Origin of the sequence: Pantoea sp. Nvir (assembly GCF_009829915.1) — a bacterium.
GTDB lineage: Bacteria > Pseudomonadota > Gammaproteobacteria > Enterobacterales > Enterobacteriaceae > Pantoea.
Genome location: NZ_SZZW01000008.1, coordinates 1 through 42,233, shown reverse-complemented (window position 1 = coordinate 42,233; position 42,233 = coordinate 1). Strand labels below are relative to the sequence as shown.

Annotated in this window: 30 protein-coding genes and 1 pseudogene; 16 read left to right on the top strand and 15 right to left on the bottom strand. The window is 37.8% G+C overall.

Going from position 1 to position 42,233, the window contains the following annotated elements; all coding sequences use genetic code 11:
• Positions 1-155 precede the first annotated feature (155 nt).
• Entirely contained in the window at positions 156-794 is a 639-nt protein-coding gene (locus FD729_RS05200) for a recombinase family protein (protein WP_159932287.1), read from the bottom strand.
• A gap of 450 nt (positions 795-1,244) precedes the next feature.
• Here FD729_RS05200 and crtY point away from each other — a divergent pair, with 450 nt between their 5' ends.
• The 3 genes from crtY to crtB are packed head-to-tail and all read left to right on the top strand — an operon-like array spanning position 1,245 to position 4,811.
• The gene (gene crtY / locus FD729_RS05195) at positions 1,245-2,408 is read left to right on the top strand and encodes a lycopene beta-cyclase CrtY (RefSeq protein ID WP_159932275.1); all 1,164 of its coding nucleotides are present in this window, start codon (positions 1,245-1,247) and stop codon (positions 2,406-2,408) included.
• Entirely contained in the window at positions 2,405-3,889 is a 1,485-nt protein-coding gene (locus tag FD729_RS05190) for a phytoene desaturase (protein ID WP_370461880.1), read from the top strand. Before crtY ends, FD729_RS05190 begins: the two co-directional genes overlap by 4 nt.
• Positions 3,882-4,811 carry a 15-cis-phytoene synthase CrtB gene (crtB, locus tag FD729_RS05185; RefSeq protein WP_159932273.1) on the top strand — a complete coding sequence of 310 codons (930 nt, stop codon included), beginning with the start codon at positions 3,882-3,884 and terminating at the stop codon, positions 4,809-4,811. The genes FD729_RS05190 and crtB overlap by 8 nt, the downstream gene beginning before the upstream one ends.
• Here the strand turns inward: crtB and FD729_RS05180 are convergent.
• Entirely contained in the window at positions 4,750-5,283 is a 534-nt protein-coding gene (locus FD729_RS05180) for a sterol desaturase family protein (RefSeq protein WP_159932271.1), read from the bottom strand. The genes crtB and FD729_RS05180 overlap by 62 nt on opposite strands.
• A 504-nt stretch (positions 5,284-5,787) precedes the next feature.
• Here FD729_RS05180 and FD729_RS05175 point away from each other — a divergent pair.
• The 6 genes from FD729_RS05175 (at position 5,788) to FD729_RS05150 (ending at position 11,336) form a co-directional block, all read left to right on the top strand.
• The gene (locus FD729_RS05175) at positions 5,788-6,717 is read left to right on the top strand and encodes a RepB family plasmid replication initiator protein (RefSeq protein ID WP_159932269.1); all 930 of its coding nucleotides are present in this window, start codon (positions 5,788-5,790) and stop codon (positions 6,715-6,717) included.
• A gap of 1,471 nt (positions 6,718-8,188) precedes the next feature.
• Positions 8,189-8,389, top strand: a complete 201-nt coding sequence (locus FD729_RS05170) for a hypothetical protein (RefSeq protein WP_159932267.1) — start codon at positions 8,189-8,191, stop codon at positions 8,387-8,389.
• A 76-nt stretch (positions 8,390-8,465) separates the two neighbouring features.
• On the top strand, positions 8,466-9,401 hold the full coding sequence (locus FD729_RS05165) for an FAD-dependent oxidoreductase (RefSeq protein WP_159932283.1): 936 nt from the start codon (positions 8,466-8,468) through the stop codon (positions 9,399-9,401).
• Positions 9,391-9,588, top strand: coding sequence for a sulfur carrier protein ThiS (gene thiS, locus FD729_RS05160; RefSeq protein ID WP_159932265.1), 198 nt, complete (start codon positions 9,391-9,393; stop codon positions 9,586-9,588). The genes FD729_RS05165 and thiS overlap by 11 nt, the downstream gene beginning before the upstream one ends.
• Before the next feature lie 3 nt (positions 9,589-9,591).
• Positions 9,592-10,350, top strand: coding sequence for a thiazole synthase (locus tag FD729_RS05155; protein ID WP_159932263.1), 759 nt, complete (start codon positions 9,592-9,594; stop codon positions 10,348-10,350).
• 14 nt (positions 10,351-10,364) lie between these two features.
• A complete protein-coding gene (locus tag FD729_RS05150) occupies positions 10,365-11,336 on the top strand; it encodes a HesA/MoeB/ThiF family protein (protein ID WP_159932261.1) in 972 nt (323 codons plus the stop codon).
• A 590-nt stretch (positions 11,337-11,926) separates the two neighbouring features.
• Here the strand turns inward: FD729_RS05150 and map are convergent.
• Positions 11,927-12,715 carry a type I methionyl aminopeptidase gene (gene map / locus FD729_RS05145; protein ID WP_159932259.1) on the bottom strand — a complete coding sequence of 263 codons (789 nt, stop codon included), beginning with the start codon at positions 12,713-12,715 and terminating at the stop codon, positions 11,927-11,929.
• An 896-nt stretch (positions 12,716-13,611) separates the two neighbouring features.
• On the opposite strand from map, the gene lpxL reads away from it, so the two are divergent.
• Positions 13,612-14,535, top strand: a complete 924-nt coding sequence (lpxL, locus tag FD729_RS05140) for an LpxL/LpxP family Kdo(2)-lipid IV(A) lauroyl/palmitoleoyl acyltransferase (RefSeq protein ID WP_159932257.1) — start codon at positions 13,612-13,614, stop codon at positions 14,533-14,535.
• A 303-nt stretch (positions 14,536-14,838) separates the two neighbouring features.
• On the opposite strand, the gene FD729_RS05135 is transcribed toward lpxL, so the two are convergent.
• A complete protein-coding gene (locus FD729_RS05135) occupies positions 14,839-15,696 on the bottom strand; it encodes a polyprenyl synthetase family protein (protein WP_236421740.1) in 858 nt (285 codons plus the stop codon).
• A gap of 216 nt (positions 15,697-15,912) precedes the next feature.
• On the bottom strand, positions 15,913-16,407 hold the full coding sequence (locus tag FD729_RS05130; RefSeq protein WP_159932253.1) for a DUF2534 family protein: 495 nt from the start codon (positions 16,405-16,407) through the stop codon (positions 15,913-15,915).
• A gap of 1,165 nt (positions 16,408-17,572) precedes the next feature.
• Between FD729_RS05130 and fumC the strand changes: the two genes are divergently transcribed.
• On the top strand, positions 17,573-18,994 hold the full coding sequence (gene fumC / locus FD729_RS05125) for a class II fumarate hydratase (protein ID WP_159932251.1): 1,422 nt from the start codon (positions 17,573-17,575) through the stop codon (positions 18,992-18,994).
• Positions 18,995-19,724: 730 nt separating this feature from the next.
• On the opposite strand, the gene FD729_RS05120 is transcribed toward fumC, so the two are convergent.
• Positions 19,725-22,037, bottom strand: a complete 2,313-nt coding sequence (locus tag FD729_RS05120; RefSeq protein ID WP_159932249.1) for an FdhF/YdeP family oxidoreductase — start codon at positions 22,035-22,037, stop codon at positions 19,725-19,727.
• A 533-nt stretch (positions 22,038-22,570) separates the two neighbouring features.
• Between FD729_RS05120 and FD729_RS05115 the strand changes: the two genes are divergently transcribed.
• Complete coding sequence (locus tag FD729_RS05115) at positions 22,571-26,347, top strand: NAD(P)-binding protein (RefSeq protein WP_370461881.1); 3,777 nt, start codon at positions 22,571-22,573, stop codon at positions 26,345-26,347.
• Between the two features lie 168 nt (positions 26,348-26,515).
• On the opposite strand, the gene FD729_RS05110 is transcribed toward FD729_RS05115, so the two are convergent.
• The 7 genes from FD729_RS05110 to FD729_RS05080 form a co-directional block, all read right to left on the bottom strand.
• Positions 26,516-27,787: a Glu/Leu/Phe/Val dehydrogenase gene (locus tag FD729_RS05110; RefSeq protein ID WP_159932247.1), complete on the bottom strand. Its 1,272-nt coding sequence runs from the start codon at positions 27,785-27,787 to the stop codon at positions 26,516-26,518.
• 168 nt (positions 27,788-27,955) lie between these two features.
• Positions 27,956-28,582 carry a recombinase family protein gene (locus FD729_RS05105; RefSeq protein WP_159932279.1) on the bottom strand — a complete coding sequence of 209 codons (627 nt, stop codon included), beginning with the start codon at positions 28,580-28,582 and terminating at the stop codon, positions 27,956-27,958.
• Positions 28,583-29,286: 704 nt separating this feature from the next.
• On the bottom strand, positions 29,287-30,153 hold the full coding sequence (locus FD729_RS05100) for a RepB family plasmid replication initiator protein (RefSeq protein WP_159932245.1): 867 nt from the start codon (positions 30,151-30,153) through the stop codon (positions 29,287-29,289).
• 1,094 nt (positions 30,154-31,247) lie between these two features.
• Positions 31,248-31,802, bottom strand: a complete 555-nt coding sequence (locus FD729_RS05095; protein ID WP_159932243.1) for a histidine phosphatase family protein — start codon at positions 31,800-31,802, stop codon at positions 31,248-31,250.
• A gap of 176 nt (positions 31,803-31,978) precedes the next feature.
• Positions 31,979-32,449, bottom strand: coding sequence for a hypothetical protein (locus FD729_RS05090; protein WP_159932241.1), 471 nt, complete (start codon positions 32,447-32,449; stop codon positions 31,979-31,981).
• Positions 32,450-32,656: 207 nt separating this feature from the next.
• Positions 32,657-33,484 (bottom strand): hypothetical protein, encoded by an 828-nt coding sequence (locus tag FD729_RS05085; protein WP_159932239.1) that lies wholly within the window; start codon positions 33,482-33,484, stop codon positions 32,657-32,659.
• A 12-nt stretch (positions 33,485-33,496) separates the two neighbouring features.
• Positions 33,497-34,252 (bottom strand): hypothetical protein, encoded by a 756-nt coding sequence (locus FD729_RS05080; RefSeq protein WP_159932237.1) that lies wholly within the window; start codon positions 34,250-34,252, stop codon positions 33,497-33,499.
• 1,215 nt (positions 34,253-35,467) lie between these two features.
• On the opposite strand from FD729_RS05080, the gene FD729_RS05075 reads away from it, so the two are divergent.
• Genes FD729_RS05075 through FD729_RS05060 form a run of 4 tightly spaced genes read left to right on the top strand, consistent with a single transcriptional unit; the run spans position 35,468 to position 38,928 of the window.
• Entirely contained in the window at positions 35,468-36,433 is a 966-nt protein-coding gene (locus FD729_RS05075) for a Gfo/Idh/MocA family protein (RefSeq protein WP_159932235.1), read from the top strand.
• 14 nt (positions 36,434-36,447) lie between these two features.
• Positions 36,448-37,647: a DegT/DnrJ/EryC1/StrS aminotransferase family protein gene (locus FD729_RS05070; protein WP_159932233.1), complete on the top strand. Its 1,200-nt coding sequence runs from the start codon at positions 36,448-36,450 to the stop codon at positions 37,645-37,647.
• Positions 37,644-38,075: an NUDIX hydrolase gene (locus tag FD729_RS05065; protein ID WP_159932231.1), complete on the top strand. Its 432-nt coding sequence runs from the start codon at positions 37,644-37,646 to the stop codon at positions 38,073-38,075. The genes FD729_RS05070 and FD729_RS05065 overlap by 4 nt, the downstream gene beginning before the upstream one ends.
• Before the next feature lie 43 nt (positions 38,076-38,118).
• Positions 38,119-38,928: an inositol monophosphatase family protein gene (locus FD729_RS05060; RefSeq protein WP_159932229.1), complete on the top strand. Its 810-nt coding sequence runs from the start codon at positions 38,119-38,121 to the stop codon at positions 38,926-38,928.
• A gap of 1,661 nt (positions 38,929-40,589) precedes the next feature.
• On the opposite strand, the gene FD729_RS05055 is transcribed toward FD729_RS05060, so the two are convergent.
• On the bottom strand, positions 40,590-41,117 hold the full coding sequence (locus FD729_RS05055; RefSeq protein WP_159932277.1) for a phospholipase D family protein: 528 nt from the start codon (positions 41,115-41,117) through the stop codon (positions 40,590-40,592).
• Positions 41,118-42,070: 953 nt separating this feature from the next.
• A pseudogene (locus FD729_RS05325) lies at positions 42,071-42,232 on the bottom strand (resolvase); the annotation flags it as partial.
• Between the last annotated feature and the right edge of the window lies 1 nt (position 42,233).

The window sequence follows — 42,233 nt, the reverse complement described above, 5'->3', positions numbered from 1 at the left end:
AAGGAATTTGAATATACTATATTAAATAATCTGTAAAACAATTTATTACTGATGAATAGTGTACACAATCTACTGAGCAATGTAAAGATGTCATAATATTCTTATTTTTTTATTAAAAAAGTTTGTAATAAAAAAAAGAGTATCTATTTTTTACCTTATCTTTCTTCCTGTGAATAAAAAGCCTGAATGCGGCATACTTGGGAGGTACTGTATCCTGTGGCGTCTGCAGTTTCCCGTATACTTAGTTTTTTAACCTGTCGGTAGTACAAGACTTTCTGGTGCCGATCGTGGTCGGCACGTCTTCCTCGGTATTTACCTAGCATATGTGCCCGCTCTATCCCCTGTTTTTGCCTTTGACGTCGGCTTAACCAATCTTTATGTGACATCGCTGCCATTAAGTCAATTAGCATGTTATTGATAGCTGTAATAACGGCGTGTGTTATTGGATCAGTTTGTGAGGGTTCTTTATCCGACAGTGCCTGCCATGAGGTAGGAACATCCAGACTGACAATGCGGAGCTTATGTTGCTCAATCTGTTTTTTCATTGTTATCCAGTCACTGTTGCTTAGACGGGTTAGTCGGTCTATTTGTTCTACTAGTAAAATATCGTTGTGATGGCTATCCATTAGTAACCGCCCCAATTCCGGACGGTCAAGCGTTGTACCGCTCACATTTTCACTATAGTAACTAGCTATTTTATGCCCTCGTTCTTGAACAAATTGTTCTAAGACTTTTTTTGCCCGATCGGCAAACTGATCTTCTGTTGACGCCCTTAAATAAGCTCTGATGAACATGGTTTCACCATATTGTCGCATTTATCTTTTCGAATTTAACCTATATCATATAAGTTAAATTATTAACGGTGTACCGTCATATTTTAGTTATGGCACCAGGGTATACCATAAGATGCATTTTTCTTTATTGGTAATACTATTCTTATGGGGGATTTATAGCACTGTGAACATTTCACTTCATTTTTAATATTCATTTTTCTACTAGCTTTTCCTTATGTAGGTAGGGCAAGTGGCCCGTATTTTTTTTGATTTATTTTTTATCATATTTCTTGCAATCTGACAGATCATGTTAAAGCTTAAAGCACGGATACCTACAGTTCATAGTGCACCAAATACGTAAAACTCTTTGTTATGTATCTAGTTTCGTGTGGTAGTAGGATGGAACATCCATTCCGGTATCGCCTATTACGTTACTTATGTAATAGCAGCTACTTGCGGAGAAGTGTTAGTATGACATCGCAGAAGTATGATGTGCTTTTGTTGGGAGCAGGCCTAGCGAACGGGCTATTAGCTTTACGATTAAAGCAATGCCAGCCAAATCTGCAAGTACTTCTTGTTGATGATAATACTCAAGCAGGCGGCAATCACACATGGTGTTTTCATGAAGACGATCTTAACTCCCAACAGCACCACTGGATTTCGCCTTTTGTAGTGCATCGCTGGCCAGGATATGAAGTGCGTTTTCCCCATTTAATGCGCCAGCTTGATCTCGGCTACTCATGCATCACCTCTACACGTTTTAATGAAGTACTACACTCTGAACTTAATGAGATGCTTTTGCTCAATCAAACTGTTGTCTGTTGCATGCCAGATCATGTGCAGCTTGCTAGCGGCAAAATATTGCAAGCACGAGTGATAATCGATGGACGTGGTTATCAGCCTAATTCTGCGTTACAGATTGCATTTCAGCTCTTCTTTGGTCAAGAGTGGACTTTGAGTCAACCTCATCAACTTAAAAGACCAATTCTCATGGATGCTACCGTCGAACAGAAGAGGAGTTATCATTTTGTATATACATTGCCGCTTTCGCCAACGTGCCTGCTTATTGAAGATACATACTATACTGACGACACTTTGCTTGTAATAGAACATGCACGCGAGAATATTTTTAATTATGCCAATCGCCAAGGCTGGCAGCTAAAAATATTAGAACGGGAAGAGCACGGTATCTTGCCAATTACACTAACGGGCGATTTTGATCGTTTTTGGCAACATCGCCAACCTTGTGTAGGTATGCGCGCAGGACTTTTCCATCCAACGACAGGTTACTCGGTGTCTTTGGCTGCCTTTCTAGCGGATGCACTTACGGCGGATTGTACTTTTTCTCCAGAAATGCTTCCGTCACAGATTTACTATTTCGCACGATTAGCGTGGCGGCATCATTGTTTCTTTCGTATGCTCAACCGCATGTTGTTTCTGTCAGGTAATGCAGATCAGCGATGGCAGGTTATACAGAAATTTTATAGATTGCCACAGGAGGTGATCGCTAGATTTTACGCGGGTAAACTTACATTGGCAGATTGGGTACGCATCCTCAGTGGTAAGCCGCCGGTTCCGGTGTTAACAGCAATTCATGCTATTTTTACTCTTTCTTCTAGAAGAAGAGCATCATGATAAAACACATCATAGTAATTGGTGCAGGATTTGGCGGATTAGCACTAGCAATTCGTCTTCAGGCAGCAGGTTTTTCAACGCAGTTATTGGAGCAACGTGATAGACCGGGTGGTCGAGCTTATGTTTATCAGGATAAGGGATTTACCTTTGATGCTGGGCCAACAGTTATCACTGATCCGGGAGCAATTAAAGAACTTTTTGTACTGTCTGGTAAATCAATGAGCGATTATGTTGAGTTACTGCCAGTCACTCCTTTTTATAGGCTTTGTTGGGAATCTGGCGAAATTTTTGATTATAGTAATGACCAAATGCTTCTAGAATCTCAGATACGCAAGTTTAATCCTCGTGATGTGGTGGGTTACCAGCGCTTTCTCGACTATTCGGATGAGGTATTCAATGAAGGATATCTTAAATTTGCCACCGTGCCCTTTCTCTCGTTTCGTGATATGCTGCGAGCTACTCCGCAGTTGGCACGTTTGCAGGCTTGGCGTAGTGTCTACAGTAAGGTGGCGAGCTTTATCGAAAATGATAAACTGCGCCAAGCTTTTTCGTTTCATTCACTGTTAGTAGGTGGTAATCCATTTGCTACCTCCTCTATCTATACTTTGATTCATGCACTAGAGCGTAAATGGGGCATTTGGTTCCCACTTGGAGGCACTGGTGCATTAGTTAATGGTATGGTCAAGTTGTTTCAGGATATAGGTGGCTCACTGGAACTCAACGCTCGCGTCAGCTATATTGAAGTAAAGAATATGGTCATTTCGGCTGTGCATTTAGCAAGTGGTCGGGTATTTGAAACACGCGCAGTTGCCTCTAATGCTGATGTTGTGCACACGTATGCTGATTTACTTGGACACCATCCAACTGCTGCGGCTCAAGCTGGTAAACTAAAAAGTAAACGTATGAGCAACTCATTGTTTGTACTTTATTTTGGACTAAACTACCAATACGACCAGTTGGCACAGCATACCGTTTTTTTTAGTCCACGCTATCGTGATTTAATTAACGAAATTTTTAACTGTGACACCTTAGCTAGAGATTTTTCTCTTTATCTGCATGCCCCCTGCGTCACTGATCTCTCACTCGCCCCATTGGGCTGCGGTAGCTACTATGTGCTTGTGCCAGTTCCTCACCTTGGTACCGCTAATCTTGACTGGAACATCAAAGGTCCATGGTTACGTGATCGTATATTCGATTATTTAGAGCAGCACTGTATGCCTAAATTACGGAGTCATTTGGTTACATATCGTATGTTTACACCTTTTGATTTTCGTGATGATCTTAACGCGTATCAAGGTTCTGCGTTCTCTGTAGAACCGATATTAAAACAAAGTGCATGGTTCCGACCACATAACCGTGATATTTATATTCGTAATCTCTATTTGGTCGGTGCTGGTACTCATCCGGGTGCTGGTATTCCTGGTGTGATTAGTTCAGCTAAAGCCACTGCAACTCTGATGATGAAGGATATGTATGAATAATACGAAACTATTACATTATGCGGTGAAAGTCATAGAGGTAGGTTCGAAAAGTTTCTCTATTGCGTCAAAATTATTTAATGCTAAAACGAGACGTAGTGTACTGATGTTGTATGCTTGGTGTCGTTATTGCGACGATGTAGTAGATAATCAGCGGCTCGGTTTTCCCAGTGTATCTTCATTATTACATACTCCACAGCAGCGGCTTACTGAACTTGAGTTAAAAACCCGACAAGCATATTCAGGTATGAAGATGCATGAACTGGCATTTGAAGCTTTTCAGGAGGTTGTATTTACTCATAGTATTTCTTCCGTTTATGCTTTTGAACACCTAGAAGGTTTTGCCATGGATGTGCGCGATACACGTTATGAAACGTTACAGGATACACTGCGCTACTGCTACCATGTTGCTGGTGTAGTCGGACTCATGATGGCGCAAATTATGGGTGTACGTGATGATTTAATCCTGGATCGTGCTTGCGATCTTGGTATTGCTTTTCAGCTTACTAATATTGCCCGTGATATCATTGAAGATTCACGAATTGGGCGCTGTTATTTGCCGGAGAGCTGGCTAAGAGAAGCTGGGCTAGATAGATTACATTTTGCTGATCATGCCTATCGATCCGCTCTGTCTTGTGTAGCGCGTAGGCTGTTGAGTCAAGCTGAGCTTTATTATGCTTCTGCTTCTGTAGGTTTAGCAGGTATATCTTTTCGATCAACTTGGGCGATTGCTACAGCGAAAGAAATTTATCGTCGTATTGGGGTGAAAGTTTACCGTAAGGGTGAATCTGCTTGGGATTACCGTCAATCTACCAGTATTAAAGAGAAGTTTCTGTTGTTAGTAATGGGAGCAGCTCAAGCAATTAGGTCTCGGGTGTCGGCTTCACAGCCGCGTTCCGTTGCTTTGTGGCAGCGTTCTTATTAGAATGATGCCTCTTATGACATTTTAGTTTTGCTTGCAATTTTGATATTTGCGATGCGTATAGGAAACCAAAAGAGACGCTGTTTTTTTGTCCATGCACCGCATGATGCATGCAATGTGCTATATAAAGATGTCTAAAATAGCCGCGTCGTGGTACATAGTTAAGCGGCCAGCGCTGATGTACTAGTCCATCATGTACGATAAAGTATAGTATGCCATAAAGTGTCATACCTGCGCCTATCCATTGCAGGGGCCAGTAGCCTTGGCTACTTAGATAAATTATTGATATTGTTAATAATGTAAATATCAACGTGTACAGGTCATTGGTTTCAAACCAAGATGAATTTGTTTTGTGATGTGATTTATGCCATTTCCAACCCCAACCGTGCATTATATATTTGTGTGATAATGTAGCAGTGATCTCCATTATAATAACAGTTATTAATGTGATTAAAGTGTTCCATACCCATATCATATCTTCTCCAGACAGTTGTTATTAAACTGCTTATTTTATTTATTATATTTCATTCTACTGTGTTCTGTAGGTAACTTTTAATTTTAGGCTATATTCTACAATATTCTGTATTAAGGATCTTTCAATAAATATTAAAAGATCTCTATAAATTAAAGAATCTAGAATCCGTAAGCTTATATGTTATAAAGCGGCTATCTGTGGCCTGTGGCATATAGTTAGGTTAATTTTCATTGGTAGTTAATCTACTTATCCACATATACAAGAATTAGATCCTAATAGATGATCACAAATAGATCTAAAATAGATCCAAATAGATCCCTGATTGCCGCAGGCCTTATCTGACAAGGCCTGCGGCGGCGATGATGTCCACTATAATCAGCAAACAGTTCACTATAATCAGTAAATAATTCACTATATTCTGTAAAATATTCACTATAATCAGTGATAGTGTTCACTATAGTTAGAGAATAATTTTCTCATTCGTAGGAATGGATGTCTCATGTTATGTCAGATGAAAATATTAAAAACAAAGAATTGCTTAAAAATTTTCTGTTGGTAACCAAAAATGGCGGTGAAGTTATTCAGCTTCATCCTAACAAAAATAACACTGTTCAGCCTGTCGCTTTGATGCGGCTGGGGCTATTTGTCCCGACATTGAAATCAACAGCACGCGGTAAATCTGGTGTGATGGCGTCTACTGATGCGACTAAGGAACTAAAGAATCTTTCACTAGTAAAAGCAGAGGGTTATGAGAAGGTAATCATTACCGGCGCACGGTTGGACATGGATAACGATTTTAAAACTTGGGCTGGAATAATTCAATCCTTTTCACGTTATCCCACTCAAGGGGACACTGTTACCTTGCCCTTTATAGATTTTGTAAAAATGTGTGGCATCCCTTCGGCCAACTCGTCGGCAGCATTACGTAAAAGACTCGATGCTTCCCTACGCCGTATATCGACTAACACTTTATCTTTTGAAGGAAATGGTAAGGCTTATCATACTCATTTAGTGCAATCAGCCTACTACGATCGAGAAAAAGATGTGGTCAGAATTCAGTCCGATCCTAAATTGTTTGAATTATATAATTTCGACCATAAAGTTTTACTGCAACTTAGGGCAATATCCCAACTCAAGCGCAAAGAATCTGCCCAAGCACTCTATACGTTCCTTGAGAGTCTTCCGATAAATCCAGCACCTATTTCACTGGCACGTCTTCGCATACGTTTGAATTTAGGGTCTAAAATAACCACACAAAATTATGTCGTGCGGCGTGCTATGGAGCAATTGAAAAAAATAGGTTATCTAGATTATTCAGAAGGCAAACGCGGGTGTTCGGTATTTTTTATCATCCATAGTCGCACGCCGAAGCTCGATGGGATAAGCAATTTTGAAAATATAGAATTGATCAACACACTTAATTTTAATGATTGACAGATGGTGTTCACTGTAATCAGTGATTTTGTAAATTTACTGTAGTGTACAGATATTAAAATCGCCCTATTTCCGTATTTAATTTTTCTTTAATAATAGGAATTTAGTCATTTAAATTATTTTAATTCAATGAATAAAAATTATGCCAATATGTACTGATTAGCCATTTCTCGCTATCTTATATCTTTATGCTAACGAGCTCTGGTTTTTTATATAGTGGAATTACTAGCTACGGTTATTGATGATAACTAATTATTTTTATTTGTCTTTTTAAGATTATCCTCTGTATTTTTGTGATGTTAACTACAGTGAATGTTCCTACGATATATCTGTTAACGAATTTGTAGTTACTTGAATTAGTGACCATTCTTGACTACTTATTATGATTTATTATTTGATGCGTCTGATTACAGTGAATCTTTCTATCTTCTAAACTTAAACTATCCCGCTTCAGATAATTTTTCTTATCTCTTGACTATTGATTACCTGGCTTTCATCCGGAACAGAAACATATAGTTCTCGGAACAGAAACATATAGTTCTTGAATATTTTCTATTAGTTATTATCCTGCATCCACTGATTACAGTGGATTATGAACTAACCAAAATAATAACAGTCATTTTTATTTAACTTATAGAAAATCAGAGCCGTAAAACTGCACAAATTGAGGCACATAAAAACATTACATAAAAGGAAATTTCACCAAATTTAAGCGAAGGAACTTACTCGTTCCAACATATTAACTCTGATGTTCAGATAGTGTAACCAAGTATACAATATCGCATGATAATATTATTTATTGATATCTATTCATCACCACAGTATATCTAAGTACTATGATTGCCATCCGGAATTTTGTGCGATTTTTGATGGTGGTTCTTAAATATTAATTGTAAAATCAGCATAAAAGTATGTCAGTGGAGCACGTGAAATTAATTCGTTGAAGTGCTCGTGGACGAGAAGTTATGAGCTAAAATTCCAGACCGTCTAATTGATCTATTATCTAGATCAGCAAAAATAACAAAAGGTTTCACCGCAGACAATAATCTAGTCGGAATAGATGTAAGCAATTTTAAGGTAGTTTTATAATTTACTTTAATCTGAACCAGTATTTGATCGTTTTGCTGTTTCACGCTACGCTCTTTGACAAATCATTTTTGTGTGATATCAAGCTTCATGCAGCAGTTTATCATATAGAGTGCATATGATGATTATAGTTAAGGTATTCAATTTAAAAATTAAAATACCTTGGAAATATTCATGATAAGCAGTGGATTTTTTAAATCTAGTTATTAATTTTTAATCACCATAACCACCCCATGTATAAAATACATGGGGTGGTTGCTATGTTAATAGTAGGTTTTTGATATTGTTTTAATTATATTTTTCATATCTGTCGTTATAACGGGAACCAACTCTTAGTTGTTCAACAGCTGAAATAAAACCACAGATTGAATATGTGATTAACATAATGCGCTTGCACCAACTAGGCAATTACTCTACAATTGAAAAGATTAGTCCACAGGTCGGAAAGCATAATAATACAGGGCTTGGTTTAGAGATCTCCGAACTGAAAGGTGATATTGCTAGTGATGTGTCTTTTTTGCTGTTTGCTAAGGGATATAAAACCACTGTTTCGCTGCTTCCCATGATTTCCCTTTGTGTATCATAAGTTTGCATGTAGAGGTCAAGGTCAACGTGAACCACTATTTCTTTTTCACGTTTTTGTGTTTAGCTGCTCGCGGGTAGTGGCCAGCTGGTCCGTTATTGGAAGCGGCGTTGTTGGTTTATGCGTTGCCACGCTGCTTGCTGAACAAGGGGAATCCCTAGAGGTCATCATTGGGAATGAAGCTTCTGCGTCGCACTGGGCTGGAGGGATGCTCGCTCCATTTTGCGAAGGAGAGAGCGCACCGGAGCAAGTTATCAACTTAGGCCAATGCGCTGCCTCTTGGTGGTCACAGAGGATTAAGGGTGTAGTACATAAGGGTACTCTAGTGGTGGTGTCTCCACGGGACACTTCGGAGCTGACGCGTTTTGCTCGCGTGACGTGCGGTTATCAATGGGTTGATCCTTCAGACTTGGAACCTGAATTAGCCGGGCGTTTTGTGCGTGGTCTCTTTTTTCCTAGTGAAGCACACTTGGACCCGCGTGATGCGTTGCTTCAGTTGCAGACCCGCCTTAAAGAGGGCGGCGTCGCGTTTCATACTGGAAAACCCAATGGGGTTATAATAGATTGTAGAGGCATTTATGCTACGGATCATCAGCCTGAATTGCGTGCGGTACGAGGTGAAATGCTTATCTTGGAATGCAACGATCTCCATTTTACCCGTCCTATTCGGCTGCTACATCCGCGCTTTCCCTGCTATTTAGTACCGCGTGCTGGCGGTCGTTTCATGCTCGGTTCCACCATGGTAGAGAGCAATGATGCTAGTCCAATTAGTGCTCGCGCTGTAATGGAACTTCTCAGTGCTGCCTGGGCAATTCATCCAGCGTTGGTCGAAGCGCGCATTTTAGAGAGTGGTACAGGACTACGTCCGGCTTATCGCCATAACATGCCTGAAGTTCGATATCGCGATGGAGTTTTTTATCTTAATGGTATGTATAGGCACGGATTTTTGCTTTCGCCTGCTATGGCACAACAGCTTATCCAACTGCTTAGTCAGGAGTCAGAACATGCAAATTGAACTCAATGGCCAGATAGTTGAAACAGAGGTAGCAACCGTAGCGGCGCTACTACATGAAAGACAAATTGATGCTACTTGCGTTGTTAGTGCCTATAACGGCCAGTTTCTGCCACGTGCCCAGTATGATAACCAGCGTCTGGAAGTGGGGTGTTGTCTGGAAGTGTTGTTACCTATGCAGGGAGGTTAAACCATGTTCTATGGTTTTGTACCTCGTTCGCGTTTTCTGCTCGGTACCGCCGGCTATCCTTCACCCGAGATTCTGCAACAGGCAGTCTTTGCCGCCGACGTTGAGATTATCACTGTCAGCCTCCGGCGTGAAGGCCGTCAGGGTAGCGCGTTTCGCGAACTACTTAGTCAGCTCAACCGTCGCGTGCTACCTAATACTGCTGGTTGTCATACTGTTAAAGAGGCAGTCACTACAGCTTATATGGCACGTGAGCTCTTTGGTACACCTTGGATAAAATTGGAAGTTCTTGGAAATGCTAACACGCTACAACCTGATCCTTTTGCACTGGTGGAAGCAGCACGTATCCTTTGTGCAGATGGTTTTCAGGTATTCCCTTATACCACGGAAGATCTCGTCATAGCTGAAAAGCTGCTAGCGGTAGGTTGTAACGTGCTGATGCCTTGGGGGGCTCCTATTGGATCTGGCCAGGGGCTACGCAATATTGATGCATTACGCAGCTTACGTGCTTGGTTTCCAGGTGTTCCTTTGATAATTGATGCAGGTATTGGTGCTCCCAGCCAGGCGACCCAAGCAATGGAGCTGGGATTTGATGCTATTCTTCTTAATACTGCCGTCGCCAAAGCCCATAATCCAGTGGCAATGGCGAGCGCATTTGCAATTGCAATAAGTGCAGGTTCTCAGGCATATTCTGCTGGACTGATGGAGCGACGTGACATGGCGGTCGCTTCGACCCCTGTATTCGGCTTAGCCAAGTTTGGTTAAAGGTATCACACGTCATGAATCGTTATCAACGGCAGCAGATGCTACCAGAAATTGGTGAAGAGGGGCAAAAAGCGCTTAGTACTGCGCATGTACTAGTGGTAGGTGCGGGTGGTCTAGGTTCAACTCTGTTACCGCTGTTGGCAGGTGCAGGCGTTGGGTATTTGCGCGTTTGGGACGATGATGTAGTAGAGCTGCACAATTTGCATCGCCAGACTCTCTATACTCTTAATGATATTGGCCAGTCGAAAGCATTGTGTGTTGTGCGAGCTTTAGGAGCGCGCAACCATGATTGCATAATAGAAGCACGTCAGCAGGCATTGTGTATAAGCACAGTTGCCCAAGCGCTTCAAGATGTTGATCTAGTGATTGATGCAGCGGATAATTTTGTTGTGACCTATACTCTATCCGACGCTTGTCAACAGCTTGGTATTCCGCTGATTAGCGCTTCTGTATTGGGCCGACAGGGGTATGTAGGTGGATTTTGTGCCTCTGCACCCAGCTACCGCGCTGTTTTCCCCTGCTTACCTATTTCTACGACTGCCAACTGTAATACTACAGGCGTAATGGGTCCAGCAGTGGCAACATTGGGAGCACTTCAAGCGCAAATGGCGCTTAGCGTCCTGCTAAAATTCTCGCCGTCCCCTCTTGGCAGCCTAGTGAACTGTGATTTCATCCAGTGGCACTTCCGATCTTTTCGCTTTGACAACGCGGAGGAACCGGTGAATTCAGCGATCCCTTTTATTGACTGTAATATGCTGAAGGCGGATGACTGCATCATTGAATTACGCAGTCGTCAAGAGGCTCCGTACAGCGTAGCAGAATCTGTTCAACGCATCCCGCTATTCGCAATTGAACAGTGGCAACCTCCAGCCAATAGACGCGTGGTACTGGTGTGTGCTAGTGGTATTCAAGCGGCGAAAGCAGCCATGCTGCTGGAACAGCGCGGTGTGGATCGATTGGCAATAATCGCAGCAAACCGCTCGTAATTTTGAATACCTAGAGCGTGCCGTCATGCTATTAAAGTTAAAACGTTACACCTTACTACGGAGGGGGGGGAGGGACGCTAGCTCTCCTGATGCAAAAATTCCCTGTGTCAGACCTACTCATGCTATTATATATTTACATATCTTCGTAATGATTGATAACGACTAGATCTATTTCTTAAATACCGCATATATAAGTGATCTCTCTTCCATTTAGCTGGCGAATAAAATTGTCACCATATAAATATTTTCATCACTCACTCTGTAAAGAATAGACTAACTTTCAATTAATGAAATCATAAATAATCCGTAAAAATTAAGTAGCGGCATGCTGCTAAAGCAATGGTGTCACCTTTCCAGGTAATGAGAATCCAGGTAATGAGAAAAAATATAGTTCGTGTACGGCAAAATTAGAGTATCTATTAGTTGATACGGTAGTTTGTGATACGGTTGTCCGCAAAAACTCTGGCTTACCAAGCAGAGCATATTAAATCAACCATACTGACCTTTCCCTTCATATACTTTGCCGGATGGTATCCCGTATTGACATTAGAGGGAAGAGGTATGATCAGCACAATTCTGTTCTCTTAAAATTAAATATCAGGATAATTGCCAGTGCCATCGGGCCAAGGCGTCAGCAGATCGAATCCAATTTCGGTTACCGCCACTGTATGTTCCCACTGTGCAGAAAGAGAACGATCTTTTGTCACAACTGTCCAGTAATCAGATAGCACTGTAGTGCCAGCTTTACCAGCGTTGATCATTGGCTCAATGGTGAAAATCATACCAGGCTGTAGTACTATCCCTTCACCCGAAGTCCCATAATGAAGGATTTGTGGCTCGTCATGATAGATTTGACCAAGACCATGCCCGCAATATTCTCGTACCACTGAGAAGCCTGCGCCTTCCGCTACGTACTGGATCGCTGCTCCAATATCCCCAAGTGTTGCACCAGGCTTAACAGTTTTAATGCCTGCCACCATAGACTGATATGTAATATTGACCAGCCTTCTTGCACGTACAGAAGGTTCTCCGACAAAATACATGCGGCTCGTATCGCCATACCAGCCATCTTTAATGATGCCAACATCAATATTAACAATATCCCCTTTCTTCAGTATCCTGCCTGAGGGAATGCCATGACACACTACATGATTCACAGAAGTGCAGATGGTGCGTATGTACCCTTGATAACCAATATTGGCAGGAATTACCTTAAGCTTATTAACAATAAAATCGTAACAAATATCATCCAGTTTTTCAGTAGTAATGCCGATACGAACATGTGGGGCGATCATCGCCAGAACCTGCGCAGCGGCATGACCTGCAGCGCGTGCCTGCTCGATTTGCTCCGCAGTATGAATTTTCACGCCTCTATTCATGCACGTCTCCTTGTGGGGTGTGCTTGTAGGAGTTGATCAACCTGATACTCGCTATTTTCGGAACCCAGCTTAACGTGGATTTAACAACTGTGCCTACTTTCTGCTGCTCATGCCAAGCTTAAATTAGTCTTCAGTCACGCGTGATGGATGATACATTAATTAACTAATGATTCTTAAAATTTTTCGTGCATTAGACTGGCATGTTTATATAACTCCTTTTGCATGAACTGTATAGGCCTATATAATAGGCTACGCGCAATCTAGCGAAGTTCAAGTAAAAAGGCACTACTTCTCTGGGATTATACGTCAGAGGATTGACAGAAGATACAAGAAGATAATTATTCAATTATATGAATGAATATTCATACATGATATGTTTTACAAAATATCGGTACTTGATCATATATGATATGATACTGCACCTAACTATTCGGTATCGCCGATTATAGTGGGTTATCTAAGACACACTAAAACAGATAAATTCAAAGACACAGTCTGAATTTTAAATTATGTTAGAACAACATTTATTAACATATCAAACATCTTGTAAATATTTAATTAATGTATATTATGATATAAGGAATTATTATATTAATAATGAATGTTTTAATAAAGTTAATTTATACACACGTAATTAAGATTTAATTTATAAAGAAGAAAAAATATATATTTTTTATAAAATTTAAGTAAATTCAAAACATTTTTATGTCATATGAAATATGCGTCTATGATAATAAAGGAATGTATTTTCATAAGAATACAGATGCATTAACTAGGGATTTCTTACTCTGTTAATCAGAAAAATATTTACGATAGTTTTTCTAAAGTTTTTTATCTATTATACTTCTCCGCTTATAATGTTTTAGTTTTATTTTTTGAAAAAAAGATATCTAATTATGACTAAAATAGCCAAATTTACACCATCATTATTGCATCCGTACTACTGGCCTTACTGGTTAGGTATTATTTTACTCTGGTTCCTTGTATTGTTGCCTTATCCGATCATACGCATTATCGGTAAGGGAATGGGTAAATTAGCTTGGCGTATGATGCCGCAGCGCGTTGATATAGCCAGATGCAATATTCAGCTCTGTTTCCCTGAGATGCCTGCTAATAAACAAGCACGACTACTAAAAAATAACTTTGAATCAGTTGGCATGGCTGTAATGGAAACTGGGATGGCCTGGTTTTGGCCAGATTGGCGGGTAAAAAAATGGTTTACTGTGACTGGATATGAAAATATGAAGCAAGCGCGTGACCCAAAGAAGGGCGTTCTGCTAGTTGGAATGCATTTCCTAACACTTGAGTTAGGAGCACGAATATTTGGTATGCTTAACCCAGGTATCGGAGTCTATCGTCCTAATAATAATCCATTGCTAGATTGGCTACAAACTTGGGGGCGTCTACGGTCAAATAAGACTATGCTGGACCGTTACGATCTGAAAGGTATGATCCGTGCACTTAAGCAGGATGAGATTCTTTGGTATGCCCCGGATCATGATTACGGGCCTCGTGGTAGCATTTTCGTCCCCTTCTTTGCTGTACAGCAAGCAGCGACGACAGCAGGTACCGTTATTTTAATTCGTAGTGCTGCTCCTGCTGTATTGCCTTTTATACCTCGCCGATTGCCTGGAAATAAGGGCTATGAGTTGCTGATTTTGCCAGAAATTAGCCATGAACTAGAGGGTAAATTAAGTTTCGACATCGTCAGACGTATGAATGCCGTAGTAGAAAAAGCTGTTTTATGTGCGCCAGAACAGTATATGTGGCTACATAGACGTTTTAAAACACGTCCTAAAGGGGTACCTTCACGGTACTAACTTTCAATAAGTAAAAATAATTATTTTATGAGTATGGATGATAGGCAACACGGCAACTACATAATTTATGGGAAAATTTATGAAAAATACTAATAAAATAAAACTTTTTCACTATCATAAAAATATAAATTTTTATTAACTTGTTAAAATTAACTATAAAATATATCGCTAGCTTATATCCAAGTTATATCTTCTGAATCTATATCTAGTGGTCATACCAAATAAACCACGTGTATAGTGCTATCCTATCTGATCAAATATTCAAAATTAGTCTCCTTAATAACTTAGATACAAAATGCCAATTTAATCTACTATAGCGAGTTTTTTATCAAACCAGCTTCGCACAAAACTCCTAGTGGCGTAGCCATTATTGCAAGCTGAAGCTAAATGGTAATCAGCAAATCTTAGGTGATCACGCAGGCGCTTTTCTACAACTTTAGTGCCTAGTATATTTACTAACGTCGATTTACCTACATCCTTATGAGCATCTTTACCAGTATCGCTTAATCCATCTATCATATCGTCTAAAAGCTGAAATGCCTGACCGAGATCCACTGCAAAATATTGCAATTTTTTACGAGATTCTAGCGGTGTACTGGCGACAATCGAAGCCATCTGCATTGCCGCACCGAATAGCGTGCTAGTTTTAAAGTGATTAGTGATCTGGATATCATCGGCGCTGCGCGGTTGACTTCCTTCTGTCAGATCACGAAACTGACCTTGAACTAAGCCCTGAATCCCGATAGCATGTGAAAGCTCAGCAACAGCTTGAGTTTTCACATGACTATTAAGTCCTTCTGCCAGTGCAATTACACCAAAAGCACGGCTCAGCAGCGCTACTGCCGTTAGAATCGCAACTGATTCACCGAACTGACGATGAAGAGTTGGACGACCGCGGCGTACATTGGCGTCATCCATGCAAGGAATATCATCAAGGATTAAAGAGGCAGCATGCACCATTTCAATCGCACACGCAAAATCGAGCAGTCCAGTGTGATCATCGTGGTAACCAAGATCGCGTGCAACCAACATTAGTAGTACTGGGCGAATACGTTTACCTGGAGCCAGTGCACCTTCTCGCATGGCAAGACCTACGCAGTCGCGTTCGCTTTCAACTGGTAGCAATTGATCAAGACGCTTCTCGATATTATAGAAAAACATCAAAGGCTCGTTGTGAATAGTTGTGTGTTCTCTTTCGGCAAAAATGGTCATGATAGCGGTTCTTTTTACAAGTGCTTGCACACAAGGTAGCATAAAGAGATCAAGCCATCATTAAAACTCGGTTATCTAATGGTCTTAAATTAAGCTAAAAATTTATTTTTTGACGAATTATTGTTCTCAGCTGTAGATAGGAAGATACCTATCGTACTATGTGCCCTATTCCTGATTGTTTTTGCCGAGGAAAAAATACCAGAGTGGAATGGACATCAAACCAGTAAAGACTGAAGTATAGAGAACAATCATTAACCCTTGAGTAACATACATCATCAGCGACCATTCGCTGATGACGATTTTATATTGATCAATAACGCCGCTAATAATTGCTTTTCCTATTACTGTGCCAATGATGAGCCATAAAATCACCACACTGCGCAAAAAATAGCTTTTGCTTTTCTGTTTTTCGAAAAATCGCCTGCGCACAATGCTCAGTGGTGATTGCTTATTTGGAAGAGTTTCTGGTTGTGACATATATATAAACTGTTCGTTACGCCAACGTAGCAACCCGCGGGCTAAAGAAATAAGCAAACTACTACTCAATATTGGCACTACCATAACAAACCTGAGTGCGAGTACTACTATCACACCTTGTGAGTAGTACGGCATCACAAGCCAAGAATTCAATAGAGTTTGCGCCGGATTATGTGTAATCATCCCCGAACTACAGCTAAGCTAACACATAAAGTAGCCTAGCATAATGATAGTACATATCCCAAAGTTAAAAAATGCCAATATTAGCTATCTTGACAAAATAAAGAGTACGCCTATGTGGGTTTTAACGACCTAATTGGTTAACTCTAATGTTAACGAAAAATACGCGAACTTTATGTGATCAATAACAGAAAAATTAATTAGATCGATAGAAACGGTATCAATGTTGTGGCTTAGCCAATTGTGATCAACTTCTATAACTGTTCACAGACTCGACTGTCGTAGCAATAGATGCCATTCGTTGTAGCGTACAGCTTCCAGTACGCTATCCCAGTTAACGCCTGATACTTTATCTGGTATCGAAGGCATGACCTAGTCATTAGGATGTGGAGTTATGGTAATATCCAGAGTACTATACATCTAGTATGGTGCCTACAGTAGCGTCAACCACCTAAGATCTTTGCGTATTTGAACAATAACACTAAGCTAAGACTCATATGACAGTGCCTGGTAAAGATAAAAAAACTAGAACATGAATGTTTTGTCAGTCTAAGCGGTTTCATTGTACCTTGTCTTCTGTAATCAATGCAGATGATTAGAAATTATTTTCTATCTAGAACGTCAGTACATAAAAAAAAGATACCGGTTAGTGCGGTAATAAAGATAAAAGGGGCTATAAAAAACTCGATATAAAAGTTCATACGGAGCAAAAAACTAAATATAAAGCTACAAGGATGTGTCGTTTTTAAACTATTGATAATACATACATAACATATCCCTTTTTATTCAGTTTCAGTTAAAGAGGAACTAATATTCTCTCATTAAGCAGAATGAAAACAGATATTGGAGCAAAAGATTTCAGCAGATGTAGATAGGAAACGTAAGTAATCAACTGGATAAAGAAAAACACACCCCATGCTACCATCATTTAGTATGTCATTTACTTCTAAGCTGGTAAATTGATTTTTTTGCACGGTTGCAGAAAAAAATCATTTAACTAAATTTCTAGGTATATCCTCCGAAAAGATTCTAAATACTAGAAAGTTCCTTTAAGGTAATTCTACAATATATTGATCAATTTTTGCATATAAGAATTTTGAACGTCCGTGTTCATCTTTAGAACCGGGCGAACCATGACGCCGCAACCTGTTCTAAAGGAGAACTAAACATGGCAGATAATCGCATTGAGCGAGATTCAATCGGGCCCATTGAGGTACCTGCAGACAAGTTATGGGGCGCACAAACTCAGCGTGCATTGAAATATTTCCGTATCTCTACTGAAAAAATCCCTATTGAGCTTATTTACGCACTAGCGCAAACTAAGCGCGCTGCCGTGGCTATAAATTGTGAATTGGGCCTATTACCTAAAGATAGGGCCGATGCAATTATGAAAGCTGCTGATGAAGTCCTAGCTGACGAACACAAAGGTGAATTTCCCTTGGTGATCTGGCAGACAGGGTCCGGTACTCAGACGAATATGAACATGAACGAGGTATTAGCTAACCGTGCTAGCGAAATTCTTGGTGGTGAACGCGGCATCTCTCGTCTTGTTCATCCTAACGATGATGTGAATAAAAGCCAGAGTTCAAACGACGTTTTTCCGACAGCGATGCACGTAGCAGCGCTTCTTGCGCTACGCAAAAAGCTTATCCCGCAAATTCAGATGCTTAAGCAGACGCTAAACGAAAAGGCTGAAAACTTTAAAGATATTGTAAAAATTGGCCGTACTCATCTGCAAGATGCAACACCATTGACTTTAGGACAGGAAATCTCTGGCTGGGTAGCAATGCTGGGACATAGTCTTGAACATATTGAACAAAGTATCCCTCACATAGCAGAACTAGCTCTGGGTGGTACCGCCGTTGGAACTGGACTAAATACTCATCCTGAGTATGCTATGCGAGTGGCGAAAGAACTAGCTAAGTTGACAGGACAGCCATTTATTACTGCGCCAAATAAATTTGAAGCTCTTGCCACTACCGATGCGCTAGTACATTCACACGGTGCATTAAAGGGACTAGCAGCTTCATTAATGAAGATCGCCAATGATGTACGCTGGCTGACTTCTGGGCCACGCTGCGGTATCGGCGAACTATCTATTCCAGAAAACGAGCCAGGTAGTTCCATCATGCCTGGCAAGGTTAACCCGACCCAATGTGAAGCGCTAATTATGCTTTGCTGTCAGGTAATGGGTAATGATGTAGCCATTAATATCGGTGGAGCCTCTGGTAATTTTCAATTGAACGTCTTTCGTCCAATGGTGATCCATAACTTTCTGCAGTCGGTACGTCTACTAACTGACGGTATGGACAGCTTTAACCATCACTGCGCGATCGGTATTGAGCCGAATCGTGATCGCATCACGCAGATGCTCAATAAGTCACTGATGCTGGTAACTGCGCTTAATCCTCATATTGGTTACGACAAAGCGGCAGAAATCGCGAAAAAAGCGCATAAAGAAGGACTAACACTAAAGAGAGCGGCGCTACAGCTAGGATATTTGACTGAAGAGGAATTTAATGCTTGGGTCAATCCAAATGATATGCTCAGTAGCATAAAGCCTTCATGTGAATCTAAACGAAGAAGCTAATCTTGCTCATTTTTACTATAAATCGCAAAACTCTATCACAAGATGTATATCTTGTCTGTTTGATAGTTCAGGAATGTACAGGCGCACACAAATAGTGTGCGCTCGTCTTTACTTTATTTAACCTGGCGCCTAATTTTTATTTTCACAGTGATTGAAAGGGCATTGATAATCCCCCCAGGTTGTCATGCATCATTCCGCCGAGTGTTTTTCTTTCCACTAAGAATATACCTAATTGACCTTGAAGATTATTTCCAGAGGTGCAATAAGTTTTTAACGATTCATATGCTTCAGAGTATTCTTATTAAACCAGTTAAAACACAACTTATACGGTCATTCTAATAGAATAGTTGCACAATAAACATTATGCATAATCAGATCATAAAAGTTCTAATATGAAAATTTAAAACATTTTTATTACTTAGTTTTTTTGATTAAGGTTGCATTCAAGAGGGGATAGAAGTACCTTAACTTCATATCTCGAGAAGCTTCGCCCAGATGTTTTTAACAAAACTCCCCTCCACGCAAATATGCAATTAGCTTATAGGCCTTAAAATTTAAAGTAATTACTGCATTTTTATAAAAATATTTAAAATAAACTTTTGCAAATAAATATTCAGAAAAGAAGCAGAAATAATGCTTACATAGCATATCCAAGTCCAATTAGGTTCAGTCTAAAAGACTGATAAAAAATGGAATAATCAAATAAATTTAATATTGATTCTACTCTTTTTTAGAGAAGTACTCCTAAAGTGTCTATTAGCTCTAACACTACGGGGATGCTTTTATAGGAGGGAGTACCACTTTCGTTATCATAGCTTTCAAGTGGTACCATAATGTTAGCTTCCGGATAGTAAGCTGCTACCGATCCTGGCGCCATGTCATACACTACAAGCGTAAGGTTATCTAGTCGCCGCTTGGTGCGGTTACCTTCATTATCGAGCGTTATTATATTGACTTTATCGCCATCACGTAACTGTCGTTTTTCTGCTTCAGCTGCCGCTATAAACAGCACATCACGACGACCCGTAACACCGCGGTATCGGTCATTCAAACCATAGAGCGTAGTATTATACTGGTCATGGCTACGCAGCGTAGTTAGTACCAAATCATGACACTTCAGCGAACATGGGTCTTCATTTATTCCCTGCATTACTTTAAACTGAGCTTTGCTACTGGGCGTTAGCCATTTACGTTGCGAGGCCGCAATTGGCAAACGGAAACCACCTGGTATCAGGATACGCTTGTTAAAATTATCAAAACCAGGGATGATCGCTTCAATAGCATCTCGAATAAGGCTATAGTCGCTCACCATTTTCTTCCAGTCTACACGTGAATTGAGCAGCGTCGCTTTCGCTAGATCAGCTATTAGCGCCGGTTCTGATTTAAGATGTGGTGAAACAGGCATCAGTGTCCCTCGGGATGCGTGTACCATCGACATGGAATCTTCTACTGTAATGCTCTGCACGCCTGATGCTTGTCGGTCAACTTCAGTACGGCCCAGTACTGGAAATAGGTAATTGTGCTTGCCGAGAAGTAGATGAGAGCGGTTAAGCTTAGTTGCAATATGCACTACTAAATCGAGTGTGCGCATTGCTTTAAAAGTTACTTGTGGATCAGAGATAGCTTCCGCTAGATTACCGCCTAAACACAATAACGCTTTAGCCTTGCCGTCGCGTATTGCCTGTATGGCTGCTACCGCGCCGTGTCCATGTTTGTGCGGAGGCTTAAAACCAAACACCTTTTCGATATTATTTAGCATCCACAGCGGCGGTTTTTCTGTAATGCCGACGGTACGATCGCCCTGTACGTTTGAGTGACCGCGCAACGGACAGATTCCTGCGCCGCGTTTGCCAATATTGCCACGTAATAGTAAAAGATTAGCGATCTGCTGAACGTTTTGCGTACCGTGTTGATGCTGCGTTATTCCCATGCCATAACAAATGATAGTGTTTTCCGCTGTGGCGTATAAGTGAGCAATATTTTGAAGATCTGCGAACGTCATACCTGAAACCTTAAAAATATATGACCATTCTGTTTCATCAAGGTCTGCTTTTAGAGCGTCAAAACCTTCGGTATGCTCTTTTATAAAAGTTTCATCCAGCACGCCTTGCTCTTTTAATGATATCCTATCTTTATGCATTACCAGCAAACACTTCATTATGCCCTTTAGCATCGCTGCATCACCGCCGACTCGCACTTTATAGTACATAGACGCTATCTGTGTTGATCTCATTGATAACATCTCAATCGGGCTCTGTGGTAGGGTAAAACGCTCCAGCCCACGCTCACGTAGAGGATTTATCGCTACGATTTTTTTACCGCGTTTGGAAACTTCGCGTAGTGTCGCCAGCATGCGCGGATGATTAGTGCCGGGATTATGGCCAATGCAGAGCACTAGATCACAGTGATTAAAATCTTCCAGATTCACTGTACCTTTGCCGATGCCTATAGATTGCAGTAGCCCGACGCTAGTCGGTTCATGACACATATTAGAACAATCAGGAAAGTTATTGGTGCCATATTCACGGGCGAAAAGTTGCCAGAGAAATGCAGCCTCATTAGAAGTACGTCCCGAAGTATAAAATTCTACACTGTTGGGATCAATGTAGTTTCGTAAAAGTGTGCCAATCTCGCGAAAGGCCGTTTCCCATTGAATGGTCTGATAGGTATCGCTGGTTGAATTATACTTCATGGGATGCGTCAGTCGCCCTTCTCCTTCTAGCTCAAATGCATTAAGTTTCCACAGTGCACTAACGGTATGAGCTGCAAAAAATTCTGGTGTATTTCGCTTGCTAGTAGCTTCCCAAGAGACAGCTTTAGCACCGTTTTCACAAAACTCAAAGGATGAATGATATTGTGGATCGGGCCAAGCACAACCGGGACAGTCAAATCCCTGAGGCTGATTGACTTTAAACAGCGCAATTATATTTTCTTTAACTGACATCTGCCCACGAATCGCATCTACCACCGCTTTCAGCGCACCCCATCCACCTGCCGGGCCTCCATAAGGCACAATACCAATATCTTTATTTTGATTTTTCATACAAATGTGCTCTTTATACTAGTTGCACAAGCTTCAATTACCAGATATATAAAAGATAAAAAATTTTACACAGCTTTTGGTTTAGAACATCTCACCCCACTCAGTACAGATAGGATGTGCTTTCTCTACATGATAAGGTAGTTTTATTAGCATGTATTCTGCTATTTCTAATGGAATAGCTCTAGCCGTTTAGGATATTGAACTATATAAACATATAGATACTAGGGCTCGTAAGTATACCGTGAGTACAAATTGCTTTTTATAGAATGATTCAATTTTCTTTTTCTTGAATTTCTTGTGGGAAGAGTAAGGAGAGTTATACTCCAATTAAAAGTGTTCGCTCACTGAAACTAGTAATTTATAGATTCTTTTTTATCTGCTTACCGGATAAAGTTTTTCTTGAATTCAAACTTCTTCAATTACACACAAACTTTAAATTTTCGCATACAGAAATAATTAGTAAAGATATCGTTTTCGGCTCTATTCGATTCTTTTGCTATGACAGAAATATCGTTGAATGTATGGAAATATGGATGTTTTTTCCTGAATCTTTACAGGAGGGTGTGATTTTGTCTTTTTCTAGTTTCTGGCAGGCCGGTTATGAAGGTGCTGACCATATCAATACTGAAGGAAGACCGCTGGTAATGGATATACTGAATGATCATCAAACGCAGTTTTACAATGACTATGTTGCTTTAAAACATTTTAACATTATTACCGTGAGAGAAAGTATCGGTTGGAGGCAAATGGAAGTAGATCCAAAACAGACCTTCGCTACTATCAAAGGTAAAATGGAGGCGGCCTATAAACTAGGAATACAGATCAACTGGACTTTTTGCCACTACGGTTGGCCAAAAAATCTTGATCTTTTTTCTGATGATTTTATTCTAAGATTTGCGGAATTTTGCCGGCGTGTCGCCAAGTTTTTAAAACCGTGGTACGCTTGCTCGCCTATTTATTCCCCTATGAATGAGATCTCTTTTCTGAGTTGGGGACTCTCTGATGGACTGTTTGGCAATTACCACCATGACGATTCAAATGCGATTAAGCGTCAACTAGTACGGGCTACTTTAGCGGGCTGCGAAGCCATTTGGCTCGTTGACCCGCGGGCGCGGTTTCTTCATTGTGATCCTATCATCTATTTAGTCCCCGATGAAGACAGCGATCACTGTCACCAGCGTACCGCTGACCTTAATGCTGCGCAATTTCAAGCATGGGATATGCTAGTTGGTATGTGTGAGCCAGAACTGGGCGGCATGCCACGCTATCTTGATATTATCGGCGCTAATTATTATCACGCTAATCAATGGGAAACTAACTCTAATCTGCGTCTGCATTGGCATCTAGGCGATACTCGTCGCATGCCGTTGCACAAAATGCTAGTAAACTTATCACAACGTTATCAACGCCCGATTCTGCTCTCAGAAACCAGCCATGTCGGAAGTGGCCGACCAGCTTGGATAAACCATATTGCTGCACAAGTAGCTCAGGCACAGCTTAATGGCTGCGATATCCAAGGGATATGTATTTATCCTATTCTTGACAGTCCTCTTTGGGAAGATCCCCAATATTGGCCGCATAGCGGACTCTGGGACATTGCCTCTGATTTTACACGTCTGTTACATCAACCCACAGCTGCAGCTTTGCGGCAATCCCAAAGAACACTGCACCGATTTCAATTTTTTCTATCATCGTCTATCAGGCCACAGGAGTCCTTTATGAAACATTCTGTTTTAGTGGTATTTAGTCATCTGCGCTGGGGTTTCGTTTTTCAACGTCCACAGCATTTATTATCTCGCCTCGCTCAATACTACCGCGTTCTCTTTATTGAGGAGCCAGTTTATCAACCCGGTGAAGCAGGGCTACATACTTACGTAGCCGCACCGAACGTAACCGTTATTGAACCACATACAGATGTTGACGCTCCAGGTTTCCATGATAGCCAAATAATAGTATTACAACCCTTATTAACTTTACTGCTGGAGAAAGATGAACAGCCGTTAATTTGGTTCTATACTCCAATGGCGCTGCCGTTGTTAACTTGCTTTAATCCCAGAGCCATTATTTATGACTGCATGGATGAACTTTCTGCTTTCCATATGGCACCTCAACAGCTTCAACAACGCGAATCAGAATTACTTAACTGTGCTGATATTGTGTTTACCGGTGGTACCAGCCTATATGAAGCGAAAAAGCATCGACACAAAAACGTGTATTGTTTTCCTAGTAGTGTCGATGCCGCTCATTTTGAGCAGGCGCTTGACCGTAGTAACGGTCATCCGCTACAGCAGACTCTTCCGAGCCCACGATTAGGCTATTACGGTGTAATTGACGAACGTATGGATATTGCACTGATTGGAGCGCTGGCTGATGCCCGTCCTGAATGGCAGATAGTGATGGTCGGTCCAGTGGTAAAAATAGATCCCAACACGCTGCCCCAGCGAACTAATCTTCATTGGTTCGGTCAACAGCCCTACGAGGCCTTACCCCATTTCTTAGTAGGATGGGATATCTGCCTGATACCTTTTGTGCTAAATACCTCAACTCGTTTTATTAGCCCTACTAAAGTACTGGAGTATATGGCTGCGCAACTGCCAATTGTTAGCACGGCGGTCCCGGATATAGTGCGCCATTTTAATGATGTGGTCAATATTGTTGACACTACGCAAGATTTTATAAATGCTTGCGAAAATGTTTTAGATCTCAGCGAAGAAGCTCGTAGAGAACAGGCAGCAAAAATGGCAATAATTATTGCTAAAACTTCTTGGGATAGTACCGTTGAGCGGATGCAAGAGCATATTGCTGGTCTACGAAATAAAAAAGTTGTTCAAACTATTTCCTATAATAAGAGTCTAGATACTAATAAGCCGATACATATGGTGCCATCACGTCCTGTTGAATGTCTGATTCTAGGTGCAGGACCAACCGGCTTAAGCATAGGTTACCACTACGGTGAAGGCGCGGTATTACTAGAAAAAAATGAAACGCCGGGCGGTTGGTGTCGTTCAATTCAAGAAAAAGGATTTACCTTTGATTATGCCGGTCATATCATGTTTTCAAAAGATCCTTATGTTTTACAACTCTATGAAAAACTACTTGGTGATAACCTGCATTGGCAAACGCGTGAAGCTTGGGTTTATAGCCATAATGTCTTTACTCGTTACCCTTTTCAGTCATCATTATATGGGTTACCGGCAGAGGTAATTAGTGAGTGTATATTGGGAGCAGTAGAAGCTTGTTACGGTATACATGGCACTCGGAATACCACACTGTTGAATACAACAGGACAGGCGGTGTGTTGCTCAGATGGTATGTTTAACGCTGAAGCGACAAAATCGGCAGGGGAGGCAGAAAACACCGGTGAAGATTTTGAAAAATTTATCTTCCGTACTTGGGGAAGAGGCATTGCGCGTCATTTTGCAATTCCTTATAATCGTAAACTGTGGAAGATGTCGCTTGCTAATATAGAGACATCTTGGCTCGGTGAGCGAGTTCCAATGCCTAATTTAGAACAAATTATTTCTGGTGCGCTGATGCCGCTGGACAATCCTGTCGGACCTAATGCACGTTTTGGTTATCCCAAACGTGGCGGTTTTCAGGCATTAATGAACGGCTTCCTACCTTATCTTAAATGCGCGCTAGATACTCAATCTGAGATCGTTGAGATCCAGCTAAAAAATCGTGATGTTATTACTAAGGATGGTCGTCATTATCGCTATGAGCAAATGATCAGCACACTACCGCTACCTGAACTAGTGCAACTGATGGGCAATTGCGTGCCAGAAGCTATTCAGAAAGCTGCGTTATTACTAAATCACGTTTCAGTGCGCTGTGTTAATCTCGGTATTGGGCGCGAAGCTCTAAGCGATAAACACTGGATTTACTATCCAGGAGATACTCTGTTTCACCGCATTTTTTTACAAGGGAATGCCAGCCCGGAATGTAATCCAGCAGGATGCTTTGGCCTCATCTGTGAGATCACCTACCGCACTGAGCAACCTTTACCTTGTGAAGGTGACGCATTGATTCAGCGCTGTATTGACGACTGTATTCGTGTTGGTATTCTTCGTACTGAAGATGTTATTATTACTGCAAATGAGGTAGATATGCCTTATGCTTATGTGGTATATGACCACTATCGTCAGGCAAATGTACATTTGATTCGCAGTTGGTTGGCAACTCAGGGTATTTATCTTTCAGGACGTTACAGCGAGTGGGAGTATTATAATTCGGACCATGCATTCTTAGCAGGAAAACGCGCTGCTGAGTTTGTTAAAGCTTCCCTGAGTAATCGCAAGACAACGGAATAACGTGATGTTATGCCTAATGGCTTTGTCAGTGGTATATCCAGAGATTACGTAGTCGCAGTAGCGCAGTGCTAGTAGCCACCTAAATGTAGGGTGGCTACTAGCACTGCGCTACTGACGGTAGTCATGTGCGATTTCTAAAAATCGGGCTTACTGTATTCAGCTTTTTTATCAAGGATAAATACCGCGTTCTTTGCGTGCTATTAAAATACGCTCACACGCAACGATATAGGCTGCTGTACGCAGCGAACAACTCTTCTCTTTAGATTTGTTCCAGACATGTACTATGGCGTCAGTCATGATCTTATCCATTCGTGCATTAATCTCTTCCTCGCTCCAAAAAAAACTTGCCATGTCCTGTACCCATTCGAAGTAACTTACTGTAACACCTCCCGCGTTACAGACGACATCTGGTACTACGATAATATCGCGCGCGGCCAGCATGTCGTCTGCTTCAGGATAAGTAGGGCCGTTTGCACCTTCTAGTAAAAGTTTACAGCTTAGTGTTTCGGCTCGCGCACGTGTGATTTGCCCTTCAATTGCCGCCGGTATCAAGATATCCATCTGAGTAGTCCAGAATGCCTCTCCATCAATCTCTTGCGCGTCTGGAAAATCGCGGATCTGTTTATACTGTTGTTGCCAGCGTGTCAGCGCAGCCATATCAATACCGTTCAGATTAGCAAGGGTGGCGCTGTGATCTTGAACTGCTACTACAGAGGCGCCGGCTTCGCTGAACAGACGCGCTGCCTCGCTACCGACGTTGCCGAATCCCTGTACCGCTACACGAGCACCTTCAATAGGAATGCTCGCACGCCGCGCCATTTCACGGCCAGTAATAAACACGCCGCGACCAGTTGCTTTCTCTCTTCCCAGCGAGCCGCCGAGGTGAATAGGTTTACCTGTTACCACACCGGTCACTGTCGTACCACTGTTCATAGAGTAGGTGTCCATCATCCATGCCATTACCTTACTGTTGGTACCAACATCAGGTGCAGGAATATCCTTTTGTGGTCCAATTATGATGCCGATCTCACTGGTGTAACGGCGAGTTAAGCGCTCTAGTTCGCTTTCCGATAGTGCAAAAGGATCACATCGAATGCCTCCTTTGGCGCCTCCGTAAGGCAGGTTGACTGCAGCGCACTTAATAGTCATCCACGCGGAAAGAGCCATTACTTCGTTAAGATCTACATTGGGATGATAGCGAACACCGCCTTTCCCAGGTCCGCGCGAAAGATTATGCTGAACGCGGTAACCTTCAAAATGGCGGATAGTGCCGTTATCCATTTGCAAAGGAATATCAACGATCAGAGCGCGTTTTGGGTGGCGAAGTGTATCTATCCAGCACCCCAGTTCGCCAAGATAGGGTGCAACACGGTCGATTTGCTGGAGATAGGTAGACCAAGCAGATGTGCTGTTTTCAAACGCGTAGGATAGCTTTTCCATAAAGACCTTTCTTTTTTAGAACTTTATTATGTGTTGCTGTGGATGCATAAATAATTTTCTTTTTGTTAAAGAAAGATAATTTTTATTTTTTTACTAGAAAAAATATTTTCTCCACATTCTAAGACTTATTTTCTGTTGTGCAAGTGCACTAGGTTGTGGTTTAACCAATTAAGTGGAACGGATACCAGACCAGCATACTTGGGAGGTACTGTATCCTGTGGCGTCTGCAGTTTCCCGTATACTTAGTTTTTTAACCTGTCGGTAGTACAAGACTTTCTGGTGCCGATCGTGGTCGGCACGTCTTCCTCGGTATTTACCTAGCATATGTGCCCGCTCTATCCCCTGTTTTTGCCTTTGACGTCGGCTTAACCAATCTTTATGTGACATCGCTGCCATTAAGTCAATTAGCATGTTATTGATAGCTGTAATAACGGCGTGTGTTATTGGATCAGTTTGTGAGGGTTCTTTATCCGACAGTGCCTGCCATGAGGTAGGAACATCCAGACTGACAATGCGGAGCTTATGTTGCTCAATCTGTTTTTTCATTGTTATCCAGTCACTGTTGCTTAGACGGGTTAGTCGGTCTATTTGTTCTACTAGTAAAATATCGTTGTGATGGCTATCCATTAGTAACCGCCCCAATTCCGGACGGTCAAGCGTTGTACCGCTCACATTTTCACTATAGTAACTAGCTATTTTATGCCCTCGTTCTTGAACAAATTGTTCTAAGACTTTTTTTGCCCGATCGGCAAACTGATCTTCTGTTGACGCCCTTAAATAAGCTCTGATGAACATGGTTTCACCATATTGTCGCATTTATCTTTTCGAATTTAACCTATATCATATAAGTTAAATTATTAACGGTGTACCGTCATATTTTAGTTATGGCACCAGGGTATACTGTAACTGGTTTTTAATTTTTTTCAAAATACACACTCGCGATCAATTTTGATGACAATCCTATCTATCATATAACATTGACTGAAGGTGTTAACGTGGTAAATAAGGCATTATTGTAACTATAAACTTAAGTTTTACGTGTTTAGCTGTTTAAAACAGGGGATTATAAGATACTTTAGTCAGTATATCACAAAATATAAGGATAATTTGAAATTATAATATCCTTTGCACTACTTAGTAGTACTGTGCTTTTGCTGTAGAGTATTTAGTATCAGCTCTATAATATGCCTCCGTTTAGTGGTCTCTACACCTTACTATACAAATCTGTATTTTCTCAACTGTGCGATCTTACAATGGAAAAAATACTCTTATCAAATAAATAGTTGTAACTTAGGGTCATAGTTTGACGAGAATCTTAAATGTGTGCTGGCGGGATGTATATTAATTTCTAAGCAAAATGAATAAGTATAAAAGTGGGTTGTTAATGTCTTAACTACCTCTGATTGCACATGTAACAGTGTTTATAAGGAGAGTTTTGTTATGTAGTCACACTTCTTTGTATTCAACAAAGCAACTGTACATCCCGTCAGCACACACTTTCATAAATCCAATTGTTTTAATTTTGGGTTTCTTTTATGAATAATTAAAAAATTCTCCCGCTCTTTGCGAAATAAAGAAAATTTCAGATATCCAATATGTTGAAGTTGATCCAACGCCTTTTTTATCGTACGGTTCTGTTCGCTTACAGTACTAGTTAACGATAGGCGTTCACGTAAACGTTGGAAACCCACAGGTACTGGATTAGCTGGTAAGCTCTCGATAAACGTGTATATAGCCTGTGCAGCCTCTTTCTTCGGAAGAGCTTTAATAGCGTACTGTTGCAGTAACACTCGATAGTCTAGCTGAAACAGCTCCCAAAGCTTTTCATCTACTTCAAGTTGAATGATATCTCTGTCAGCATCGAAGTAACCAGTTTTTAATAAACCAGTTTGATAGCTTCCTCGTACATCCGCGCCACGTTTAAATGAGATAGACTTATTCCTCAGCTTACCCAAAGAATCATGGATAGAACTACGTAGACGACCATCTATACGCTTTGCTGAAAAGCCACAACCTTTTGCAAATTTTGTGAACTTGAGTTCAATCTTATTTGTATTCATACCACCTTTACTAAACGCGTAGATTATGCCTATCCAAACTTTAAAATCACAGTCCATGTCCAGGCGCGGACCAGAGATATTGATATTGTCATACCCCTCAGCTTTTGCAAGTTCAAGCTGAGAAAATAACTCAGATGCATCAACAATGTTGTTCTCACCCTGTGATTTAGTCGGCTTTGGAACAAAGACCCCAAGTCGCATGAGTGCAACTGGCTGAACAGTATTGTTCGAATTAACTGTGAGCTGTTTTTCTTTACTGACCATATCACCGTAGAGTGCATCAGCTATAAAAAACTTATCTATCATTGAGTTATCTCATTTCTTTAAAAAAGAATTCAAAGAATGCACTAAAAGTAGTTTTATCCCGCCAGCACACATTTTTATCCCGCCAGCACACATTTTTATCCCGCCAGCACACATTTTTATCCCGCCAGCACACATTTTTATCCCGCCAGCACACATCAGGATAAGCCTTTAAGCCAAGTACAGTGCGGCCTACAGCTTACGGGGATCTATTTGGTACTATATAGGATCTTATTGGTCTAATTATTGGATCTAACCTGTAAAACTGTGGATAACAATAGTACTAGAGTGAAAAAATAAAATCCAAACACTACTAGTACTCTTAAGTAGAGGTTGCTTCTCTAGAAGACTATTTAAGAAAATTCGTGGCATAGTGAATCACTCTAGAAAAGGAAAGAAAATTTTTAAAAAAATGTAAATAAATACATGAACAATTTAAACTAATTTATTTAAATCTCTCTTTGAACTACTGATTAAATCATTAATTTTCAGTATATATGCACGGTTACAGATATTTTCATATCAATAACCCTTTATTTTCTTTTTTAAAGAAGTTCATAATCAATGGGAAATACATTAAGACCTATATATTTCCATATTTTCCATCATTAATCTCATCTAACAAAACCACTTTTTAATATAAAAAGTATAGTTTTTCAAACTAATAAAAAATACTTTAATTTAAATTAATTTTTAATAGGAAATATTTTCCAAATTAAATTTAATGGGACATAAAAATTATGAATTTTATATGAAATTAATTCTAGTTAATCATAACTACAGATCATAATAGTAAAGTTATATAACTTTACAACATAATTATAATTATTTTTTCATATATATACTAAGTATGTCATAAAATTACTTTTCTTTACTACAGAAAGAAGTAACTTCTTTTACTTTTTTTAAAAAAAGTCATATAGTATATATGATTCCCTTATGAAGGGAGTCATATTAATTTTATAAGTAAATATATAGTTTTCTAAAGTTTTTTATAAATAACTAAATGCAGTATTCGGCATAAAATTTCAGATAAATACTAAATAATACAATTTATAAATAAAGATTTAATATTATGGACACGACTGCAATCTAACCTAGTATCTATAATTAACTCGTCGAAGTAACCATACATATTTATTTTTTATAAAGTGCGTAACTGAGCAATTGTCAATCTGTGTACAGAATGCATCAGAGCCACAGTGAAGACGTAGAATAGTCTTGATAACTCCACCATGAGTAAAAATCATGACACGATCATGCACAGCGAGCACACGGGCCAATGCTGTTTTAATAGCTGACTTAAAATTTAGATATTCTTGGCTTAGTGAGCCTTTTAATTCAGGATAAAAATCCTTTGATAAAATTAGTTCAGATCGTACGTGAAAAGATGCTTCACAAAAACTCTTATCAAAAAAGATTGACGAAAAAAGAGAGGGAGGTAAAGCTAGGCGACTAGTTTCTACAGCGCGATGTAAAGGACTACTCACTAAATAAAAATTAGTAAAGTCCGTATACTCAGTAAGCATATTATACAATTTTCTCGCTTCCCTTATTCCTCTATCTGTTAGATGACTGTTTTTATCATCAGATGTAGTATCAGCCTGCCACTCTGAATGGCCGTGTCGGATAAGAATAAGTTCTTTTTTCATACTACGAACTACAAACCTCTATTAGTAAAAAATGTCATCACCTCATGAGTTTCTTTATAAGCATCAGCACACGATGCTGATAAATGGAGGCCATTAGTAGAAGAAGTATACCAGCTACATTGACTAAGATGTGAACGTATCCCACTGTGGTTCTCACCAAACTGTATAGGATCCCCCTAAAAAAGTGGTTTAATTTCCGACCATGATAAAGAACTATTTTTGCTGAGAAGAAAAAGATGCACCGACGTGGTACTTTCAGTGAACAACCTTCTCTGATATGGACAGAAAGGATTTATAACTTTCTGTCCATCCTTTTGTAGATAATAGCAATCTTCTTTGAGACTCAGAGCTATATTCTGTGGAGAAACCCATTCGCGGAAAAGCTGCTCATCAGTAATTTGAGCTTTTAATGCTAAATAAGTGTATCCTCCTATACAATTATCCTCATACTTACTACGAGCATTTTTAAGAAGTCTAGAATAAACACAATCGAAAAGAAGCTCTTTTTCATCTCTAGTACATATTTCACACTCTTTCTCAACAGAGAGGTTAAAAAGAGTAAGATAGTCCCGGATAAGCGGATAAAATCTTCTGCGTTCTATAAGATTAAACTCTGGTTTAAATAACATAAGAGCAGTATCAGACATTCATGAATCCTAATTTATCTAAAAGATAATACTGAAGCAATAATTTATAATTAATTTTTTTAAAATATTAAAAATAAAGATCAACAAAAAAATAGAAAACTATTTCGCCCAAGACTAAAAATAAGCGCAATTAATTTTTTATCTCTTATAGATTTGAATAGATACTTATAATCTATCGGAAAGCATGGCATTTTTTGAAAGAAAATTTCAATATTTACCAAGCAATGTCATACCACGCTGATACTTTATATTATAAATAACATTTGTATTAAACCTTTTAATAAGAGAATCCCGTAAGAATTTAATAATTTGAATAACTCGGGGATCGCCTTTAATGGTGTCTGCAATTCTTGGATAAAGCGATAACTCAATTTCTCGGAAATTTTTCCAAGTACTTAGATCTTCTGTATAATTACTAAAACGAATATCACATACCGAGGAACGATCGAGAGAACATCGTAGGATATCATAGCCATCTATAAGAACATAAAATGTTGTACGATAACCCTTTAACATCATGGAGGGAATCAATTTTTTTGGTGAAATCCCAGTAGTTAGCTTAAGAAAAGTACCTGGTTGATCAACGTCGCTACGGGTAATAAGTTTTTTAACAATACTGACAGCGGCCTTACTACCAGGATCATTCTGGATAATAGCTTTTTCTTTACCTACAAATACATGACGCCTATCCAAGCGGTTACCTGTTGTATCCTCAGGCATCTTAAAAGCACAAAAAGCATGGGTAAGTTTACTACAAGATGTTCTCAATAAGGAACCGGTAGGAAGTATATTATATTTAGGAGTGTCGTAATATACGGCTGTATTCAAAGGTGGATTAACTCTTACCCAATCGTGTTCTTTAAACTCTACAGAAGGGAAAAGATTACTCACTTTATGAGGAATTTCGTCAAGCCACTTATAATACTGAATATCATCAATATGATCAGCAAAAATCTTCACAGCTAGTTGACGAAAAATATTATATGCACCATGCCGTTCATGCACTGAACCTTCTTTATGAACAATAAGACTCATAATATTATATTCTCAGATTTTTTCTAAAGTATATTTCAGTAACTCACGTAATTCGTTCGTTGTATACATTGGAACGTTAAATAACGTATGTTTACGAGGATAAAATGTATTATATGTGTAAGTATAATGTTTTTTTTGTCTTCCCCTTACTAAAAATGAAATGATAGGTTCATTACCAGTAGGAAACACTATACGATGAATAACGTCACTGCGCATAGTATATATATTGCCACGACTAACGGTCTTTTCTGCAATTTTATTCAGGTAGACATCTTTCTCAAAAAAACAGTCATGGATATTCCCTGTAATGGACGGAAGATATTTATATTTTTGAAATCGAACTTTAGAAATTGGTCTTTTCTTAGATTCATAAAAAATTTCATGTATCTGCGTCCCACAAAGAACATAAGAAGAAAAACTGAAACGGTGATCATGAATAAGCTCTTGATTAATTTCATTTTTAGTAAATGGGGGTTTCCAAATATGTAGCGTTAGGCGGCAGTTATTTTTATTTGTGTCGTTAATTAAAACAATTTTAGAAAAATGATTCACGTGCTTATATGAATTAGATGCAATTTCAGTTAAATAATTTTCATTAGCTAATAATTCATGAATTAGTATAGAGAATAATCCTTCATCTCGGACAAATTGTAAAAAATTAGAAGATTTCCGAAAAAAATTATTTTCATTATAATAAAACTCATTAAGATAAGTAAAACGTCGTTTAATTTCATAAAGTGCTAAACTAGATTTAATCATTAATCGCATATTTTTTCCTCTAAATACTAAAAGATTTATAGATGGTATAATACAAATATACTTTCCTGAATATTGAAAATACTATCAAACTACGATATGTAGTATATTATTTAATTCTTATTTTTAAAGTAAGAGAGAATATCATATGATATAATCTATCTCTAAAAATAGATATGTAAGAATTAATTACATATCACTGATTTTTCTTTTTTATAATAACTTTTATATTAAATAAATAATTGTTTTTATACTGTAAAATTTTCTTATCAAATTATTGATATGTTTTTATTTTTTACAAAATATTATTAATACTGATTTTTTAATAAAGCAATTTTGAGGCTTGTCAAAAAATAATAATAAATAACTTGTGAACCCAATAAGATTACTATATAGTGAGATAATAGACTATCTTCTTATTCAAGAAGATAGTCTATTATCTATCAAGAATTAACATACAATAAAAAACTTGAATAAGATTCAATACAAAACTAAGTAAAAATAAGAAATCATTTTGATAGTTAATAACAGTGATTTAATGTAATTTACTTTTATAAAAAGTGTGGTATATCAGAAATAAAGGTTTTTGATAACATTTTATTATACAATCTTAATTTTAAAAAATCCTCTAGATTTGTGAATCCCTTTTAAAAAGGGAGAGTACACTAATAAATTTAGAATAGTAATTTATTAAAATATTTTAAATTATTTTATTTAGCTAGATCATATTTAGTACTGTTAAAATAAAGAAATAATTTTCTTTTTTTATGAAAAAAAATATCGAAGATACAGTTTCTGTACATAAAAATAAAAAATATCATATATAATATAAATGATATAATTTATATATCTTATTTATATAGAACTACATTGCTTTTTATTGAAAGATTAAAAATAAGAATTAAATTCTTATTTTTAATTAGATAGTTTTAAGTTATAAAAGCACTTTAATTTTTTAATTATTTTATATATGATCTGCAATATAGAATAATTACTACTCTAATATATTGTTGATCTTATATGAAATCCCTCTTTAAACATATGATAAGTATCAAATTATTTTTATATAAATTAATGTTAAAAAATAGAGATGTTAAATCTCTTTCTTTATTAGAAAGAATTTAAATTTACGTAAAAAGTAAATAATATCTCATCTATTATATTACTTTTTTATATATTATTTATATAGAAAAGGGTATTCCCTTACCATAAAATTAGGAGGTTAATATGAAACTTGCTATTATCGGATGTGGTAATATTGTCATAAAAGAACATATACCGGCTATAGATTCATTAGGAGTAAAGATTTATGGAGTATGTGATTTATTACAAGAGAACATAAATAATGTAAGGAATCTTCTTAATTATTATGTACCCAGTTTCTTAAGTTATAAAGAATTAATTAGTTTAATAAAACCCGATACGGTTGTAATTGCATTACCCCATGCAATGTATTATGAGGTACTTAGTTACTGTAGTAACTTTCCAATGAAAGTTATTAAAGAAAAACCATTTGCTTTAACATTATCTCAATCGAAAATTTTTAGTGATTTATCACGTGATCGTGATTTTAAGATACTTACAGTATGCCAGAAAAGATATACACTAGCATATGAAATTCTAAAAAATAAAATATATGAAACGCAAGAAAAAATATTTCAGATAGATATTAGATATACAATTCCTAGCAGGAATCCAAATGGAAGATGGAGAAGTCAGTTCTCTACATCTGGAGGAGGTGTATGGTTAGACATGGGACACCATGTTGTAGATATTATTAATTATTTATTTAATGGAAAGGAAATTAAAATTAACCACGCTAGGTTAATTAACTCTTCTAATGGAGAGTATAATGTAGACGATATTGCGTTTGTTGAACTCGAATGCGACAAGGTTATCATAATTGCATATATATCATGTGTAGCTTTGCAAAAGCATGAAGATATTACTGTTTATGGACAAAATAAAATATTTTATGCAAATAAGAAAAAAGTTGTTGTAAAGAACAAAAAGCAAGAGATAATTTATGCTATAAAAGTTAAAGATATTTCATCATTTTCTAGAATGTATAAAGAATTTCTCTTTGAGGGGGGAGAAGCAGGGTTTGAAAGAAATTTAAATAGCTCAATTTCTTTGATGCGTGTTCTAGAAAAAGCTTTTGAAAGTAGTAAATATAATAAATTAACAGATTAAAAGGAACATTTATTATGAATGTTAAATATTCAAAGTTTATTCACCCTAAGATTACTAATGAGATATGCTCTAGTGTTCAAACTCAGCTGATGGAAGAGATATCAATCTATGACGATAGTGGTATCTATGAACGTTTGGAGAGAAAATTTAAAGAAAAATTTAATGTACAAAACGCCATTGCAGTAAATTCTGGAACCACTGCCTTATTCTCTATGTTTTATGGTGCAGGAATTACTCACGGAGATGAGGTAATAGTACCTAGCTATACGTTTTTTGCTACTTGTGCACCACTTCATCAGTTAGGTGCTGAACTAAAATTTGCGGATTGTGGTGACAACGGAAATATTGACCCTCAAGCGGTTGAATCTCTAGTCACTTCTAAAACTAAAGCTGTAGTCATTACTCATATGTGGGGTATTCCATGTGATCTTGACGCGCTCATGGATATTTGTTCTAGACATAACCTACTCTTACTTGAAGATAGCTCGCATGCTCATGGTGCAACATGGGATGGGAAAATAGTAGGTAGTTTTGCTGATGGTGCGGCTTGGAGTTTTCAGGGAAAGAAAATTTTAACTTCTGGAGAAGGTGGTTTTTTTGCTACGAAACATCGTAGAATGTACGAAAGAGCAGTTCTTGTTGGACATTTTAATAAACGTGCTATAAAAGAGGTCTGCTACGAAGACTTAAAAGATTTTTCTACAACTGGCACAGGCTTAAATTTACGTATGCATCCTTTAGCAGCTGCGGTTGTTCTTCCACAAATGGATTATTTTGAGCAGATGATGGAAGAAAAACGTGAAACTGCATTATTGATGAAACAAGGTATCGATGCAATTAAAGGTCTAAAAGTTGTCCGAGTACCGGAAAAAGCTAATCCTGCTTGGTATGCATTACCAATATTATTTAATCAGAACCAATTTATAATTAATATCAAACAATTTGTTGAACAATTAAATAAAGCAGGAGCTGTTGAAGCTGATATCCCCGGATCTACATGTCCTCTTGAGAAATATTTTCTTTTTCATTCTCCTCATAAAATATCACAAATTTATTCTAACAAAATTCGTATCGAAAGAGAAAATTTCATAAATTCTATTAATTTTCATAATAGTATGTTTAAACTAGATGTGTGGTATGGAGATGAACGTTTTAATTTTATAGAAAATTATTTATCTATTATTAATAAAGTATCAGAGCAATATAGAAAATGATAGAAAAACTTATTCCTCATAAAATATTAGATTCAATTAACCAGTATTATCGCATTGTAGTAGGAGGTATTATTACTGTAAATAATGAAAGTGGTATTCTTTTCATTAAAAGATCTAAACATGAATTTATGCCAAATGTATGGGAAATTCCTTCCGGTGGAATGGAACATGGAGAAACTATGCTACAGGCACTAAGCCGTGAAATTAAAGAAGAGACAAATCTTAATATTTTAAGTGTAGATGATTATAAGAATGCAACTAGCTATCAAGTAAACGAGAAAAATTATCTTCAGATAAACTTTCAAGTAACATGTTCTGGAATTTTAAAATTAAGTGATGAACATTCAAATTATGCGTTATCGGATATAAATATGTTCAAGGATAATTTAGATGAATTTATGTTAAAATTATTAAATTTAAATAGATAATTACAATATTAGATATCTGAAATTAATAATGAATGAGGTCATAATGCTGAATATTGCCATAAAGGCTATAATTAGTGTGCGAAATTACACGCTTTATTGTTTTAATCATGCAAAAGAGTTTAGTCTGAAACCAGATCAATCTCTTGTTACAAAAACAGATCTTTATATTGAAAAGAAAATAAGAGAATTTCTCTCTATTGTGACACCTAATATACCTATATTAGGTGAAGAATTTGGGTCTAATAATAAGAATTACTTTGAAACAGGTTGGGTTATTGATCCCATAGATGGAACAAGGACATTTTTATATGGGGTACCCCTGTTTAGTACTCTTTTATCTTATATAGAAAATAACGAACCTGTGATTGGAGTTATCTCATTTCCTGCATTAAATAAAATAATTTATGCTTCTCTTGGAGAAGGGTGCTGGATTCAATATGGTAATGAAAGTCCTATTAAGGTAGAACTTTTAGTAGGTAGTGTATATAATATTAATAATGCTGTAGTATCATTTTCAGGAGTACATAGTACTATATTTGATTCACGTGAAGGAAAGAAAGCTTATAACATTAAGAATGTTATTGAAAGGGCCAAAGACATTGTTTTTATCAATGATAGCTATCAACATATGATGGTTTTATTTGGCAGAATTAATGCAGCTGTAGATACATTAATGAAACCTTGGGACATAGCAGCATTGATTCCGTGCATGAAAGAAACAGGATTAGCGTATGCTAACCTTCATGGTATCCAGAAAGGAATCTTATGGGGAGAAAGTTTAATTACAGCTTCATCACAATCTTTATTGGAAGAGCTTATTAATGCTTTAAATGAAAATATACATCCTATGTAAACGATTTTTATATAAGAAAGTTAGTTCATGAGAGTACTAAACGCTATAATAAACAACTTATTAAAATGAACTACTGAGTTAGCGGTATCAACTGTTCCTATAATGCTATATTTGTCACTAGCGCATGAGTTAAGAAACTATAGATCACATTGCTGATTTCCGTATGGTTACAAAGAACCTCTCCGGAGCAACGTTTTAGAGTCACTTTCCTGTATTGTAGAAAGTGGTTTTTTAAAATTATTAATAAAGTTAAATAACAATAAATCCATATATAACTATTATTGCAGTAGTGACTTTTTTCTTGTTCTATGAATTAATCCGTATTAATTATAAATAATATTAATAATTAATGAGACCTGTTTACATTTTTTAACTATACGCTTCTTTTTTAAAAAATTAAAGATTAAAATATGTGAGAAAGAAGAAGAATCTTTCGTGAAAATATTTCAGATAAATTGTTATTAGGTATATATGTATATCGCCGTGGCGTATCAGTATTATATGTGTACTGTATAATAACAAGCAGATTTATAAACGTGGTATTACTATAACTGACTTAGACGTATAATATGCAAAGACGCTGATAAAACCGCAGAAGTACTGGGTCTATACCCAGTACTGTTGGGTCCTCTTCCAGCAGTTTTCTAGCTACATACTTAGTCCTTTCGGTAAAATTTATTATACGGTACTGATAGTTTTATGGTTACCAGAAAATTTCTCAGTGACCGACTGCCTCATTTATTTTTACCTGTAGATTAATTACGGTTTTCACATCTTTCTGCTTCCTGAAAGATTACATTTATTAGCTCTCCTTCTATAACATGGTCGATTACCGCAAGATTAAACTGAAATACGAGCATCATTACACTAGGTTGTACTAGCCGTAACTACAATGCACCAGGTCGCGCATACTATGTTTGTTCAGGGTTATTCCACTACTATTCATTTGTAAAAAAAATTTGCATGTATAACCTAAAGTAATCCTGAGCTACAAAAACGTTGAAACTAGCGTTTGTGAGTTAGAGAATGTGCTGGAGTAAGTTAATAATGTGGTAAGTTGATGTGATGTTGTTCATAGCAGGTTCTACAGGAAAGAAAAATATGGCACCAACAAGTAATAACCAGAAAAAAGTGAGTTCAAGAGACCAATTTGTTAAACGCACCGGATAAATATGACGGTTGCAGAATATAACTATTTACCTAAAAGGTATATTATATACTATATTAATAGTCTATTATTCTTGATTTAGTAGTAAGTAAAGATACTTATACCACAATATTTAACCCATATTTAATTTTGAATTACCTACATTAAATAAAATGCAAATCAAGCAAGATTGCTATAAGTTTTTTGCAAAGTTGTTTAATAAGTTAAAGTAAACTGATGAATCATTGACATTGTTCTACACCAGACATGAACTGAAATTGCACATTCATGCTACCCTAGTATTTAACCTCACTTTGCTTCTAGTTAGTGCTCTGATAAAACTAGTGCAGTTCTTAACGAGTGTATTGCTGGTACTTCTTAGTCGTAGTAGCCTATTTTGTCGCTACAAACATTAGTCTTTTCATTTTTGATCCTCAATAATTTTTACAGTAGATACTATCACTAGTAATACGGGTAACATATTGGTAATTCTACACCTATCTTACGTTATGTATTAATACGTAGATTTTTTGTCCATCCCTTCATTCCATATTCGGTTAAATTCCCGTGTGTATTTTTCAGCAATATCCGGCCGGTGGCGTAGATAAATTACATTTTCTGCGTTACGTGATGCTGCGCTTTGTGTATAGTTAAACGATCCAGTTTCCACTGAATGACCATCGATAATCATGAACTTATTGTGCATGATTGCATAATTGTCATTAAGTCTTACTGGTACATGGTGATTAGCTAAATAAGTTACAGCAGTATACTTTCTCCCGTTTGAGTTCTTGTCGGCAACTACACGCACATTGACTCCTCTTTGTTGGGCATTAATAATGGCTAATGCGATCGGCTTACTGGTAAAAGAATAAGCCGCAATATCAATCGATTTTTTAGCTTCTTCTATTGCGGTTAGGACTATATGTTTTGCTGTCATACCAGGTGAAAACCCCACTTCTATATCCTGAAAGTTTGTACAGGCTGAAAGGGGAAATGTGAAAATCAAAAAGAATAAAATAATTAAATTCGTTGATTTCATTGGTTTCTTTATCATTAGAGATACCTTGAATAGTGAGAAGAGAAATTGTCTTCTTATCTGAATAAAACTGTAAGTAAGCGATTGTCTTTTTCGTACAGCAGACGATTATTAAAAATCGCTACAAAGGAAACGGTACGGTTAGTACAGTACCACAAAGTGATCATTAAAGTAGTGACACACATATCATGCATCCATGTCCACCAATCAAAATAGATCTCTTTATAACAGGGGTTCCATTATGCCCTAATTTTCTACTTTATAGAAAAATATTATTGATATTTATTTTTATATAAATATTTATTTATATCTTCGATAGTATCACTGATAAAATTTTTTATATGTACAGTGTAATAACACTCTCACGTAGTTTAGATAAACTAGATTTTGAAAAAATCTACAAAAATTATTGTTGTTCATGCAAATAAATTTTGATTTAATTAAAATTTATATAGATCTGCTTTTAAAGGAAATTTCTATATAATAACTTTTCTAAAGAGTGGACGATACGATCATCCCTTTTATTATTTTTCACCAAATTGTTTTTAACATTAACTAACTATTTTATAGGTGATTAATTATAATTAATTTGAATATTTATTATTTGTTAAAATTAAAATATATCGTTTATAACAACTAAATAATATTTAATATTGAAAATTTTTTAAATAAACAAATGATCACTTCTAATTTATAGACACAGTTAACTATCTTACATAAATACACTGTCATTAATTTATATGCAAATCCAAGTTAAGACCTCCGTCGTGAGACTACCCTGACTTGAATATAGAACTATCCAAGGAATTTGAATATACTATATTAAATAATCTGTAAAACAATTTATTACTGATGAATAGTGTACACAATCTACTGAGCAATGTAAAGATGTCATAATATTCTTATTTTTTTATTAAAAAAGTTTGTAATAAAAAAAAGAGTATCTATTTTTTACCTTATCTTTCTTCCTGTGAATAAAAAGCCTGAATGCGGCATACTTGGGAGGTACTGTATCCTGTGGCGTCTGCAGTTTCCCGTATACTTAGTTTTTTAACCTGTCGGTAGTACAAGACTTTCTGGTGCCGATCGTGGTCGGCACGTCTTCCTCGGTATTTACCT

What these genes read in the sequence shown, in the direction of transcription:
- FD729_RS05200 (WP_159932287.1), bottom strand. Translation starts at nt 794, where the DNA reads ATGTTCATCAGAGCTTATTTAAGGGCGTCAACAGAAGATCAGTTTGCC.
- crtY (WP_159932275.1), top strand. Translation starts at nt 1,245, where the DNA reads ATGACATCGCAGAAGTATGATGTGCTTTTGTTGGGAGCAGGCCTAGCG.
- FD729_RS05190 (WP_370461880.1), top strand. Translation starts at nt 2,405, where the DNA reads ATGATAAAACACATCATAGTAATTGGTGCAGGATTTGGCGGATTAGCA.
- crtB (WP_159932273.1), top strand. Translation starts at nt 3,882, where the DNA reads ATGAATAATACGAAACTATTACATTATGCGGTGAAAGTCATAGAGGTA.
- FD729_RS05180 (WP_159932271.1), bottom strand. Translation starts at nt 5,283, where the DNA reads ATGATATGGGTATGGAACACTTTAATCACATTAATAACTGTTATTATA.
- FD729_RS05175 (WP_159932269.1), top strand. Translation starts at nt 5,788, where the DNA reads ATGTCAGATGAAAATATTAAAAACAAAGAATTGCTTAAAAATTTTCTG.
- FD729_RS05170 (WP_159932267.1), top strand. Translation starts at nt 8,189, where the DNA reads ATGCGCTTGCACCAACTAGGCAATTACTCTACAATTGAAAAGATTAGT.
- thiS (WP_159932265.1), top strand. Translation starts at nt 9,391, where the DNA reads ATGCAAATTGAACTCAATGGCCAGATAGTTGAAACAGAGGTAGCAACC.
- FD729_RS05155 (WP_159932263.1), top strand. Translation starts at nt 9,592, where the DNA reads ATGTTCTATGGTTTTGTACCTCGTTCGCGTTTTCTGCTCGGTACCGCC.
- FD729_RS05150 (WP_159932261.1), top strand. Translation starts at nt 10,365, where the DNA reads ATGAATCGTTATCAACGGCAGCAGATGCTACCAGAAATTGGTGAAGAG.
- map (WP_159932259.1), bottom strand. Translation starts at nt 12,715, where the DNA reads ATGAATAGAGGCGTGAAAATTCATACTGCGGAGCAAATCGAGCAGGCA.
- lpxL (WP_159932257.1), top strand. Translation starts at nt 13,612, where the DNA reads ATGACTAAAATAGCCAAATTTACACCATCATTATTGCATCCGTACTAC.
- FD729_RS05135 (WP_236421740.1), bottom strand. Translation starts at nt 15,696, where the DNA reads ATGTTTTTCTATAATATCGAGAAGCGTCTTGATCAATTGCTACCAGTT.
- FD729_RS05130 (WP_159932253.1), bottom strand. Translation starts at nt 16,407, where the DNA reads ATGATTACACATAATCCGGCGCAAACTCTATTGAATTCTTGGCTTGTG.
- fumC (WP_159932251.1), top strand. Translation starts at nt 17,573, where the DNA reads ATGGCAGATAATCGCATTGAGCGAGATTCAATCGGGCCCATTGAGGTA.
- FD729_RS05120 (WP_159932249.1), bottom strand. Translation starts at nt 22,037, where the DNA reads ATGAAAAATCAAAATAAAGATATTGGTATTGTGCCTTATGGAGGCCCG.
- FD729_RS05115 (WP_370461881.1), top strand. Translation starts at nt 22,571, where the DNA reads ATGTTTTTTCCTGAATCTTTACAGGAGGGTGTGATTTTGTCTTTTTCT.
- FD729_RS05110 (WP_159932247.1), bottom strand. Translation starts at nt 27,787, where the DNA reads ATGGAAAAGCTATCCTACGCGTTTGAAAACAGCACATCTGCTTGGTCT.
- FD729_RS05105 (WP_159932279.1), bottom strand. Translation starts at nt 28,582, where the DNA reads ATGTTCATCAGAGCTTATTTAAGGGCGTCAACAGAAGATCAGTTTGCC.
- FD729_RS05100 (WP_159932245.1), bottom strand. Translation starts at nt 30,153, where the DNA reads ATGATAGATAAGTTTTTTATAGCTGATGCACTCTACGGTGATATGGTC.
- FD729_RS05095 (WP_159932243.1), bottom strand. Translation starts at nt 31,802, where the DNA reads ATGAAAAAAGAACTTATTCTTATCCGACACGGCCATTCAGAGTGGCAG.
- FD729_RS05090 (WP_159932241.1), bottom strand. Translation starts at nt 32,449, where the DNA reads ATGTCTGATACTGCTCTTATGTTATTTAAACCAGAGTTTAATCTTATA.
- FD729_RS05085 (WP_159932239.1), bottom strand. Translation starts at nt 33,484, where the DNA reads ATGAGTCTTATTGTTCATAAAGAAGGTTCAGTGCATGAACGGCATGGT.
- FD729_RS05080 (WP_159932237.1), bottom strand. Translation starts at nt 34,252, where the DNA reads ATGCGATTAATGATTAAATCTAGTTTAGCACTTTATGAAATTAAACGA.
- FD729_RS05075 (WP_159932235.1), top strand. Translation starts at nt 35,468, where the DNA reads ATGAAACTTGCTATTATCGGATGTGGTAATATTGTCATAAAAGAACAT.
- FD729_RS05070 (WP_159932233.1), top strand. Translation starts at nt 36,448, where the DNA reads ATGAATGTTAAATATTCAAAGTTTATTCACCCTAAGATTACTAATGAG.
- FD729_RS05065 (WP_159932231.1), top strand. Translation starts at nt 37,644, where the DNA reads ATGATAGAAAAACTTATTCCTCATAAAATATTAGATTCAATTAACCAG.
- FD729_RS05060 (WP_159932229.1), top strand. Translation starts at nt 38,119, where the DNA reads ATGCTGAATATTGCCATAAAGGCTATAATTAGTGTGCGAAATTACACG.
- FD729_RS05055 (WP_159932277.1), bottom strand. Translation starts at nt 41,117, where the DNA reads ATGAAATCAACGAATTTAATTATTTTATTCTTTTTGATTTTCACATTT.